At 59.5% G+C, this 57671-nt stretch carries 38 protein-coding genes and 1 tRNA gene (1 of these 39 running past the window's edge); 22 read left to right on the top strand and 17 right to left on the bottom strand.

What is annotated here, in order from left to right; translation table 11 throughout:
- Positions 1–1089, top strand: partial view of a sulfatase family protein gene (locus BGE01nite_RS16490; protein WP_146851586.1) — the 3' portion only. 315 nt of this gene lie to the left of the window's left edge; 1089 of the gene's 1404 nt are visible here — the last part of the coding sequence; the start codon falls outside the window, past its left edge; it ends in the stop codon at positions 1087–1089.
- 69 nt (positions 1090–1158) lie between these two features.
- Here the strand turns inward: BGE01nite_RS16490 and BGE01nite_RS16485 are convergent.
- Positions 1159–1243 (bottom strand) — tRNA-Tyr (locus tag BGE01nite_RS16485).
- 147 nt (positions 1244–1390) lie between these two features.
- On the opposite strand from BGE01nite_RS16485, the gene BGE01nite_RS16480 reads away from it, so the two are divergent.
- The 8 genes from BGE01nite_RS16480 (at position 1391) to BGE01nite_RS16445 (ending at position 10125) form a co-directional block, all read left to right on the top strand.
- Positions 1391–2281 (top strand): GH25 family lysozyme, encoded by an 891-nt coding sequence (locus BGE01nite_RS16480; RefSeq protein ID WP_146851585.1) that lies wholly within the window; start codon positions 1391–1393, stop codon positions 2279–2281.
- A 173-nt stretch (positions 2282–2454) separates the two neighbouring features.
- Complete coding sequence (locus BGE01nite_RS16475; protein ID WP_146851584.1) at positions 2455–3654, top strand: complex I subunit 1/NuoH family protein; 1200 nt, start codon at positions 2455–2457, stop codon at positions 3652–3654.
- 12 nt (positions 3655–3666) lie between these two features.
- Positions 3667–4212 carry a NuoI/complex I 23 kDa subunit family protein gene (locus BGE01nite_RS16470; protein ID WP_146851583.1) on the top strand — a complete coding sequence of 182 codons (546 nt, stop codon included), beginning with the start codon at positions 3667–3669 and terminating at the stop codon, positions 4210–4212.
- 6 nt (positions 4213–4218) lie between these two features.
- On the top strand, positions 4219–4821 hold the full coding sequence (locus tag BGE01nite_RS16465; protein ID WP_146851582.1) for an NADH-quinone oxidoreductase subunit J family protein: 603 nt from the start codon (positions 4219–4221) through the stop codon (positions 4819–4821).
- On the top strand, positions 4818–5135 hold the full coding sequence (gene nuoK, locus BGE01nite_RS16460; protein ID WP_146851581.1) for an NADH-quinone oxidoreductase subunit NuoK: 318 nt from the start codon (positions 4818–4820) through the stop codon (positions 5133–5135). Before BGE01nite_RS16465 ends, nuoK begins: the two co-directional genes overlap by 4 nt.
- 17 nt (positions 5136–5152) lie before the next feature.
- Positions 5153–7072, top strand: coding sequence for an NADH-quinone oxidoreductase subunit L (gene nuoL, locus BGE01nite_RS16455; RefSeq protein WP_146851580.1), 1920 nt, complete (start codon positions 5153–5155; stop codon positions 7070–7072).
- A gap of 17 nt (positions 7073–7089) precedes the next feature.
- The gene (locus BGE01nite_RS16450; protein ID WP_146851579.1) at positions 7090–8625 is read left to right on the top strand and encodes a complex I subunit 4 family protein; all 1536 of its coding nucleotides are present in this window, start codon (positions 7090–7092) and stop codon (positions 8623–8625) included.
- Between the two features lie 15 nt (positions 8626–8640).
- Positions 8641–10125, top strand: a complete 1485-nt coding sequence (locus BGE01nite_RS16445) for an NADH-quinone oxidoreductase subunit N (RefSeq protein WP_146851578.1) — start codon at positions 8641–8643, stop codon at positions 10123–10125.
- A 244-nt stretch (positions 10126–10369) separates the two neighbouring features.
- Here BGE01nite_RS16445 and BGE01nite_RS16440 read toward each other — a convergent pair whose 3' ends face one another.
- The 4 genes from BGE01nite_RS16440 to BGE01nite_RS16425 form a co-directional block, all read right to left on the bottom strand.
- Positions 10370–11563, bottom strand: coding sequence for a vanadium-dependent haloperoxidase (locus tag BGE01nite_RS16440; RefSeq protein ID WP_146851577.1), 1194 nt, complete (start codon positions 11561–11563; stop codon positions 10370–10372).
- A 4-nt stretch (positions 11564–11567) separates the two neighbouring features.
- Positions 11568–13934, bottom strand: coding sequence for an Ig-like domain-containing protein (locus BGE01nite_RS16435; RefSeq protein WP_146851576.1), 2367 nt, complete (start codon positions 13932–13934; stop codon positions 11568–11570).
- A gap of 14 nt (positions 13935–13948) precedes the next feature.
- Positions 13949–20950, bottom strand: coding sequence for an Ig-like domain-containing protein (locus BGE01nite_RS16430; RefSeq protein ID WP_146851575.1), 7002 nt, complete (start codon positions 20948–20950; stop codon positions 13949–13951).
- Positions 20951–21368: 418 nt separating this feature from the next.
- Entirely contained in the window at positions 21369–26291 is a 4923-nt protein-coding gene (locus BGE01nite_RS16425; RefSeq protein WP_146851574.1) for a PVC-type heme-binding CxxCH protein, read from the bottom strand.
- Positions 26292–26436: 145 nt separating this feature from the next.
- Between BGE01nite_RS16425 and BGE01nite_RS29030 the strand changes: the two genes are divergently transcribed.
- From BGE01nite_RS29030 to BGE01nite_RS16400, 5 genes are all read left to right on the top strand, one after another.
- A complete protein-coding gene (locus BGE01nite_RS29030) occupies positions 26437–27117 on the top strand; it encodes a tetratricopeptide repeat protein (RefSeq protein ID WP_170266837.1) in 681 nt (226 codons plus the stop codon).
- Entirely contained in the window at positions 27114–28274 is a 1161-nt protein-coding gene (locus BGE01nite_RS16415) for an aminotransferase class I/II-fold pyridoxal phosphate-dependent enzyme (protein ID WP_146851572.1), read from the top strand. The genes BGE01nite_RS29030 and BGE01nite_RS16415 overlap by 4 nt, the downstream gene beginning before the upstream one ends.
- A gap of 87 nt (positions 28275–28361) precedes the next feature.
- Positions 28362–28970: a peptide-methionine (R)-S-oxide reductase MsrB gene (gene msrB / locus BGE01nite_RS16410; RefSeq protein ID WP_218033008.1), complete on the top strand. Its 609-nt coding sequence runs from the start codon at positions 28362–28364 to the stop codon at positions 28968–28970.
- Positions 28971–29053: 83 nt separating this feature from the next.
- Positions 29054–29473 (top strand): ketosteroid isomerase-related protein, encoded by a 420-nt coding sequence (locus tag BGE01nite_RS16405; protein ID WP_146851571.1) that lies wholly within the window; start codon positions 29054–29056, stop codon positions 29471–29473.
- Positions 29474–29494: 21 nt separating this feature from the next.
- Positions 29495–30787 carry an MFS transporter gene (locus tag BGE01nite_RS16400; RefSeq protein ID WP_146851570.1) on the top strand — a complete coding sequence of 431 codons (1293 nt, stop codon included), beginning with the start codon at positions 29495–29497 and terminating at the stop codon, positions 30785–30787.
- 14 nt (positions 30788–30801) lie between these two features.
- Here the strand turns inward: BGE01nite_RS16400 and BGE01nite_RS16395 are convergent, their stop codons facing one another.
- Together BGE01nite_RS16395 and BGE01nite_RS29025 are read right to left on the bottom strand one after the other, a co-directional pair.
- Positions 30802–35235: an immunoglobulin domain-containing protein gene (locus tag BGE01nite_RS16395; RefSeq protein ID WP_170266836.1), complete on the bottom strand. Its 4434-nt coding sequence runs from the start codon at positions 35233–35235 to the stop codon at positions 30802–30804.
- 297 nt (positions 35236–35532) lie between these two features.
- On the bottom strand, positions 35533–35937 hold the full coding sequence (locus tag BGE01nite_RS29025) for a Dabb family protein (protein WP_170266835.1): 405 nt from the start codon (positions 35935–35937) through the stop codon (positions 35533–35535).
- Positions 35938–35961: 24 nt separating this feature from the next.
- Between BGE01nite_RS29025 and BGE01nite_RS16385 the strand changes: the two genes are divergently transcribed.
- Positions 35962–37452 carry an outer membrane protein assembly factor BamB family protein gene (locus BGE01nite_RS16385; RefSeq protein WP_146851567.1) on the top strand — a complete coding sequence of 497 codons (1491 nt, stop codon included), beginning with the start codon at positions 35962–35964 and terminating at the stop codon, positions 37450–37452.
- 124 nt (positions 37453–37576) lie between these two features.
- On the opposite strand, the gene BGE01nite_RS16380 is transcribed toward BGE01nite_RS16385, so the two are convergent.
- The 4 genes from BGE01nite_RS16380 to galU all read right to left on the bottom strand — a co-directional run bounded on the left by BGE01nite_RS16380 (position 37577) and on the right by galU (position 44322).
- Positions 37577–38608 (bottom strand): twin-arginine translocation signal domain-containing protein, encoded by a 1032-nt coding sequence (locus BGE01nite_RS16380; RefSeq protein ID WP_146851566.1) that lies wholly within the window; start codon positions 38606–38608, stop codon positions 37577–37579.
- A 21-nt stretch (positions 38609–38629) separates the two neighbouring features.
- A complete protein-coding gene (locus BGE01nite_RS16375) occupies positions 38630–39874 on the bottom strand; it encodes an argininosuccinate synthase (RefSeq protein WP_146851565.1) in 1245 nt (414 codons plus the stop codon).
- Between the two features lie 659 nt (positions 39875–40533).
- The gene (locus BGE01nite_RS16370; protein ID WP_170266834.1) at positions 40534–43341 is read right to left on the bottom strand and encodes a M16 family metallopeptidase; all 2808 of its coding nucleotides are present in this window, start codon (positions 43339–43341) and stop codon (positions 40534–40536) included.
- Positions 43342–43440: 99 nt separating this feature from the next.
- On the bottom strand, positions 43441–44322 hold the full coding sequence (galU, locus tag BGE01nite_RS16365) for a UTP--glucose-1-phosphate uridylyltransferase GalU (protein WP_146851563.1): 882 nt from the start codon (positions 44320–44322) through the stop codon (positions 43441–43443).
- Positions 44323–44456: 134 nt separating this feature from the next.
- Between galU and BGE01nite_RS16360 the strand changes: the two genes are divergently transcribed.
- The 3 genes from BGE01nite_RS16360 to BGE01nite_RS16350 all read left to right on the top strand — a co-directional run bounded on the left by BGE01nite_RS16360 (position 44457) and on the right by BGE01nite_RS16350 (position 46509).
- Positions 44457–44936: a C-type lectin domain-containing protein gene (locus tag BGE01nite_RS16360; protein ID WP_146851562.1), complete on the top strand. Its 480-nt coding sequence runs from the start codon at positions 44457–44459 to the stop codon at positions 44934–44936.
- 70 nt (positions 44937–45006) lie between these two features.
- The gene (locus BGE01nite_RS16355) at positions 45007–45444 is read left to right on the top strand and encodes a MauE/DoxX family redox-associated membrane protein (protein WP_170266833.1); all 438 of its coding nucleotides are present in this window, start codon (positions 45007–45009) and stop codon (positions 45442–45444) included.
- A gap of 33 nt (positions 45445–45477) precedes the next feature.
- Positions 45478–46509 (top strand): threonine aldolase family protein, encoded by a 1032-nt coding sequence (locus BGE01nite_RS16350; protein ID WP_146851560.1) that lies wholly within the window; start codon positions 45478–45480, stop codon positions 46507–46509.
- Here the strand turns inward: BGE01nite_RS16350 and BGE01nite_RS16345 are convergent, their stop codons facing one another.
- Together BGE01nite_RS16345 and BGE01nite_RS16340 are read right to left on the bottom strand one after the other, a co-directional pair.
- Positions 46510–46737, bottom strand: coding sequence for a hypothetical protein (locus BGE01nite_RS16345; RefSeq protein WP_146851559.1), 228 nt, complete (start codon positions 46735–46737; stop codon positions 46510–46512). It abuts the gene before it with no gap.
- A 274-nt stretch (positions 46738–47011) separates the two neighbouring features.
- Complete coding sequence (locus tag BGE01nite_RS16340) at positions 47012–48307, bottom strand: ABC transporter permease (RefSeq protein ID WP_146851558.1); 1296 nt, start codon at positions 48305–48307, stop codon at positions 47012–47014.
- A gap of 159 nt (positions 48308–48466) precedes the next feature.
- Between BGE01nite_RS16340 and scpB the strand changes: the two genes are divergently transcribed.
- From scpB to glpX, 3 genes are all read left to right on the top strand, one after another.
- Positions 48467–49183, top strand: a complete 717-nt coding sequence (scpB, locus tag BGE01nite_RS16335) for an SMC-Scp complex subunit ScpB (protein WP_146851557.1) — start codon at positions 48467–48469, stop codon at positions 49181–49183.
- Positions 49184–49196: 13 nt separating this feature from the next.
- A complete protein-coding gene (locus BGE01nite_RS16330; protein ID WP_146851556.1) occupies positions 49197–50339 on the top strand; it encodes a bifunctional chorismate mutase/prephenate dehydratase in 1143 nt (380 codons plus the stop codon).
- 130 nt (positions 50340–50469) lie between these two features.
- Entirely contained in the window at positions 50470–51546 is a 1077-nt protein-coding gene (gene glpX, locus BGE01nite_RS16325) for a class II fructose-bisphosphatase (RefSeq protein WP_146851555.1), read from the top strand.
- A 210-nt stretch (positions 51547–51756) separates the two neighbouring features.
- Here glpX and BGE01nite_RS16320 read toward each other — a convergent pair whose 3' ends face one another.
- Together BGE01nite_RS16320 and BGE01nite_RS29020 are read right to left on the bottom strand one after the other, a co-directional pair.
- Positions 51757–52698, bottom strand: coding sequence for a peptidylprolyl isomerase (locus tag BGE01nite_RS16320; protein ID WP_146851554.1), 942 nt, complete (start codon positions 52696–52698; stop codon positions 51757–51759).
- A gap of 57 nt (positions 52699–52755) precedes the next feature.
- Positions 52756–53097, bottom strand: coding sequence for a hypothetical protein (locus BGE01nite_RS29020; RefSeq protein WP_170266832.1), 342 nt, complete (start codon positions 53095–53097; stop codon positions 52756–52758).
- 224 nt (positions 53098–53321) lie between these two features.
- On the opposite strand from BGE01nite_RS29020, the gene BGE01nite_RS16310 reads away from it, so the two are divergent.
- Positions 53322–55622 (top strand): hypothetical protein, encoded by a 2301-nt coding sequence (locus tag BGE01nite_RS16310; protein ID WP_146851553.1) that lies wholly within the window; start codon positions 53322–53324, stop codon positions 55620–55622.
- Positions 55623–55708: 86 nt separating this feature from the next.
- On the opposite strand, the gene ygfZ is transcribed toward BGE01nite_RS16310, so the two are convergent.
- Positions 55709–56569 carry a CAF17-like 4Fe-4S cluster assembly/insertion protein YgfZ gene (gene ygfZ, locus BGE01nite_RS16305; protein WP_146851552.1) on the bottom strand — a complete coding sequence of 287 codons (861 nt, stop codon included), beginning with the start codon at positions 56567–56569 and terminating at the stop codon, positions 55709–55711.
- Between the two features lie 10 nt (positions 56570–56579).
- On the bottom strand, positions 56580–57464 hold the full coding sequence (locus BGE01nite_RS16300) for an NAD(P)-dependent oxidoreductase (RefSeq protein ID WP_146851551.1): 885 nt from the start codon (positions 57462–57464) through the stop codon (positions 56580–56582).
- Positions 57465–57671: the final 207 nt, after the last annotated feature.

Genomic DNA, 57671 nt, shown 5'->3' with positions numbered 1-57671 from the left:
AAGTCCGAGGTCACGCTTGCCCAGGTTTTGAAGAAAGTTGGTTATGCTACAGGCATGATCGGGAAGTGGCACCTCGGTCACAAACCAGGCTCGTTGCCCACGGATCGTGGCTTTGATGAATACTACGGCATCCCCTACTCGAACGACATGCGCCCGGTGCAGGTGTTGGAAGGGGTTGAGGTGGCAGAGTATCCTGTCGTGCAGGCCACGCTCACCACGCGCTATTCCAAACGCGCCACTGACTTCATCCAGCGAAACAAAGACAAGCCCTTCTTCCTCTACTTCGCCGAGGCCATGCCGCACAAGCCGCTCGCGGCTTCTGAGAAGAACTACAAGAAGAGCGGCGCCGGTATGTATGGCGATGCCCTGGCTGATCTCGATGACAGCGTGGGCGCGGTGCTGGATGCGCTGAAGCAAAACGGCATTGATGGCAACACGCTCATCCTCTTCAGCAGCGACAACGGCGCATGGTTCGGTGGCAGTTGCGGAGGCCTGCGTGGCATGAAGGGCACGAACTACGAGGGCGGCTATCGCGTGCCCATGATCGCTCGCTGGCCGGGCAAGATCCCCGCAGGTCAGGCCAGCAACGAACTCACCGTGATGATGGATCTCTTCGCCACCGTGCTCGATGTCACTCAGGCTAAGATGCCTGATGATCGTGTGATCGATGGCCGCAGCCTCATGCCCGTCCTCACTGGCAAGGCCAAGTCACCTCATGAGTTCATCTTCGGTCATCTTAATTCAAAGCTGGCCACCATCCGCGATGCACGCTGGAAGCTGCATGTGCTGCCTGCGAGCCAGATGAAGCTCAAAGCCGGTCCTGATGGCAGATGGGCAGATCCACGCGAGCCTGACGGCGTCACCATTCTCGCTCCATATGAGCAATACAATCTGGATGCTCATCCCGGCCTAACCACAGGTGTGGAGCCAGCTCGCATGCAGCTCTTTGATCTTCAGAATGATCCCGGTGAGCAGGTCGATGTCGCCGCCAAACATCCGGAAGAACTGAAGCGCCTCAAAGCCGCTTATGATGTCATGAACAAGGACGTTCCCGAGATCGACGAAGTGAAGCGCGTACCCATCAAGTGATGGCATCCGGCCAAAAAAGAAGCTCCGTCATTTCTGACGGAGCTTTTCTCCAGATCCTCATGAAGAGGATGGTGGGCAGGAGTGGATTCGAACCACTGAAGGCAAAGCCAGCAGATTTACAGTCTGCCCCCGTTGGCCACTTGGGTACCTACCCTTTTCCTTGCGGAAGGGCCGTGACTATGAGCGTGTCGCGAACTTTGGCAAGAGCCTTTTCATCATCTTGAAACGAAAGTTTTATCCGGGCACTCGAGCAGTATTGCCTCGGCCCTGTGATCGCGAGTAAACCCATGGCATCTCAACCATGAAATCTCTTTCTTATCTGCCTCTGCTTCTTCTTCTGACTCAATGCGCTGCACCGCAGCCGGGCAGCACTCCGAGCAGCCTTCCGCCGATGCCTGCTCTTCGCGGCAGCATGCCGCAGATCATCAATGTGTCCGCCTATGACCCGAAGGAGCGCCAGCGCTCAGGTCGCAGTTTCTCAGAGCATGATGTCTCCGCGCTTCGCGATAGCGGCGCGAGCGGCCTCATCGCCAGGGCAGGGAAGGGCGGCAATCTCGATACCAAGTGCGCAAACTTCCTCGCCTCAGCAGATCGTGCCGGGCTTATGCCGGGTGTGTACTACCGTGTGCAGCGCCATGTCGATGCCGTCTCGCAGGCGGATCAACTCGCGAATCGCGCGCTCGCCCTGGCCCGCAGCCGTTCGTGGAATGCTTCATCCCTCTTGCTCTGCGGGGATTTTGACGGAGACCTGCCTCTCTCCGCCATTTTGCGGTTTATGGAGCGGGTGGAAAGTCGCACCGGCGTGGTCCCGGTCGCTTATCTGGAAAACAGCACCCAGCTGAAACAGACCCTCAGTCGTGCGGATGCTGCTACGAAGGCCAAACTGCGCCGCATGCCCTACTGGCTGGCCCTTTATGCTCATGACAGCGGTGCAGGCCCCGTCTATCCCGCTCCAGGAAACCCGGCGGGGCTGGTGAAGCAGTATCAAGTCTGGTCTGACTGGACCCTGTGGCAATATGGTGGGGTGGACTGGCAGGGCGGTCGCTCCCGCCCGAAGGTCTACAATCACGGCTCCTACCGTTTCCCACCCTACTTTGGCAGCCTGGACCGCCCGACCGAGCGCAATGTTTTCCATGGTTCCCAGGCTTCCCTGGCTTCCTTCTGGCAGCAGCACGGAATCCGGTTGCGCTAGCCCTATTATATAGGCGAGGGGGAAATGGGGCCTGAGATCGGGAAAACAGGCCCTGAGTTAGAGAAGGTTTACCACCGTGAAACCTTCACGTTTGCCGAGCTTGTGAAATTTTTCACAAATTCGGGTTGCCGCTCGTTAAGCACTCCTGATAATGCCCACGCCCCCCACTCCTGATGGCAGCCATCTTCGCCAACATCGACCTCGCTTTCCTGATCACCGCTCTCGTGAAAATCGTGGGGTTCACCTTCATGATGATCCTGCCGCTGGTCACGGTCTGCGTTTACCTTGAGAGACGTTTCTCCGCCGTCATTCAGGACCGCGTCGGTCCGAACCGCGTCGGCATCCCTCTGACCCTCTTCGGCTTTAAGAAGGACCTGCAGATCCTCGGCATCGGCGGCCTCTTCCAGGCAGCGGCGGACGGCGTGAAGTTCATCCTGAAGGAAGACTTCACCCCGCGCTCGGTGAATACCTTCTACTACTGGCTGGCCCCTTGCCTCACGGTGGTGCCTGCGCTGCTGACCTGTGCGGTGCTGCCTTTTGGTTCGGAACTCGATCTCAGTCTCTTCGGCGTGGTGCAGCCGGTGAAGGCCGTGATCGCTGATCTCAGCGTCGGCCCGCTTTACACCTTCGCCATCGCCTCCCTCGGCGTTTATGGAATCGTCCTCGCCGGTTGGTCCTCGAATTCCAAGTATCCTTTCCTCGGTGGCGTGCGCTCCTCGGCGCAGATGATCAGCTATGAGATCTCCCTCGGCCTGTCCATCATCCCGGTGTTCATGGTCTTCGGTGAGATGAATCTCTCCAAGATCACTTCCTTCCAGGATCTCAATGGCTGGCTCATCCTGCCGCTGTGGGGCGAAGGCCTCAGCGTGGGCCGTTGGGTGCTCTGGATCCCGATGATGTTCTCCTTCATCATCTTCACGGTGGCCATGTTTGCCGAAACGAACCGTCTGCCTTTCGACTTGGCCGAGTGTGAAACCGAGCTCGTCGGTGGTTACCACACCGAGTACAGCTCCATGAAATTCGCCCTCTTCTTCATGGGTGAATATGCCGCCATGATCATTGGCTCCGGCATGGCCGTCACGCTCTTCCTCGGTGGCTGGAGCATTCCTTTCGGTCCAGTTCTGACCAGCCTCACCGGTTTCCAGTTCCACCACGTGGCCGGTTCCACACCGCTGCTGCTGGGCCTGGTGCACATCGGCGTTTTCCTCGCGAAGGTGCTGTGCTTCATCATGTTCTTCATCCTCATCCGCTGGTCTCTCCCGCGCTTCCGCTTTGACCAGCTTATGAAGTTCGGCTGGCTCTTCATGTTTGAGGCCGCCCTTCTGAATGTCCTGCTCACCGCAGTGCTCATGATCTGGTTCCCGCTGAAATAAACTCTTCCTCGAATGGCAATCATCACAGTTCAGCGTCCGAAGCTCGCCTGGCACGAGAAGGCGTTCATCTCCACCCTCTTCAAGGGGCTGAAGATCACGCTCAGTCACGCCTTGCGCACCTTCCTCCAGATCGCCGGCAAGAAGCCGAAGGTCACCATGGAGTACCCCGAGCAGAAGTGGGACGACCAGCTCCCGGATTACTACCGCGGTGCCCCCGCTCTCGTCACGGACGAGCATGAGCGCGAGCGCTGCGTGAGCTGCCAGCTCTGTGAGTTCATCTGCCCGCCGAAGGCCATCACCATCACCCCTGGCGAGATCCCCAGCGATGACCCTTGGGCCAAGGTGGAGAAGCGCCCGAAAGAGTTCGAGATCGATATGATCCGCTGCATATACTGCGGCATGTGCGAGGAGGTCTGCCCTGAGCAGGCCATCTTCCTCCGGAAAGACTACGCCATCACCGGCCTCAGCCGCAAAGAAATGGTCCACGACAAGAAGCGTCTCTATGAGATCGGCGGGCAGCGTGTTGGCCTGGTGAACAAGTGGAACGAACTCAAGTAGTCGCCGATGCCTCCTCTTCTCTTTTATCTCTTCGTGCTGATCACGCTCGGCTTCGGGCTGAATGTGGTCATCGCCCGGAACCCGGTGACGAGCGCTCTCTCTCTGGCCGTGAGCTTTGTCGGCCTTGCCTCGCTCTTCCTGAGTCTCGATGCCTACTTCATCGGTGTGCTGCAGGTGCTTGTGTATGCAGGCGCGGTGATGGTGCTCTTCCTGTTCATCATCATGCTCATGGACATCAAGTCTGAGGAAGCCGGTGGCCGTGCCAACATGGCCGCCATCATCGCAGGTGTGGTGGTCGCGGGCATCCTCTCCGTCCAGGTCGCCACCATCTCGGGCAAACTTCCGTTCAGTGACAAGAGCACCGAGACTGCCGCTTTGAAACTGGCAGAGGCTGGCGCCCAGTGGGAAGCCAAGGGCAAGGAAAACCTCCCCACCATCTCTCGCGATCTCAAGGCGGGCGAACTGCCAGATGCCAAGCTCATGGGCGAGACCCTCTTCTCCAAGTATGCCTTCCACCTGCAGGTCGTGGGGCTGCTGCTCCTGGTGAGCACCGTGGGTGTGGTGGCCCTCAGCAAGCGTGACAACAAGGAGGCGTCGTCGCAGTCATGATCACTCTGAATCATTATCTTGTCGTCAGCGGCATCCTTTTCAGCCTCGGGCTGGCAGGCGTCATCGCACGCCGGAACATCCTCATCATCTACATGTGCCTGGAGATGATGCTCAGCGCTGGCAATCTGGCTCTCGTGGCCTTTTCCCGCTTCCGTGTCACAGACGGTCTGCCGGACTACACGGCGCAGTCGCTCGTCTTCTTCACCATCACCGTGGCCGCCGCTGAGGTGGCTGTGGGTCTTGCCATCATCGTGGCGCTCTTCCGCACGAAGCAGAGTGTCGATGTCGAGGCTGTGACCAAACTTCAAGGCTGACCCTCTCGTACTGTCCCATGCCTCATCCTCCCCAGGAAATCACATCTTCCAGCCTGCCGACACTGCTGCTGCTTCTGCCGCTGTTCTCCGCCTTGGTCATCTTGCTGGCACATCGCGTGTTGAAGGGGGCCTGCGTGGCCATCTCCATCTTCTCGGCCGCCATCTGTTTTGTCATCAGCCTCATGCTGCTCGGCACCAAGGATGCCGCTCCGCTGCTGCTGCCCTTCATTGAAGTGGGCAAGTTCCACATCGCCATCGATGCGGTCATGGATCACCAGAGCCGGGGCATGATGTTCATCGTCACCTCCATTGGCTTCTTTGTGCATCTCTTCTCGGTCGGTTACATGAAGGAAGACGAGTCCAAGGAGCGCTTCTTCGGCTCGCTCTCGCTGTTCATGTTCTCCATGACCGGCATCGTGCTTTCCGGGAACCTCTTCATGATGTTTATCTTCTGGGAGCTGGTGGGTCTGAGTTCCTACCTGCTCATCGGCCACTGGTTTGAGAAGCCCTCCGCTGCTGAGGCTTCGAAGAAGGCTTTCCTCACCAACCGCATCGGTGACTTCGGTTTCATGATCGGCATCCTCATGCTGTTCATGGCGAATCATGGTGATGTCAGCTTCGCGGGATTGCACGCCAGCTTTGCGGAAGGCCCTCTGCATGATTCCGCCAAGCTGCATCCAACCTTTATGATGCTCGCCGCGCTCGGCATCTTCATGGGTGCCGTGGGTAAGAGCGCCCAGTTCCCCCTTCACGTCTGGCTTCCAGACGCCATGGAAGGTCCGACTCCTGTGTCCGCTCTCATCCATGCGGCGACGATGGTGGCCGCTGGTGTCTACATGCTGGTCCGTTGCGCCTTCGTCATCGAGGCCTCTCCTGATGCTTCTTATATCATCGCCTGGATCGGTGGTCTCACCGCCCTCATGGCAGCGCTCATCGCCACGCAGCAGAATGACATCAAGCGTGTGCTCGCCTACTCCACGCTCTCCCAGCTTGGTTACATGGTGATGGCAGTCGGTCTTGTGGCCCTGCAGGCCGGTGGCTCGCATCATGATGCCGCGGCTCCTGGTCATCCGGCCATGTTCCACCTCTACACGCATGCCTTTTTCAAGGCCATGCTCTTCCTCGGTTCCGGTGCCGTTATCTATGCCTGCCACCATGAGCAGGACATCTGGAAGATGGGCGGCCTCGCCAAGCACATGCCGGTCGTTTTCATCACCTTCGCCATCGGTACGGCGTCACTCATGGGCGTGCCCTACATCACCTCCGGTTTCTGGAGCAAGGAAGCCATCCTGGGCGTGGCCTTTGAGGTCAAAGGCGGATCGCCGCTCCTCTGGATTGGTGTCGCCACAGCCATGCTGACCGCTTTCTACATGACCCGCATGTTCATCGTCGCTTTCTTCGGCAAGCCGCGCAGTGAGAACGCCAGTCATGCGGTGGAAGCGCCCATCATCATGATCCTGCCGCTGGCCCTGCTGGCCCTGCTCACTATCCTGTCTCCGTGGGACGGAGCAGCGCGAATCTTGGAGGCTATGAAGCCTCACCATGCAGCTCCTCATCACACCGTTGAGATCGCTTCTATCCTCGCGCTGCTCATCGGTTCCGGCGCAGGCTACGTCATCTACAAAGGCAAGAACTCCGACCCTCTTGCCTCCAATCCTCTGGCGAAGCTCTTCGCGAACAAGTTTTACTTCGATGAGCTCTACACCGTGCTGGTGAAGGTGTTTCAGGACGGCCTCGCGTGGATCATCACCGGCATCGAGCGCATCTTGGTGGATGGCATCGTTGCTCGTCTGCCTGCTTTCGTGGCCCGCCGCTTCGGCCACTCCGCCCGTGCTCTCGCTGGCGGTCACCTGCAGGGTTATACCTTCCTCCTTGGCGCCGGTCTGCTCGTCGTCATCTACCTGATCGTGTTTGTGCTGCCCCAGGCCGGCCACTGATGAACTGAAGTCACCGAATGAGTCCTCTCGAAATCGTCATTCTTCTGCCACTGGTCGCGGCCCTCGCGATCTGGCTCGGCGCGCCTGCCCGTCTTACGTCGGTCGGCACAGCGTTCCTGAACCTTCTGCTCGTTCTCGGTCTCGCCTGGAACTTTAAGTCGGCTTCCGCTGGCAAGGCGGGCTTCGCTTATGAAAGCGCCCGTATTGTTCTGGACAATCCGGCCATCTCCTTTGCGGTTGGAGCTGATGGTCTTGCCATCATTCTCGCTTTGCTCACGGCACTGGTGGCCTTGGCTGCGGTCTGGCAGATCAATCCTGACAAGCCAGGCATCTACCACATCGCCTCGCATCTGATCGCGGGTGGTGCTTTCGGTGCCTTCCTCAGCACAGATGTCTTCTTCCTCTATGCCTTCCATGAGCTCGCGCTGATTCCCACGCTGATCATGATCGCCAACCATGGTCATGGGGATGACGAGTATCGCAAGTCCGTCGCTTGGAAGACCACGGTGTATCTCGGTGTCGGCAGCTTGATCCTGCTCGCTGGTCTTGCCTGGCTGGTGCTCGAGTTCAGCAGCGGTGGCAAGCTCACCTTTGACCTCATGGCCCTCAAGGCCCAGGCTGCCGCGACTCCTCTGCCGAAAGGCACGCAGTCGACCATCGCCTTCATTCTTCTGATCGGTTTCGGCACCCTGGTCAGCCTTTTCCCACTGCATTCATGGGCTGCTCCAGCCTATGCCACAGCGCCGACTCCTGTCGCCATGCTGCATAGCGGTGTGCTGAAGAAGTTCGGTCTCTATGGTCTGATCCGCATCGTGCTGCCGCTGCTCCCTGAGGGCTTCTACTGCCCTTGTGTGCAGAACGCGCTGCTCTTCATGCTGCTGGGGAACATCCTCATCATGGGCTTTGTGACCATTCATCAGAAGCGTCTCGATGATGTGCTGGCGAACTCCTCCGTGATGCACATGGGCTACATCTTCCTCGGCCTGTCCGCAGGCACGGAAACAGCGCTTCGTGGTGCGGTCCTGCTCATGTTCGCGCATGGCATCAGCATCGCTCTTCTCTTCGGCCTTGCGGGTCGCATGCGGAACCAGATCGGCACTCTGGAGCTGAACAAGCTCGGCGGTCTTGGAGCCCACGCTCCGGTGTTCACGGTCCTCTTTGCCTTCGGGGCCTTTGCTTCCATCGGTCTCCCGGGTCTCGCGAACTTCGCGGGTGAGGTCATGATCTTCCTCGGCAGCTTCACCAACTTCGGCAGCACCAGCTTCGGACCTCTTCAGTGGGCTGTGGTGGGCGCTCTCTGGGGCGTGGTGATGTCCGCCGTCTACATGCTGCGCGCTTACCGCAGCATTTTCCAGGGAACGGCCATGGCAGGTCACTTCGTCACCGATCCAAGCTGGAGCCAGCGCGTGCCGTTTGTGCTGCTGGCCGCTGTTCTACTCGTCGCAGGTTGCTGCCCGTGGATCCTGCTGGGCCTGTTTAAAACCGATCTCGCCACCCTGACCGACGCCGCCTCCACGGCTGTCCAGAGCGCCACCAAGGCCGTCTCTCACTGAACCTGACTCCCTCTCATGTCCGTTTTCACCATCGAAGCCTTCCTCGCCATCCTGGGCCTTGTGCTCCTGATGATCGAGGCCTTCGCTCCTGACATCTCCCGCCGCACTCTGGCCGCTCTCAGCATCGGTGGCACTGCTCTGGCTCTCGTCCTGTTCTTTACGGTCGCCAGCCATGAGACCTCCAGCCTGCCCGCTTTCGTCCAGCCCTGGATGAAGCTCGACAGCCTCGCTATTTTCTACAAAGGCCTGTCTCTGGTGATCACGCTGCTGGTCCTTTGGCTCATGCATGAGTGCGCTCCGTATCTCAGCAAGTACACGGTGGATGGTCGTCTCTCGGAGTTGTTCAGCCTGCCGCTGATCGTCTGCGCTGGCATGATGTGGATGGCTGCCGCCACGGACCTCGTCACCGTCTTCGTCGCTCTCGAGCTCGTTACCGTTTCCTTCTACGTGCTCGTGGCCTTCGCCCGCAAGAGCAACCTCGCTCTGGAAGCCGGTGTGAAGTATCTCATTCTCGGCGCTTTGAGCACCGGCATCCTCGTCTTTGGCATCGCCTGGATCTACGGTGCCACGGGTTCCCTCAGCTTCGAAGGCATCTCCGCCGCACTGGCCAAGCCCGAGACGAGCAAGGTTCCTGCGCTTCTCGGCGCTGCCTTCCTGCTTGCTGGCCTTGGGTTCAAGGTCGCTGCGGCTCCGTTCCAGAGCTGGGTGCCTGACGTGTATCAGGGCGCACCGATCCCGGTGACAACCTTCCTCTCCGTTGGCTCCAAAGCCGCAGGCTTTGTGGTCCTGACTCGCACCGTGGAAGCCCTGATTGGTGAGCATTCGATCATTGGTCCTGAGGTCAAAGCTTTGCTGCTGGTCCTTGGTGCGCTCACTGTCCTTCTCGGCAGCCTTCCTGCCATCTTCCAGCAGAGCGTGAAGCGCCTGCTCGGTTACTCCAGCATCAGCCACGCGGGCTATCTTATTCTCGCCCTTGCTTGTGGCGACTCCATCCGCACCGGCATGACCAGCGGCGGCATCGTGGCTTTCTACCTCGCCACCTACCTGCCGATGACCGTTCTCGCCTTCCTTGTGCTTGCCGTCCTCCGCGTGAATGGCCAGGGCGAAGACATTCGTGACTTCCGCGGTCTCGGCAAACGCTCACCACTTCTCGCGCTGGCTCTTACCCTCGCACTCGCCTCTCTCGCAGGTCTGCCTCTGACCGCAGGCTTCATGGGCAAGCTCTTCGTCTTCTTCAGCCTCGTCGATCACGCCTACTGGGGTGCTCTCGTCTGCGCCACCATCGGTGCCGCCGCTGGTTTCTACTACTACTTCCGCGCCATCGTTGCGATCTACAGCACTGAAGGTTCCTCCAATGAGCCGCTGAAACTGAACATCGCCAGCAAGGTCGGCGCCACTGTTCTTGCCGTGGTGATCGTCGTCCTCGGAGTCTACCCGAAACCTCTGCAGCACACGCTCACGAAACCCGTGGAAGTCGCCGCCAAGGCCAGCGCGCATTGATCGTTAGTTAGGCATGGTTGGTCAGGAGAGCGAGCAGCTGGACTCATGAATGCAGTCACCGGCTGCGTGGAGCGCGAGTGTCCTCACTCGCAGGTTTCCTTTTCTTGGCAATGACTCGCGCATAGCCTTGCTATGCATTGCCGCGTGTGTTCGCTTCCGGTGTTCATAGGACACATAGGTCACATACGACCCATGCGTCCCATCTCATCACTCCAACTCTCCAGTACTCCAATCCTCCGTCTCTCTACTCCTTGAAACTCTTGATCGCCTCCAGGGCGATGCTGCGGCCGAGCTTCAGACCAAATTCGCCGGCGGAGGAATAGTGAATGCCGCCGTAGACACGGCTTCTGGCGATCTCGTTTGCGCAGTCCTGGAAGGAGGTGAAGCGGCGCTTGGTTTCCTTCACATCATCGCTGCTGGCTTCGAAGGAAATGCCTTCCTTGCCGAACTGATGCTCCATGATAGTGGCAGCCGCAGCGCTGATGCCGGAGTGGCCTGATACGTAATCAGGATGGGGCGGCGTCTTCAGCAGCGGCTCCCATTTAGGATCGGCTGTGGTGGCATCATTACCATCCTCATCAGCACGGCGGATGGCCGTGACAGGACGCCAGAAGTTGTAGTGATATTTCGTGTCCCAGATGGTGATGCAGGTGTCTGCCAGCGTGGAGTTCAGCAGCGCAAAAAAGCGCGCTGACTCGGCAAGCGGCAGCTTCTTGGAGCGGCACATCTCACGTGCGATCTCATTCCAATGGCCGGCAGGCGAGCTGGTGTAGCTGAAGTCCGCCCAGAATTTGGCAATCATCGTTTGTTCGGCGGTGCGTGTCTTGCTCTCCTTGCCACCGAGCTCCCGAACCTCGTTGACCTCCTCGGCATAGAGCGAGCTGTCGAGTGCAGGTGGCGGAGGCGCGCGGAACTTGGTCACGTCATCCACCACGAAAGGTTTCACCTTGGCCCAGTGCGGGAACTCTGGCGGACGGAAGGCCGGCGGTGTGCGGCGCCACTGGCCGGGCTTGTCACTCGGAATGTAGTTGATGGTCGTGCTTGAGCCATCGCCCTCGCGTTCCTTGAGCGTGCGCTTCACGGCCTCATCCACGATAGCGCGAATTTTGGGATCCACTTGGCTGACATCCACACTGGCATCCAGCTTTTCCACCATCTTGGTCTGTGACGGAAAGAAAGCCAGGAAGCCCTGACGGCAGGCGAGGTGCGCTACCTGCTGCATCTGCGCCTCATCCAGCTTCTGCTCCACGCCAGCCTTCACCGCACGATAAACGGCACAGTGGAAGATCGGCAGGTTGCGCGAGACCAGACAGGGCGGGGGAGTCTCTTTGCGCACAGCGTTGAGAAACGCTTCATTCCAGTCTTCCACCACACCTGCTTTGGCCTGCGAAATCTGCGCGAGGAGTAGAAGGAGGGAGAGAGAGAGAGGGCGGAGCATGCGATCAGTCGCTGAAGTTGGCGGTGAGAGAGAGACCCACTTCCATCATGACAGTGATCTTTGCTGAAGTCGAGAAGGTGTCGCCCGAGGCTGTTTCAGTCCAGCGCACGAATTTCTTCTTCGCTTTCGGTGTGGCCGTGATGATGACGTTCTTGCCCAGATCACGCTGAGTGCTGCCGAGATAACCCGTGCTGACACTGCCTTTCGTCGCATCATTCACAGCGATCACCATGGCGCTCTTCAGCGGCACCCAGAAGGCATGGCTGAGCACCTCGGATTCATCTGCGGCAGGCGAGCTGTCCGTGGCCTTGGCAAAGATGGTGTAGAGGCCGCCTTCACCATTCGGCACGTTGAGGTTATAGGTCCAGTTCAGGGTGCCCACCGCATTCACAGCCGCGCTGAGCACACCGTTGTGCAGCACCTGGATTTTCACGCTGGCGATGCCTTGCTTGTCTGCCGCCGTGCCTTTGATCTGCACCACATTGGCCGTCACAGACTTGAGCGTGCTATTGGCCGCCGGTGCGGTGATCTTGACGGTCGGCAGAGGCGCGGTCCCAATCGGGCCCGCATCACCGGTGCCCGGGGGCAGATCAGGGTTCGCGTTGAAGCCCATGTCACCGCCCAGGAGACCGCCGCTGAAGAAACCACCGGCGAGGTTCTGCTTCTGCAGCACGGCTCCCTTGTAGGTCACAGACTTTTGCGTGTCCTGATGCAGGAAGGCTCCCGAGATCAAACCGGAAGTGGCTGTGGGGACAAACGTTGCGGCATCTGCTCCCTGGATGGGCACGATGCCCTTGTTGGCGGCCGTCATCAAGGTAAGGCGTTCCAGGTCTTCGGGCAGCCCCCCATCGGTCAGAAAGAGCAGGCTGTTCCCGCCCACATTCGCCAGCGGGAAGAGGCGTGCGTTGGCCGCCGGCTTGACGAAGCGCGAGCCGATGGCATTGACCGTGGTTCCGAAGCCCAGCTTGAACATCGCGGCCTTGCTGTCCACAGGGCGCATCCAGGTCAGCGGGCCGTTAAGATCACTCGTTTCTTCGATGTCCGCGAACTCGAGGTCGCCCATGATGACACCCTTGTTGGTGTAGAGAGAGGCATACACAGGCCAGAAGCCGTCCTTGGAAATGAAGCTGGAAGCCGTGATGCCCGGACTGCCATCCGCCAGTGAGCCCACGAGCTTGGCGCTGCCGTCCTTTCCGACCGTCACGGTGCCAAAGCTGGTGCCGAGCGGTGCCTTCTGGGTGCTCGCATCCACATGCGCGGGGATGAGCATGGTATACACGCCGTTCTGCGGTGCCTCGTTGGTCTTCAGCTTCCAGGTCACACGGTTGACCGTGAACTCCGTTTCAAAGGTGTTTCCGCTGAACTTGCCGTTGGCAAAAGGACCGTCGGCCACGCGGCCATGGATCTGGTCCACAGTCGGTGTGCTGGAGTGTGCCAGCACGACCTTTAGGGTGGACATGCCAGGGCGCTTCACATCGATGATGGCGTTGCCGTTGGGGTCAAAGCTGCCGGAGCCAGGATACGTCTTGCCGCCAACCATCAGCTTGAGCGTGAAGGATCTGTTCAAAGCCGAGGTCATGGTGACATAACCATCATTGGCAAAACTGAAGGTCTGTCCGCGCACCAGGCCGAAGTAGTTCCCCAGGACGGGGCTGGCGTAGGTGCCGACATGAGTCACGATCACCGGGATGGTCCGGGAGTAGACCTGCTGGCCGTTGCTGTCATAGGCGACTGCGACAACCTCAAACGGCCCGCTGCTGTTTGGCCTCCACAGAAAGGTAAAGTTAGGCCCCGTGCCCTCTCCCTCTTTTTGGCCGCCCACATAGTACTCGACCTTGGTGATGTTGCCAGGCGTGGCGCTCGCGATGGCGCTCAGCTCGATGCCTTGGCGGCCATTCATGCCGTTGTTGCGCAGCCCCACCAGCCGCACCTTGGGCAGCAGGGAGGTGTTGAGCACTGTTCCGCCCTGGCCTGCCACCACGAAGTCTGTGAGGACGATCGGATCTGGATTGACGACACCGGCCTTGGCCGTGAGCGGCACCTGGAACACCACATCACTGTCCAGCGCGCCGTTGCTGCGGTGGTAGACCACCACCCGGAGCCTGCCGTCTTCGATCTTCCGGGACTCCACCTTGACTCCCTCCGGCTGAGTTCCTCCCGTGGCATCTCCCACGATGTAGAGATCCTCATCGTAGAGGACATCTGCCTGGAGTGCCACAGCGGTCACGGTCGTGCTCAGAGACACGGGCACCTGAGATGCCGTGGAGGCCTCAGGCGTCGCTTCACGCACACCCAGCGCCGTGGCGGCATGACTGCCCGTGCTCTGCATGCCCAGGGCGATGCCCAGAATGGAAACAAGGATGATTTTCATGGCAGTAGAATAGGTTAGTCGTGAACGTTGACCACGCCGCCGTTGGCCTCCTGGATCTGGCCGTCGTTCTGGAAAGGACGTCGTATGTCGATGACCATGCCATTGGTTTCACAGCGGATCAGGCCCTGGTTGATGATCTTGTCCTCCCCGTAGCTGCTGGTGTCCAGATAGACGTTCTGATGAGCCAGAAGAGTGAAGTTAGGTCCGAAGGTCAGGTTGGCCGGTACCAGGTACTGGCCGTCCTGGAGGGCTCGGTCGGCGTAGATGTAGTTCCCGTAGTAGTCTTGGGAGTCGATGGTCAAAGTGCCGCCCCCTCCCAGGGTCTGGCTGCCCACGAAACGGAAGTACGTGCCCACGGAGGTGAGCGTGACCCCTGTGTTGATGGTCAGACCGTTCTTGAAGTAGATCTGTCCCCGGATCTTGAAATTGGACGCCACGGTCACTCCATCCAGAGTCTGGGTGTTGTAGTAGCCGTTGTTCAGGATGTGGTCGGGGGAGGCGGCGGTGATCGCACCACCTTTGATCGTTCCTTCGTAGCCAAGCCTCAGGGATGGGTTGTCCAGCTGGAAGGTCGTGCCGGTGTTGTTGAGGATACCCGTGATGAACATCTCCGAGTTCACGGCATTGACGGTTCCGAGTTCAGCGATGACGTATTCGCCGCCCCAGTTGATCGTGCCGTCGGTGACGTTGATGACGCCTTGGTTGACCCAGTCTCCCAGCATCGTCAGGGTGCCGTCATTGTTGTCCAGAGTGCCTTGAAGCGTGCTGCTGTCCAGCTGTCCAGATTGACCGGACTGGATCACCAGCTTGGAGCCTCCTGTGGTCGTGATGGTGCCGCCCTTCACAGTTCCCGAGCTGGCCATTTCCCAGGACCCCGTGGTGGCATTCAGGGCCAGAGTGCCCGCTGGCCTGAGATCCAGGGTGCCGACAATGATCTGCTTGCCCCCGGTTCGGTTTACCACACCGAGCTGGGCCAGGGTGAACTGGCCGCCCATGCGGAGCTCACCTGTGCCGGACAGATTGATGGTGCCGGTGTTGTTCCAGGTCTCACTGCCCTGGCTGTTGAGAGTGAGTTTGCCATCGGGAATGTTGATGGTTCCGGAGTTGCTGATCTTGCCGTACATGGTCAGATCGCTTCCTGCGGTGCAATGCATGGTGCCCTGGTGAATGAACTCTGTGAGGCTGCTGTAGGCATAGATGTAACCGCCCTTGATGCGTGAGGTGATCGTGGGAGCAAAGGTCACCTGCGCCGGCATGTAGACACCCGTGCTGTAGTTATAGGGAGAAGTGATCTGGATGTTGAGCGAATTGTAGGTCACACCCGCTGTGTCAAAGATCAAGCTCCCCGTGCCGCCGAGTGTCTGGCTGCCGATGAACTCGATGTCTGCGTAAACATAGTTAGGCTGGGTGTCGCTCAGGCCGATGATGTTGACGTTGTTCAGGGTCAGGCCGTTGGTGATATCCAGCGAGGAACCGTAACCCATCTGGAGATCGCTGGTGAGGGTCACTCCGTCAAACTTCCACCGCGCTCCGTCCGGCATGACCACCGGCCCCGGGCCTGCCTTGCCCACGCTGCCTCCTTTGACGGTGCCGTCATAAAGGATGTAGGAGGAAGGCAGGTTTCCTGGGTCCAGGGTGAGGCCGGTGTTGATGATCTCGCCGGTGATCCTCACCGCACTGGTGCCGGTCTGGTTGATCGTGCCCATCTGACTCAGGGGGAAGCTTCCTTCCACCTGCAGATACGATTTGTCGAGATTGATGACCCCATGGTTTTGCCAGGCCCCTTTGAGATAGAGATAACTGCCCGGAGGCACATTGACGGTGCCCTGCAGGTCGATGTTCTCAAGAGTGGCGGAGTAGCCGCCTTCAGCCACGGTCAAGGCTGCTCCCCCGGACGTGGTGATGGTGCCGTTCTTGAGCGTGGCATACTTCAGGTTCCATGAGCCCGTGGTCGCGGTCAGCGCCAGGGTGCCACCATTGAGATCGAAGGTGTCCGCCAGGGTCAGGGTGCCGCCATTGCGATTGATCGTTCCGAGGAAATCCAAGCCGCCAGCACCAGCGGTCGACTGGTAGGCGATCACTTCACCGGTGCCGCCAAGGTTCATCGTCCCATGATTGACATACCGATACTGGGTGTAAAGCCGGCCCTGGTTCACGGTGATCGTTCCCTGGTTGTCCATCGCATACACATACCAATCCACATTCGGCGCTTCACTGACGATCGTGCCCAGATTGATGATCGGATTGGACAGATAATAATAGTAGTAGTATCCCAGGGACGCATAGCCACGAAGGCGGGTGGTGATGCCTGCCCCGAGGGTAAGTCCGTCATAGGTTTGCAGGTATGCAGTGGCTTGTGATCCAATGAGGATCTCACCCGTGCCGTTGAATGAGATGTTGTTAGGCACATTCAGGACCTGAGTTCCGCTAGACGATGTCATGATGATGCGGCCGTTGTCAAAGGTCAGGCCTCCGGTGACCGTCAGATAGGCATAGCCTTCCAGATACAGATCGCCGTTGAGGGTGACGTTGTGCAGGGTGGCGTTCGCAGCCTGGAGCACAAGCTTGGCACCTCCCTGGACACTGAGCGTGACCCCGCTGAGCGCGGCCGCGCCCAGGTTGATGCGAACACCGGGTCCGGCATCGATGATGACGGTGCTGCCGGCTCCGGGCACAGTGCCGGTGCTCCAGTTGGCTGGGTCCGTCCAGTTATAGGTGCCATCAGTTGTGGCAATGAAGATGGAACTGGAGTTGTTCGTGGTGAAGGTCCAGACGTGGTCTGCGGCCAGCGCGTTGCCACTCGCATCCTTGATCGCGGTGGTGAGTCTGCCACGATAGAGGCCCTGGGGCAGGACGCCGTCGGGCAGGCTTGGGTTCACGTTGAAGGAGACCCCGTTGATGTCCTCGCGATAGACGATGGATTGGGCCGTGACGGTGCTGTCATCGCCCCCGCTGTCGAGCACACCATCCGGACCTGCGAAGGTGAGCTGGACAGAGCTGGCCGTGAGCGTGGCGGGATCCAGTGGCTCGTTGAAGATGCCGAGGACGCTCTTCACCAAACCACCAATCGAAGACGGATAGGTCCGCTTCACCAGCGGCGGAATGAGGTCTGGAATGATGGCGATGGTGTAGAGCGTGGACCAGGTGGCGTTGCCACCCGTGTCAGAGACCTTCGCACGAACGGTGAAGGAGGTTTTCTGCGGACTGCGGACCGGGGCATTGAAACCACCTTCAAAGGGGTAGCTGCCATCCACGTCGACCAGATTGCCGTCCACATAGAACTCGACGTTGCGCACCTGCACATCATCCGTGGCGTTGGCATAGATGCGGAACGGTTTGCCAGACTCGATCTCGCCGCTCGCATTGCCCTGGTTGAGGGCGGGGTTTGCCGTGAGGGAGATCACAGGTGAGACACCGAGGTTGTCGAACGGTTTGAAGCTCAGCACCTGTAGGCCGGAGCCGCTGTCTGCCACATAGGCCAGGCCATTGAAGAGAGACACGGCCGCTGCCAGGCCTGGCGTGATGAAGGTGGAGTTAAAGGCGGGTGTCCTCTGATCCGCACCGAGTGTGTAGAGATCGATCTCATGCGGGCCGTCATCCGTGGAGTTCGGGCTCACTGCCGCCACGCCCAGCCCGTTGCCAGTGCCGACGATCTGCTTCCAGCCAAACGCGGCCGTGCTGTAGTTGGTGACCAGTGTGGGGGTGTCAGGCGTGGTGGCCGTGTCGACGATGTTAAACCCGCTGGTATGCGTGGCATACAGGGTTCCATCACCCGCAAACAAGCGGAACCGGCGCTGACCAGCGCCGACGTTGCCCGGGATCGTCAGGGTGCCCGTGACGGCCAGGGTATCCAGATTGATGGTCGTCAACTTGCCGACTTGGACGGCATACAGCCTGCCGCGCCAGACGGCCAGATCTTGGACCATGCCAGAGTCCGCCAGCGAGATCTCTCCGAGGATGGATCCTGACGCCAGATCGATGGCGTAGACCTTGCCGTTGTTCGAACCGCCGTAGACCATGACGCCGTCCGTGGCCACGGACATGAAGGTCGCGTTGCTCGCCATGACCCGGTGCCGCTGAACCATCGCGGATGGATTGGTCGCATCCAGGATGAGAAGCGAGGAGCTGTCTGCCACTGCCACAAGATTTCGGATAATCACCGCAGCCTCGGCGCTGCCATCTGTGTCATAAAGCTGGGTGAGCGAAGGCGTCAGAGGATTGGCGATGTTGTAGAGTGACACACCCGCGGCGCGGTGGGAGATCACCGCCAGATTATTCGCGGTGCTGATGTGCCAGGCGGGAGCCGTCTGCGGCACCGTGGCGATAATGCCCGTCTGGGCGATGAGGCCGCCCAGCGGATCAGAACCCTGCTCCACTTCGGCACCGTCCAGGATGCCGTCATTGTCGGTGTCGTTGTCCGCCGGATTGGTGCCGATGATGCCCTCGGCCTGGTTCACAAGGCCGTCGCTGTCGTCATCCAGCATGCCGGTGGTCGATTGATAGGCGATGCCATTGAGATTGATGTTCGAGCCGTTGGCACCCGTGGCACCCAGCGTGCTGCCGATCTCCTTGGAGATGGGGTCATAGAGGGAGAGGTCATAGCGCGCGTCCGGGGCCATAATCAGGCTGAGACCACCGGAGGGCGCCGTGCGACCACGCTGCACCACGTCGTTGATCGTGATGCGGTAGTAGCTGGAGCGCTGCACAGACTCGCCAAACTGAGTCAGGTCCTGGCCCACTTCGGACACCATGCTGTCTGCCTGCTTTTGGAAATTGTCCATGGCCTGGATCAGCTTCCTGCCGCTGTTGGCCAGTTCCTGGAGTTTGAGCAGCTCTTTCTGCATGTCTGCCAGACGCAGACGGATCTGTGCGACCTGTTCAGGCGTGAGGGTGACGTCTCCAGGCGGTGGCGGCGGGGGAGAGCCGGGAGGAGGTGGAGAACCTGCTGTCTGGCGGCGGTAGGTTTCCAGCAGAAGCTTCACATGCTTCACCGCCGCAGTCGCACCAGCCAGAACGGCCTGCTCTTCGAGGCCTTTGGCCAGATCGACCACGATCTTGATCTCGCTGTGCAAAAAGCGGGCTAGCTGGATGCCCTGGCAGAACTTTTTGGCACCGTAGCCCGCCTGGCACTTCGGCGGTGCGGACGCGTCATCATTGAACTGGCAGATGCCGTCCGCGATGTTCAGGGCATTGCCCACGCACTCGAAGGCTGCGGTAGCTCTGCTGAAAGGTGATCCAGCCTTCGCGCAGCTCAGCAGAGCCTCGGTGTCGGCAAGGTCCGCCTCAATGATGCTCAAGAGGTGCTCCACAGCCTGGAGATTTTCACCGGATCCGAGCGCGTCACCAATGTTGGCGGCGCCGACGAGCAGATTTTTGGTTAGGTCGACGAGGGTGAAGATGCACTTCAGGGCCTCCTTGGCCTTGGCAAACTCGATGGCGCAGCTCGCCGTCTCCTTGCCCACATCATAGATGAGGTTGGCATAGTCCCAGGCGGATTTCTTCGGGCATGGCGGATCCTCGGGCGGCGGCTTCGGACGACGGCGGGGCGGTCCGCCATTGCCTCCGGAACCTTGCTGCGTGCCGTGCCACCCTGGCTGCCTGATGCCCACTCCAGCATCAGTGGTCACGAATTCGCCATCTTCAGAGACGGTCATGGGACCCACGACTTCCCAGTCGCCAAGATCGTGATTGAAAGACCACAGGGCGGTCTTGGCGCCGGGCGGCAGTTTGAGTCCTGTGACGGGATCGGGAAGGTTGGGGAAGGTGATCGGAACGGGAATGTCAAAGTTGCTTCCGCCGTCAGTCTGAATGGTGATGACCATCGGCAGTTCCAAACCTGGCGGCAGCGGGCTGGGGAGACGGCTTGGATCCACGGGCGCGATCGCCACCCTGCCGCCGCGCGTGCCGTCATCCGCGAACAAAGAGTTTGGTGGCACCACCATGCGTGTGCCCTCAAGCTCCGGGTGCTCGTCCAGCACGTCTTGCGGAAGCTCCACTGGCGTTTCCTGAGTGGCGCTCACCGCGGTCAGCGCGGCACCTTCGATGATGGGGAGGTAGACGAATCCGCGCACCTCGTCCTGAATGTTTCCACTCTGGTTGTCCAGACGTCCGGCCACGGCATCCCAGCGTTTGCCCACGCTTGGGTAGTAGTTCCCATTGGGGTAGTTGCTGGCGGGGCTGGTGCGCCCGTCCACATGCACAAAGAAACTGCCGGCAGGGCAGGGCGTGAGCAGGAAGTTGCCGTTCGCATCGGTCGTCGTGCGCAGCGTTTCTTCAGCACCGTCCACCATGACCGTCGCGCCCGCGATGGGGATGTCGGCATTGCCTGGGCCGCGTTGGCTGGCCAGCACCCGGCCGCTGATCCCCGTGCCTGGCAGACCCGTGATGCTTAGCGTGTCAAAGGTGAAGATCAAATTGCCGCCCGCCACGCCATCGCCATCCAGATCCATGCCGCGTCCCAGCAGATCCAGCAGGCCTGCGCCTTCCATCACCACACGCACGCGTGAGTTTGATGGCAGCGGCTCCGAGTAAAATAACGTCGCCTTCCTTCGATCAGACGAGATCTGTACATTCGAGAGAATGCGCCTGCCATTCGCGTCCGCATAGAACTGAGAGGTGTCCAGCGCGGCCGTGAGGGAGAGCGGCATGGTGAAGTGCACCACCGTCTCACGAGTCACTGCCACATCCCCCTCATCCGCGTAGGGGGACGTTTGCCTCACCTTGGCGAAGGGCAGTGTTTGGGGCTGGGTCGACTCCAGGATGATCTTGATCAGCTCTTCCTGGTCCGTGTTGTTGATCGCACCATCTTGATTGAGGTCAGCGAAAGGGATCAGGTTCTCGGAAAGCAAAACCGCGCCCGTGCTGTGCGCCACCAGTTTGGCCAGGTCATTCGCAGTGTGGATGCCATCGTCATCCAGATCGCCGAGTTTCGTTGGCACGGCACCTGCCGGCGTGACATGGAACAACCCCAGCAGAAACAAGGGGATAAGGAACTGTCTGACAGTGGGGAATTTCATGGCGGTCAAAAGTGAGAGTTTCAACAGTGCTGCGCATTCACCCCCGGGACGGAGTCTGAATTACAATTTTATGACAAATGCATTTCGAGCGCCAGCTTTTAAAGAGAAACGGAATCACGAGAAACATTTCATAGAATCGCTTTTTGCGCAAAAGCTAGCCCAACTCAGTTTTCCGAAAAAACGGCTGCTTGTTTCAGGCCCTTGTTAAATTTTTGTCTCCCCTGTGTAGCGCTTCCAAAACAACTCCTATCGGATTTGGTGGATGGCTTAAATTTGCGCTGGTTTCCTTAAATTGAGGCATGAAAAGACAGCGCCTGCTTGTAGGTTACAAACTCGCTTTCTCCCCGTCGGGGATGGGCGGAGATGTTTCCAACAAGCAGGCGGTCGCTCCAGGGGAATGCTTTCGACGGTCAGCGGGTCACCGGCTTCCAGCGGCCCACTTCACCGCATTGGTGAGAAGGGTCTTGTAGGGCTGAAGATCGTGCGTGCGCGCATCATGACCGAGAGCCATGCCGACGATCTTCGCTTTCGGATGTTCGGTGATCCACACGCTCGGATGCCCTGCCTTGTATTTGTCACTCGGGCTGGTCTCGGCCAGCACGGTGATCTTGGCGGTGCCGGGCGGGATGTTGGCCGGCTCGGCGTTCATGTAGTAGAGTTCGTCTTCCACATTGAAGCTCGCGGGCACGCCCGCCATCACCGGGTGATCGGCTTTCACAGCCTTCACATCGAAGGGATGGATCTTGTCATGGCCGCGTGAACCACCGCCGACGATCTGCGCATTCAGCTCCGGCCAGCCAGCATAACCATACCAGGTGCCAGGATGCAGCATGATGATGCCTTTGCCCGCAGCAGCGAAATCAAACAATGCTTTTCGATAGGCCGCCGTGTCGAAGAACTTCCGGTTCACGCTGATGATGGCCACATCTGCATTCGCCAGTTCGCTGGCCGCCTGATCGCGGTCCTCGGTGTAGTGAACACTGAAGCCTGCGGCCTTGAGCGTGGCCACATCGGTCTTGCCGAAGAACTCGGCGAAGTTGTGCGAGGAACCACCACCGATCACCAGCACCTTGGTCTTGCCTGCTTCCCAGTTTACGGGACTCACGGGGACAAGCGGGCCATCACCTGGGCCACCTGCCTTCGGCGCGTCTTCAGGTTTCATGTTCGCCGTTTCATCCTTCCTGCCCTTTCCTTTACCTTTGCCCTTGGCGGCAGGTGGCGGGCGCTTGCTCGTATCAGCACTGCCGGCGGCAGGACCTTTGCCTTCGATGTCAGCCGTGATCGCGGCAATGACCGGCGCTGTCTTGTTTCCAGCCGGGCTTTCAAGAATGAGCGTCTTCGCGATGCCCTTCTTCGTGAGTTCCAGGGTCACCAGGCGCATCTGCTGGCCTTCGGTAAGTTCCTCCTCCACCAAACGTGAGCCAGGAACTTCGGTGGGGCGGATGTAGTCGGAGAAGTGGACGCCGTTGATGAGGCTGAACTCCTCTTTCTCACCACTGTCATAGACCACGGTGGCTTTGACGGCAGGTTCCTCATCACGCACCGCAGGCCAGCCCCAGCCGGAGATGCCGCTGAGCAGCTGGAGGCGCTTTGCTGCCACATTCACTGGCACCGTCACTTTCGCGGAGAAGGTGTCGCTCTGGCTCTTCGGGGGACCGCCTTTGAGCACGATGAGGTTCGCACCGGTGGGACTCTTCGCCGCATCCTGGATGAAGAAGGGCACGCCCTGGATCTTCACGTTGCCGAACTTGCTCAGGCGAACCTGACCTTGGTTAGGCCCAGGACCGGCGAAGACGCCTTCGCGGCTGTCGGCGGTGAAAGCATCCGCCAGATGCAGGATGCGGAACTGCTTCATCGCATCACCACAGATGTAAGCCAGGATGTCACGCAGTGCATCAGGCCCCAGCGCATCCAGGCCTTCTGGCATCAGGCTGCGGCGGGTGTTTTCACGCTTGTCGATGTCGTTCTTGGAGATCTCACGCACACCCACCTGAGTGGCCAGCGTGACCGTGGCATTGTTCTCCGCAGTGATCACGCCTTGCAGCGTCTCACCTTTCTTCGTGGTGAAGTTGAAGGCCCAGAAGCTCGGATCGACCTCGCGGTTCGGATCCACAATGTGCACCAGCAGTTCAGCCGGACCATGCGCGCCCATGCCGGTTAGTTCAGGACCCACGGCCATGCCCACGCCATCCATCTTATGACAGACTGCACAAGCCGCGGTGAAGAGCATCTTACCATTCGCGGTGTTGCCGGGCTTCTCCACTTCAGGTGCCAGCTTGGCGATGATCGCATCCTTCGCTGCATTGTTGATCTGGAAGAGATCATTCGCGCGCTTTGCGATCGGCTTGTTCGGGTGTGAGCGCAGCCGGGCCACATCACCAGGGGAGAAACTCTCGGGTTTGATGGTGCCAGCCTTCACCGCATCGAGCAGGGCACTGGTAGCTTCGGGTCGCTTCATCATGGTCTCAAACGATTTTTGCTTGAGGCTCGGTGTGAGTGTTGGATATGCTATCGACAAGACCCTTCCAGCGACATCGCCATCCTGGTCTGAGAATGCTTCGATGATGGCTTCTTTGAGGCGTTCATCGACCTCGGGTTCCCAAAGACTGGATGCAACGCTATTGTAGAGTTTTGGCGTTAAAGCGCTAACTGACAATAGGTTTAAAACCGCAGCCGCACGACTGCCATGGGGGCCGCGCAACTCTGGGTCGTTCAAAGTTTGTTTCCAGTCGTTGATATGTTTGTTCACCAAATCGGCCAGTTCACCGGTTTTGGCCCATTTTGCGATCAGTGGGAAAGTTGTCGCTGCCACTGCCTGTTGATTAAGCAGCTTCTTCAAAGCATCCGTCAAATCGGGTGACATCGCAGGAGCCTCACTCACAGAAGTGGCGATGCCGCGAAGCACGACGTTCTTGATCACATCAGCCTTGCTGTCTCCGCTGGCACAAGCTGCGATGAGCTTCTCGGCATTCGCTGGCAGTGCAGCGGGAAGCAGTGCTCCCACAAATGAAGAGAGGGATTCAGCCGAGCCTGAAGACAAGGCCGCGATGATGACATCAGCAGGCTGTTCAGCCGCCGCAGCGATCAACGCGGAGCGAGTCCAGTCATCCTGGGCGGCTGTGAAATCCTTCAGGATCTGCTGACGACCCTTTTCGTTCTGCACTTCTTGTTTGGCCGCGTCATAGGCCTGCAGCGCCTTGCTGCCTTGGTTGCCCTTGGCTTCTGGCTTGTGACGATAAGCGGTGGCCGAAGGAGCTTTCGATTCCTTGTGGGTCACCTTCCAGATACGGCCATAATAATGGTCGCGGTCAGGGCGAACAGCGGCATTCGCAGGGCCATGAGTCGGGCCGCGCGTGTCGTTGTGGATCACTGCCTGGTTGCAGAAGTCGACCACATACAGCGCGCCATCCGGACCCGTGCGGACTTCGATCGGGCGGAACCACAGGTTCTTGCTGCGGATGAACTCCAGTTCCTCGCGGCCCGGCTCTTTCGCGGCCTTGTAGGTCACGCCATCGGGAGTGACGAAGCGATGGCTCACGATGTTCAGCGTCGGCTCCGTGGTGAAGTAGCTGTAGTTCCACTTCTGCGGCCAGGCGCCGCCTTCATAGATGGCGCAACCTGCGGCGGCAGTGTAGCTGCCGACATAGTCGATCTGCACATAGGCCTGCTGCTCCCAGTGCATGGCGGGATAAGTGTTCTCACGCTCCACCATGCCCTTCCAGGAGGTCACGCCTGGCAGCTTGCCTTTCGCCAAAACATACTCAGGAAGCACGGTGTGCAAGAGCACGATGCCGCTCGTCGGCTGGGTCCAGAAGACCTGGCCGTCATTGGTGATGTCGAGACCCCAGGTGTTGCCACCTTTGGAAGAATACTGCTCGATGGCGCTGCCATCTGGCTTGAAGCGCACCACACCGCTGCCGATGGGGCCGAAGTGCTTGCTGCCATCGCCCGAGGTCACGTCTTCGCTGCTGCTGTAGCCATGCGTGGCATAGACCCAGCCATCCAGACCCCAGCGCATGTTGTTGATGACGGCATGCGTGTCACGGGTGCCGAGGTTGGTGTAAACCTTTGTGCGCTTGTCAGCTTTGTCGTCGCCGTTCGTGTCTTCAAAGAACCAGATGTCTGGCGCGGCGCAGACCAGCACGCCGTTTTTGTAAAACACACTGCTCGTGGCGAGTTCGATCTCATCCGCAAACACGGTCTTCTTGTCCATGATTCCATCGCCATTGCTGTCTGACAGGATGGAGATGCGGTCCATCGGCTTGCGATCATACTGGCCGGGCTTGGAGGAACCGCTGTCCTTCCAGGCTTCCACATTCGACTGGCGCAGGCCATTCGGATACTCCGGTGTTTCAGTGACCCAGAGCCGGCCCTTGGCATCCCAGTCCACATTCATCGGCTTGTTGATCAGCGGCTCGGCAGCCACCAGGGAGAGATTGAACTCCGGATGCACTTCCAGGGCTTTTGGAAGCTCCTGCGGGCTGGGGCAGCCGCCTTCAGCATAACGCAGCGCGTCACCCAATTCGTTAGGCTTGCAGAATTCGTCCACGTTCTCGCGTTTGCCCGCCCAGGCGATGCCACGCAGGATGGCCGTGTGCAGGCCGACATGGCTGAAGTTCTTGTACCAGTGGCCGGGGATGCAGGTGAAGGCGCGGTATTTGTCCTTCTCATAAGTCCAGATCTGCGGCTGGATGTCATAGATGTTCACGCCCTTGTGCTTGGCCACGGCTTCAGCAGCGCGCGCCTGGGCTTCCTTGTTGCCACCTTTCACCTGTGGTGTGTTCGGCGTGTAGGCAGCGGCCAGGATCTTGGCTTCGGGGAGCAGATCCATGTCATAGTAGATCTCGTCATCGATATCGAAGTTGGTGATGTCCTTCGTGATCGGATTGTCGTGATCGGTGAAGTAGAGGCTCATCGGGGCTTCCAGCCACTTCGTCTGTCCAAACTTCCAGGAACCGCCGATCACTCCCTTGAACCAGTCATGGTCTTTGGAAACCGCACCCGCGTGGATCACAACGAGGCCGCCGCCACGGGCGAGGAACTCGTCGAGGTTCTTGCGCTCGCTGCCGATCTGAATGTTGCCGGCCTCTTGCGCGTGCAGAATGAGCACGTCGGTTTTGTCGAGCTGCTCCTTGGTCGGGAACTCCAGGCTGCCATCAGCCTTCGCTCCGCGTTCATTGAGCAGCGGCACCCAGTCCTTCAGGAATTGCGGGAAGTCGTGCGCTCCCGGCGCGTGGGATTTCTTCCCCGCACGGATGAAGACGCGCAGCGGCTCGGCCGCGGAAGCGGAGAGCATGGAGCCTAGCGCGAATAAAAGAAGGGTGGAACAGAGGCGTTTCATGGTTGGTGTCAGGCTATGCGAAACCAACGCATCGTGGAAAGCCCGCTTTTGCACGGCACGCTATCTGGGATACACATGGGGGAAAGATCCCTCAGCCATCACCCACCGGTGGAAGGCGCTGGCATTTGTCAGCCGCCTATCCACTATGCACCGCGTGAACCGGCATCTCGTCTTTGCATCTTCTATCTTCCTGTCTGTGGCAGCTTCAGCCCAGGAAAAACCAGCGGCCAAGCTGGAGCAGCTTCCCATTGGCCAGGCAGATCCTTTGCCTGATCACACCGCCACGCTGGCGAAAAAAGCCGCGGATGCCTTTGGCAAGCGTGACTGGGTAGCCGCCCGGGCCGCCTACAAGGAGATGCTCACCGTGGATGACAAGAATGCCCTCGCCTGGGCCAACCTGGGCGCCGTGGAGCAGCAGGCAGGCCGGACGAAAGAGGCCATCGAGTGCTTTGAGCAATCGGTGAAGCACAATGCCTCGGTGGCGCAGTCCTGGAATGCGCTGGGCCTGCTCTATTCCGAAAGGGGGGACACCTATCTGGCCATCTCCATGTTCACCCGCGCCATCCATGAAGACCCGCTGGATGCTCGCGCGCACAACTACCTCGCCATCACCCTTCGTGCCTTGAGCTGGCACACCGCAGCGGAATCTGAGTTGCAACGAGCCATCGAGCTGAACCCGCAGTATGGCATCGCGCATTTTAATCTGGCCCTCCTCTATGTGGATCAGAAGCCCCCGAGCATCGAGCTGGCGAAGCGCAGCTATCAGAAGGCTCTCGCGCTCGGTGTGGAGAAGGATGAGATTCTCGAGCGGAGGCTCAAGGAATGAGCTGGGATCTTCAGCCGCAGATCGACGACTGGCGCGCGCAGGATCTCTGGCGTGAGCTGAGGCTGGTGGAGTCGACGCAAGGTCCGGTGGTGAAAGTGGACGGAAAGGAGATGGTCAACTTCTCCTCCAACGACTACCTCGGTCTCGCGGACAGTGAGGTGCTCAAGCAGGCCATGCAGGAAGGTGTGGACTTTTACGGTGCTGGCTCGGGGGCCTCCCGTTTGGTCTGCGGCACCTTGAGACCGCATCGGGATCTGGAAGACGCATTGGCATTCTTCAAACGCACCGAGGCAGCGCTCACCTTCTCCAGCGGTTATGCCACCGCCATGGGCACCATCCCCGCACTCATGGGGCAGGGTGACACCATCATCCTCGACAAGCTCTGCCACGCCAGCCTTGTCGATGCATCACGCCTGAGTGGTGCCACGATCCGCGTCTTTCCTCACAACCATCTCGGCAAGCTCGAGAAGCTTTTGCAAACCGCTACGGGGCGTGTGCTCATCGTCACCGAGTCCATCTTCAGCATGGATGGAGATCGCTGCCCATTGGTGGAGATCGTGGCGCTCAAGGAGCGTCATGGTGCCTGGCTCATGCTCGATGAAGCTCATGCCGTGGGTGTCATTGGCCCGCAGGGCAGGGGCCTGGCGGCTGAGCTGGGGCTCGAAGGGCAAGTGGAGTTGCAGATGGGCACCCTCAGCAAGGCCATCGGGCTGAGCGGCGGCTATCTCGCGGCCAGTCGTCAGGTGATCGACTGGCTGATCAATCGTGCCCGAAGTTTCGTCTATTCCACGGCACCGCCACCCGCTGTCGCCCATGCGGCCCTTGTCGGTATCTGCGAGATCCTTCAGGGCAAAGACGGCGACACACGCCGCGGTCGATTGTGGAAGAATCTGGCCCTGCTGAAAAGCGATCCGCTGCCGACCAGCGCCATCGTTCCCTGGATCATCGGCGACGAGCAAAAAGCCATGGATATCAGTTCCCAGCTCCGGGAGGCAGGACTGCTCATCCCCGCCATCCGCTACCCCACCGTGGCTCGTGGCAGCGCCCGGCTGCGAGTGACCTGTACGGCGGGACATAGCGAGGCGCAGATCAGGCGGCTTCTGGCGGAGCTCGCCAAGGTCGGGCTTGGCGAATCCGCAGCCCCTGCCGAGGCGTAAAGCCTGTTCAAGGCAGGCCGTTCCGTTTCTATCTTTGAGGAATAGCAAAGTGCGGCCTGTCTCTTACGTTGGTAGACACGTATCCTCATGAAAAACGCCCTCAGCCTTTTGATCCTTATCGCCTCCCTCATGCCAGCCTGTGCGGAGGACAAACCCAATTCATCTGACAAAGACAAAGCCATGTCCAAACCCGAAGTCACCCTGAGCGAAGAAGAATGGAAGAAGCGTCTCACCGAGGAGCAGTATCGCGTGACCCGCACGGCCGGCACTGAGCGCCCGTTTGGCGAGGTTTATGAAACCTTCGAGAAGCAGGGTGAAGGCACCTACTACTGCGTGTGCTGCGGCGTGGAGCTTTTTACCTCCAAGGAGAAGTTCCACTCCGGCTGCGGCTGGCCGTCCTTCTATGATGCTTCCAAGGCCAAGAACGTGCTGGAGCGCGCTGATAACGCCCACGGCATGATTCGCGTGGAGACGGTGTGCAAGCGCTGCGGCGCCCACCTGGGGCATGTCTTCGAGAAGGAATCCGTGTCCGCGAACACGCCGACGAAGCGCCGCTTCTGCATCAATGGTGTGGCTTTGAACTATGTGGCTCAGGGCGGTCCGGCCCCCAAGCTCCTGGAACTCGGCTCAGCAGCCGTGGAGAAGAAAAAGGAAGAGGTGGCCAAGGAGGCTGGAGTCGAAGTCAAAAAGCCCTGATCAGGCCGTTGGTTTCGAGCGGCCCAGGGCGCTACAGCCCTGGGCTTGACGCTCCCGTCCGCCCCTCCACCTTAAGCAGGACTATGCCCGATTCTCAGACTGCGGCGGAAGCTCTGCTCCGCGCCTATTATGCGACCTTCAATTCCGGTGACCGCGAAGCGATGCTGGCCCTCCTCACCGAGGATGTGATCCATGACATCAACCAGGGCGGAGCCGAGGTGGGCAAGGATGCCTTTCGCGCCTTTCTCCAGCGCATGGACCGCAGTTACGCGGAGCAGGTGGAGGAGCTTGTGGTCTTCGCCAATGCGGATGGCACGCGGGGCGCGGCCGAGTTTTACATCCGGGGCAAATACCTCAACACGGATGAAGGTCTGCCTGAAGCCACCGGCCAGACCTACTGGCTGCGGGTGGGCGCCTTCTTTGACCTGCGTGGAGCGCAGGTGGCACGTGTGACGAACTACTACAATCTTAAGGACTGGTTGAAGCAGGTCGGGGCGGCCTGATCTGCCCACAAACGGCTCCGCATGTCTGCCGAGGCACATCATCATCAGCGGGACGCGCATCATGTGCGGCGGAACTTCGTGTGCCATGTGCTGGAAGGCGGTTTCTACATGGGGGGCACGGCCTTCCTCGCCCCTGAAAGCGTGCTGCCAAAGATGGTGCAGTCTCTCGGTGGCAAGCCCTGGGTGATCGCCGTCATGCCAGTGCTGCTGCCCGCAGCCTTTGCCTGCATGGGCTTGTTCATTGCACCGGTGGTGGAGCGGCTCACCCGCTTCAAGCCCTGGGTCCTGGGCTTCGGGCTGCTGCAAAGGCTGCCCTATCTGATCACTGGCCTCATCCTGCTCTTGGGCAAAGACGTGGATGAATGGCTTCTGCCCTTGGTCGTGCTGACACCGGTCGTCTCTGGTCTCATCGGCGGCCTCAATGTGGTGGCCTGGATGGAAATGGTGACCCGCATGGTGCCTGAGAAGGTCCGCGCGGCGGGCTGGTCCGCGCGCTACATCATGCAGGCCTGTCTGGCCGTGGGGGCTGGCATGGTGATTCATTGGGTGCTGACTCACATCCCCGGTCGTCAAGGTTATGCCTGGCTGCATCTCGCGGCCTTCGCACTGCTCTTCCTGTCCTGGGTATCTCAGCTCCCTATGCGTGAGCCGATGGGGCATCCAGAGCCACCGCGCACCGCGCGTCTGCCTTACCGCGACTATCTCCGCAGCCTGCCTGCGCTCTTTGCTGCCCAGAAGCATCTGAAGAAGCTGGTGTTCGCCCGTTTTCTGGGCACGGGCTTCTTGATGCTGGTGTCTTTCCTCACCATCCATGCGCTGCACGTCACCGGCAGGCCGGAGGCGGATGAGGGCCACTTTGTGACTTCGCAGGCTGTGGGCACGGTGCTTGGCAGCCTCATCGCTGGGTGGGTGGGCTACTTCCGCGGCGGCAAAGTCCTCATGCTGGCTTCCCGCATTGTTTGTTTGGCCCTGTGCGGCTGGGTCATGTTCAATGCGAACTTCTCCGGCTTCACGATCGCTTACTTCGCGCTCGGTTTAGGACTCTTCATTGACCGGGTGGGAGATCTCACCTTGGCCGCAGAGCTGTGCCCAGTGCAGCGTCGTTCCACGCTGCAGGCCATGCTCAGCTTCTGCAATGTCTTCTCGTTGCTGCTTTCCAGCTTCATCGCAGGTCAGGTATATCGGATCACTGAATCTTTCCACATGGTGGCATGGCTGGCCGGAGCCTGCGCGATCGGCTCCATTCTTGTACTGCTGCGCATCCCGGAGCCACGCGATGCCCACGTGGCTCCGGTGCCGGACACTGAGATCTGAAGAGTGGAAAATCCTTATGGACTCAGCGTTTTAAGCTCAACCAAACCTGAACGCATCGGTGAAGTGGTGGGCGTGGTGGCTGCTGGCGTCTGCCCAGGCAGGGCTTCCGGCAGCTTGGCAAGGTTGAAGTGTCCGAAGCCCTTGCCGAGACGCTTCACCACGACGCCGAAGTAGTTGGCGGTGCGGTTGAGCTTCTGACTGGTCTGCAAGGGATTGGGGTCTGCCTTCAGCGTGAAGGCTCCTTTGATTTCGCCCGTGGCCGCATTGAGGCTCAGGGTGACGGTGCCTGGGTTTTGCGCCGCAGGCGGCATGGCAACAGCGTTGGAAGGAGACTTGATGCGCAGAGACTGCGTAAGAGGGGCGCCCCCGGCCGTGACTGATGCTTCAACTCCAGCGCCGGTGAAGACGATCTGCGCATTGTTCGTGGCGCTGGCATCACTGAGACCCGTGAGTGGAATCAGGCCAGTGGGTTTCGGCCAGGCGCTGCCCTCAATGATGAGATTATGCAGGGAGATGCCTGTCTTGTAGCTGCGGGTGGTTGACTTGGCTGGCTGCGAATTTTTGAACCAGGTCAGGTTCTGGCCAGCGAGATTGTCCAGCAGGTTGTTGGCCGGAGTGGCGTTGTCTGCGGTGACTTTTGTCCAGCCCTGAAGTGACCCAGTGTTCGTGTAAAGCATAACGTGGAGAGGGATCTCCCCGTTGGGGCCCATGGTGGTGCTGCAAGTCATAGTCGTGGCATCAGCAAGCTGGCCTTTCCAGGTCACAATGCCAGTCTTCGTGATGGTGAGGAAGCCATAACCCTGTCCCGGCGGAATCGTGGACGAACTGCTCGTCGGGCGCACGATGGCGGTGAAGGGATGCGTGGAGTGCGCGGTGGCCGTCTCACCAGGAGTCTTGCCGCTCCATGAATTGCGCCATGCGCTGACATCAGCACTGCCATACTCACCCTCATCATTGTCACTGAGGGTGCCTGTGAGCTCGCCAGTCGTGCGGTTGATGGTGATGGAGAGGGTCAGCGTGACGGTGCCGAATTTCACGGGAATCTGAGCCGTGGCGTTCGCGCCTGCCGTGGCATTGAGAGCGCCTGTGGTGAGCGAGTAGCTTTTTCCTGCCATGACCACTTTTCCAGAAACCCCGCCACCGAGAGTCGTGGTGAGATTCAGCGTTCCGCCGTACTTCGAGTTCATATCCGTGCTGCGCGCCACCAGACCATTGAAGACACCGACGAGCGGCGTGTCCAGCGCGGCAACGTTAACAGTGACCTCCACAGGAAGCGCGGCACCGGCGCTGTTGGAGGCGGTGATCTTGACCTTGAAGGGGCCTGACTTGGTAGGCTTGCCACTGATAGCCCCGGTGGTCGTATTATAGGTTAGCCCAGTGGGCAGGTTGGCGATGACATACTTCGTGGGCCGATTCTGGAGCAGAGGATCCAGAAAGGTGATCAGCTCAGTGATTTGGGCATCCACGCTGCCGCTGACAATCCACGGCAGGTTAAATTCAGGGACAGCGGCAATCTGCGGTGGTGACTGGACCTTCGCGGCGATGATTCCAGTGGTGCGCTCAAAGGCTCCGAGCTTCACGACGCAGGTGTAGTTGTCCTCATCGGCGGCGGAGAACTTGGCGATGCTCAGCTTGGCGGTGTCGACGCCGGTGGCACGGCCTCCCAAAGCGTTTTTCACCAGGATCTGGCCGCCCTTATACCACTGGAAGGTCAAGCCCGGGCCAGCTGCGGGCACTGGGATGACGAGTGTGGCCAGCGCCTTCCCGCCGACGACCTTGTCCGTGGTATCAATGACCGCAATCTTGGCCAGCGGTGTGGACGTGGCGGTGCCGTACCCGTTAGTGACCTTCACCGCATACTCACCGGCTTGGGCCAGCGTGATGGCATTGAGGACCAAGTTCGGACCCTGGGCGTTGGGGATGGGTGTTGTCTTCTTCAGCCACTGATAGGTCAAAAACGGCGTGCCTCTGACGACGGGCGTCAAAGTCAGGTTCGTGCCCTGCACAACGAAGTTGCTGGCAGGGGGAACATCAATGATGGGAGGCGAAGGAGTGGTGAAGCTGTTGATTGGCGTCTCTGAGGTGCCGGCGCTGTTGCTGGCGATGGCGCGGTAGTAGTACTGCGTCCCCGGAGTCAGGCCGGTGAGGGGGACGAGTATGGTCTTCGCTGCCGTGCCATTGGGTGGCGAAAGGGGGATGCTCTTAGTCGTGCCAAACTCCTGGGTGGTGCCGTAGTGCAGCGTGGCGGTGGTGGTGAGTCCCTTGGGATTGACGGTCACCGCGATGGAGACGCTGGTGGTCTTGGGAAGAGTGCCTCCAAAGATATCGACCAGCGGCTTGTTGGAGGACGCCGTGAGTGTGGCCTTGCCGAAGCGGCCAAAGGGCACGTTGCCGGCAGCAATGAGCGTGGTGCCAAAGTAGGCTTTGGTATCATTGATGATGATGGAGTTCACGGACGGTTCTGGCAGCCCGACTCCCACCAAGTTTTCGGCGACGGCCTCCCAGGCGGTCCCATTCCAAGCAGCTACATACTGGGCAGGGCTACCGCCAGCCGAGGTGAACCGGCCACCGATGAAAAGATTGCTGCCGCTCTTGGTGAGAGTGGTGGGGGGAAAGAAACTCGTTCCCGCACCCAGGGCCGACCACGCGCTACCGTTCCACTTGGCGACGCCATTCACTGTCACACCACCTGCCTTCTCGAATTCGCCCACCACATACAGGTCGCTGCCATCCACCAGGAGGCCCTCGGCTTCATAATCCAGACCCGTGCCCAGAGCTGACCAAGCGGTGCCGTTCCATTTGGCGATGTTCTTGGCTGCCCCGCCTCCTGCCATAGTGAAATTGCCAGCCACGAACAGGTCCGTGCCCATCACCGCCAGGCTGGTCACATAGCCGGAACTGCTGACGCCGCTGCCCAGAGCTGACCAAGCGGTGCCATTCCATTTGGCGACACAGTTCACCGTCGTTCCACTAGCGGTGTTGAAAAAGCCTGAGATGTAGAGGTCACTGCCGATCTTGACGATGTCGGTCACGGAGCTCCCGACCCCGTTGCTCAAAGCCGTCCAGTTCACGCCGTCCCATTTGGCGATGTTGTTCACGGCGAGGCCGCCCGCGAGATTGAAAGAACCTCCCACATACACATTCGCACCGTCCACCAGAATGGCTGACACGGAGGCCGAGCCAAAACTCGCCTGGGGCCCCGTTACTCCCAAGCCGGAGCCAAGGGGACTCCACGTTTCCGCTGTCTTATCAAAAAGCGCGATGCCATTGGCGATGATCGGGCCTGCCGTCACAAAACTGCCGCCGACATAGATGTGCGTGCCGGTGTCCACCATCGCATTTACGCTGCCGCTCAGGCCTTTCCCGCTGGTGATAGCCTCCCAAGCGCTGCCGGTCCAACGTGCCACCTTGGAGGCTGCCGCCGTCCCTGCCGTGGAAAAGGTGCCGCCTGCGTACAGGATGCCGCCATTGAGGACGCTGACGCTCAAGACATCCCCGTTGGTGCCAGCACCCAGCGCGCTCCAGGTGCTACCGCTCCACTTGGCCACGTGACTGGCCGCCACGCCACCCGCCGACGTGAATTCCCCGCCGACGTACAAGTTGCTGCCATCCGAGGTCAGGCAGTAGACGGTATCATTCGCGCCACCGCCGACCCCCGAGAAAGTGGTGCCGTTCCACTTCATCAGGTTGTCACTGCCGAACTGCACCGTGCCCGCACGGCTGAAATAACCGCCGACATAGAGGTCGGCACCCATCACTGCGAGACAATAAGCCCGCCCACCGCCTCCAGACAGGCCGTCTGGATGCAGAGCTTCCCAGGTTGATCCCGTCCACCTGGCGATGTTGTTGCAAGTGACACCACCTGCGGTTTCGAATTCGCCAGTGATATAGAGATTGGATCCCATGACCGCGAGAGCTTTGCCGCTACCCGAGAAGCCGACGTCGGCTAGCCCCGTGCCCACTGCTGACCAGCTCGCACCGTTCCAGCGTGCGATGGAGTTGACCGTCACTCCTCCCGCTGTGGTGAATGAACCTGTTACATACACCTGGCCGTTAAACTGGGTCATGTCACTGACAGCCGGCGCAAATCCGCCGGCGATCCCGGTGCCGAGTGCCGACCACGTAGTGCCATTCCATTTGGCGATGTTGTTCACCGTGGTGGTGCCAGCCGTAGTGAAAGTACCGCCTACATAAAGGTCAGGCCCGACGAACAGGATTTTGTTTACCGCTCCATTGGTGCCCCCAGGCAACGGATGCCAGGTGGAGTCAGACTTATGAAAGCGTACAATGAATGCGGCCTTGGCAGTCCCGATCGCACGGAAGCCACCAGCGTAGTAGATGTCCGTGGTTGTTTCCGCCATGGTGTAGACTTGGAAGTCAGCGCCCGGCACGTTGAAGCTGGGGTCCCAGGTCGTTTCGAAAGCTTGAGCCCGAGGTGAAAACCACAAGCCACAGGTAGTCAGCAGAATGGCGAAGAGAGGCTGAAAAGCCCGGGGGAAGACATGCGTAACCATAGGAAAGGCAGGGGTTTGTTGACTGACGGGGGACACCACAGCTTTGAATACCGCAACGGCATCCAGGCATTTCGTTCGGCGCAGCAGAAGGTCGGCCGAAGTTCGGGTGCTTCTTTCCTAACCTTCTCTGCTAGTTTTTTATACCCATGCGCCTGGAAAACAAGCATGAAAAACCGCGTCCGGAGTATCTCCGAACTCCGGAATCATGCAACTCGCATGCTGTGATGGCTCTTACTGTGCCACGATGTCGTAGACCTGCAGCTTCTTGGCGATGGGCTGCAGCACGTCCTTCACGGCCTTCGTGTGCACCGGATGTTTCTCATAGGTGTTGAGGTCAGCGGCATTGGCGAAGCGCATCACAAGACCCACATCGAAACTGTCATCCACCACCGGGCGGTCACTGGCCAGCGCTGTGCCGACACTGAGATGCTGGATCTCCTTGATCTCAGCCTGGAACATCTTCGCCGCGTTGATCACCTGGGCGCGCTGAGCCGCATCACCGGGCTTCTTCAGCCACACGAGCACAATGTGCTCCACTTTGCCATTGGCCGTGGTCTTGTGACCTAGCGGGCAGGACGTGCAGGAGGCGAGCAGGGAAACAGCAGCAAGGGAGAAGATGGCAATGGCGTTTTTCATGAAGGTCTTTAGTTTTGCGTCTTCATGAGCCGATCGTCGAGTTTGTTTTTCACCCTGGGATTGCTTTTCGGAACTGCCCTCGCGCAGGAGCCGCAAGCCTTCGACCGCCTGACCTTCCATGCCGCGCCGAAGGCTCTGGCAACTGCTGCCAAGACCAGCGACTGGCCGCGTGTCCTCGGTTCGAATGATGATGCCTCCAGCATCGAAACCCCCTTGCTGAAAAAGTGGCCCGAGGCGGGTCCTGCGAAAGTCTGGGAAGTGGCGATGGGGGAAGCTTATACTTCGCCTGCGATCAGCGGTGACTACTGCGTGATCTTCCATGCGCTAAAAAAGAAGGAGACGGTGGAGTGTCTGCACCGTGAGACCGGCCGTCGCTTTTGGATCAAGGACTATCCCATCGAGTATCAAGACCGTTATGGCTTCGGCAATGGCCCGCGTGGCAGTCCCGTGATTACCGGTGACATCGTGGTGACTCTGGGGGTCACTTCAGAACTTCACGCCTTTGATCTCAAGACGGGTGAGGAGCTCTGGAAGCATGATCTGCGGAAGCAGTACAACGTGCCGCAGGACTTCTTCGGCGCAGGCTCATCACCGCTGATCCATGAGGGCAAGGTCATCGTCAATGTGGGTGGCAAGGCCATGGCTTTTGATGGTCTTGAAGAACGTCGTGAACGCTCGGAAAAGCTGGCGAGCAAGGGGGTCAGCGTGGCGGCCTTTGATCTGAAATCCGGTGAGGTAAGGTGGAAGATCGAAGACGAGTGGGGTGCCAGCTATGCCTCGCCCGTATTGAGCCAGCTTCATGGCAAGACCAAGGTGCTGATCTATGCCGGTGGCGAGAGCAACCCGGCCATTGGCGGGCTTCTCTGCATCGATCCAAGCACAGGCACTCTGCATGACCGCTTCCCCTGGCGCGATGATGAGTACATCCAGGCCACGGGCAGCAGCCCGGTCACCATTCCTGAAAAGAACCGCGCTTTCATCACCACTTGTTATCCCAAGAACAAGCCCATCGGTGGTGTCATGGTGGAATACGATGCGGAGTTCAAAGCCAAGGAAGTTTGGTCCTCAAAAAAGGTGGCCTGCCACTGGATGACGCCCGTTTACCAAGACGGCCATCTCTACGCCATCGATGGTGAACGCGAGAACAACTCACGTCTCGTCTGCGTGAATGCGGACACGGGAGCCGAAGTTTGGACGAAGAACATCGAGTGGCAGGACAGCGTGCTCTCCGGCATCATGGGCCGCACCCAGCCTGTGGGCCTGAGCATCCTGCGTGCGAGTTTGATGAAGGTGGATGGAGCCTTCCTCTGCCTCGGTGAAACCGGCAGCCTGCACTGGCTGAAGCTCACCCCCGAAGGCTGCGAGGAACTTCAGCGTGCGCAGCTTTTCTATGCGCTGAATACCTGGAGCCTGCCATCACTCAGCCACGGCTTGCTGTATGTGCGTCAGCAGGCAGAGGGGCTGGATCGAAAGACAAGCATGCGTGTCATCTGCTACGATCTGCGCGGTGAGTGACACCAATGTACTCATGCGCTTCAGCGCGTGAGAGCCTTGAACATCGTTGGACGTTGTTCCTGCGTGGATCGAATACTGAACATGTATTCCACCCGGGTTCGGGCTGAAGCCCTGCACTACTTTGTCAGACCCGCTCCAACTTGATCGGCACGGTGTTGCCTGAGGCAAACTGCGCCACATACAGGCTGTGCTCGTTATCGACGATGAGATCGTGCGGATGCATGAAGACATCCTCCTGATGCTTCATGGGCTTGAGCTTGGCGCCATCGTCATAAGAAGGCGCGGTGCCGGCGACGTTCGAGATGACCTGCAGGTTCACATCGAGCACGGAGATGAAGCCCCGTGAGTTGCGATCCTTTGGCCAGTTGTCCGCGAGATGCGCCACGAAGTAGTTGGTCTCATGCTTGCGGATCTGGCGTGGATTGCCACCGGGCAGATCGATCTGCGCGAGCTTCTTTCCATCATAAGACAGACGTAGCAGATACTGCTGGTCACTCATGGCGATGAGCAGATTCGACGAACCTGGCACGTCTTCATCGGACATGCCGCCATGCGGTCCCCAGTGGGTGATTCCACCTTCCTGACCGCCGAAAATACTAACCAACTTTCCACTCGCGTCATAGCGGGTGATGAAGTCCTTGCCATAGCCATCCAGTACAAAGAAGCTGCCGTCCGCGAGGTGCAGCGTCCATGAGGGTTTGTAGTCCGCCTCCTTGGCATACTTGCCTGTGCTCTCCGGCCAGCGCCACTCTTGCAGCACTTCGCCATCCAGCGTGGTCTTCACCACACGATGCGTTTGCAAGCAGGTGATGAAGAGCACCTCGCGCTCACTTTCCTTGACGATGGACAAGCCATGCGCGCCCGGAAACTGCGTGCCCCATTTGCTGAGCATCTTGCCAGCCTTGTCATAGATGATGACGTTGTTCGCGGTGTGGTCCGTGAGCAGGATGAGGTGCCCTTCACGATCACGGACGATGCCGTGGCAGTTCTTCACCGGCGTCTTGTCATCCAGCGCACCCCAGCCGGGCACGACGCGATACTTGAACTCACCTTGGCCGAGCACGGGTGCATCCGCAGCCCTGATAAAAGGAAAGCCCGCCACCACTCCGGCGGCGCTCGTTTGAAGAAAGCGACGGCGGCTGGTGACGGGCGTCATAAGAGCTGGAGTTGGTTAGGCTTAGCGGCCGAGGTTCTTCGCGCCGTTCACCTGGGAGTTCACGCGGAGGCGGAGGCCGTTCAGGCGGATGAAGCCGGTGGCGTCGTCCTGGTTGTAGGCCTTCGTCGGATCTGCTTCCATCGTGGCGATGTGCGGGTTGTACATGCTGAACTGGCTCTGGCGGCCTGCGGCGTGGATGCCACCTTTATAGAGCTTCACGCGGACAGTGCCGGAAACGTTTTTCTGGCTCTCGGTGACGAGGGCCTGGAGGGCGAGACGCTCCGGAGCATACCAGAAACCATTGTACACCAGCTTGGCATACTCAGGGACGAGGCCATCACGCAGATGCATGACTTCGCGGTCCATGGTGAGGCTTTCGATCTGGCGGTGCGCGAAGTGCAGGATGGCGCCGCCGGGGGTCTCATACACACCGCGGCTCTTCATGCCGACGAAGCGGTTTTCCACCATGTCCACACGGCCCACGCCATGCTTGCCACCGAGCTTGTTCAGCGTCTTCATGACCTGCAGCGGGCCCATCGGCTTGCTGTTCACGGCCACGCAGTTGCCCTTGTCGAAGTCGAGCACGACGTACTCGGACTTGTCGGGAGCGTCTTCAGGGAACACGGAAAGCGTGGTGAAGTATTCGCGATACTTCACATCACCCGCGTTGAACCAGGGATCTTCCAGGATGCCGGCCTCATAGCTGATGTGCAGGAGGTTGCGGTCCATGGAGAAGGGCTTCTTCGCACTTGCCTGAATCGGAATGCCTTTGTCTTCGCAGTACTTGATCATTTCAACGCGGCCAGGGAATTGGGTGCGGAAACGCTCGTCGCGCCATGGGGCGATGATCTCAATCTCAGGAGCCAGGGCGGCAGCGGTGAGCTCAAAGCGCACCTGATCATTGCCCTTGCCAGTCGCACCGTGGCCGATGGCCGTGGCACCTTCAGCCTTGGCGATCTCCACCATGCGCTTGGCGATCAGCGGACGTGCGATGCTGGTGCCGAGGAAATACTGGCCTTCGTAGATGGCTCCGGCCTGCATCATCGGGAAGATGAAATCCTTGGCGAACTCCTCCTGGAGGTCGTCCACATAGATCTTGGAGGCACCGGTCTTCTTGGCCTTGGCATTCAGGCCCTTCAGTTCATCGTCCTGGCCGATGTTCGCGCAAAAGGCGATCACCTCGGCATCATAGGTTTCTTTGATCCAGGAAAGGAGGACGGAGGTGTCGAGGCCGCCGGAGTAAGCGAGGACGATTTTTTTCTTCATAGAGGGGTCTGGGGCCGCGAGACTAGACCGGGATTTTCCCCTGGCAATCCCAGTGTTAGCGGCAGCCCTGAATTATAACCACAGATAACACAGAGGACTCTGATGCTTTGCAAAGGCCCTTTCATCTGTCGGAAGCTGGCAATTTAGCCTTGTGTCAATCTGCCTGTCAGGCCCGGAGCCTCAGAGAGGCGAAAGGAAATAGCGCACGGTTTCAACCGTGCGTTAGAACGGCGGGGTTATTTGCCTGAGTCAAAGTCCCGGAAGGGACGAAAGAGGCCTCCGTCCACCCTTGAAGTCTCGCAGGCTGTTTTGTGTTTGCGAGAGGCTCTTTCGTCCCTTTCCGGGACTCTGGTTCATTTTGAAAGGGGCGGTCCATCAACCACGGCTGAAGCCGTGGCCTATTTCCTGCCGCCTCTCCGAGGCTGAAAACTCAAGTCATGAGGCAGCCATCAGGCCATGTCAGCTCCCAACGACGGACAAATCACTTTGAAGCATGGCTTCAAAAAGGCGTTCCAGCCGTTCCTTCTGCACAACCAACGGGAGTCGAGGATCGAGCCTTCGCTCAATACTCAGACCGCTCGCCTCGTCTTCCATGCGCAGAATCCTCCCGCCAGCGGTGAGAGTGAGGAGTTGAATGCGATGAAGCTTGTTCACAGAGATCACTTCTTCTCCGGCATCACCACCACGTTCACCGCGCGGCCTTTGCCGAGGAACTGCTGGGCGAGCTTGCTGATGTCTTCCTTTTTGATGCCGCTGAAGTCGGTGAGGAGGTTCTTGCTCCACTCGATGCGTTCAGGATGCTCCTGGGCGTTGCGGACCACGTTCTGGGCCCAGTAGCGGTTGTCGCGGCGCATCTGCTCCACCTGGGTCATGATGGGCTTCTGGGCACGCTCGAACTCGTCATCGGTGATCTCGCCAGTGGAAAGATCGTTGGCGATCTTGGTGACGAGCTCGCTCAGCGAGGCGGCCTGCTCGGGCTTGCACTCGATCATCGCGGTCACGTAACCGTAACCGGTGAATGTATCGCTCGCGACATGATAGCAGGCGGGGCTGTAGGTCTCGCCGAGTTCCTCGCGCACCTTGATGCGCAGACGGTCATCGAGCACGGCAGAAAGCAGATTCAGGCGGCGCGTGCGTTTGATGTCCAGCATGTCACCCGTAGGCCAGTAGAGGCAGGCGATGGCTTTCGGGATCTCGGTTTCAAACTTGAAGTCGGTGCTGCCCGGGGATGGGAAGGGGACATTGCGCTCAGCGGTGTATTTGGGCTTCTCAGCGGCACGCTTTGGCAGAGCACCGAGGGTCTTGCCGATGGCATCCAGCGCGGCCTTGGGCTCGACGTCACCGACGATGGAGACTTCGATATAGTCCTCGGTAAGCGCAGGCTTCAGCCACTCCGCGACTTCCTTGAGGTTGCGCTTTTCCATTTCGGCCTGGGCCGGGAAACCGAAGCGATAGTCACCGCTGTGGATATGGCTCACGACCTTGTCTCCCATGATGCCCTCGGCGGTGTGAGCGAGCTGGATGTACATCGGCTCGATGTTCTGGCGGAACTGACGCTCAGCTTCCTCGCGATAGCCCGGAGCAGTGAGGAAGGCGGTGAGAAGCTGGAGCTGGGCTTCCAGATCAGCCGGTGTGGTGCGGCCGCTCAGCGTGAAGGATTCATCACCCACATTGAAGTCCATGGCGACGGTCTTACTGGCGAAGAGACGGCGCAGATCATCCGCGCTGTGGTCCTTCAAACCACCGAGGATGAAGGTGCTTTGCGCGAAAGGAATGATACCAGCCTTGTCCTTCGGCGTAGTCAGTTTGCCGCCACCGAAACCGATGGTGACACGCACGGTACCTTTCTCAAACGGCGTGGGCTTGATGTTGACGCGCACGTTGTTGGCAAAAGTGGCCTGGGTGATCTCGAGATCACTGACCACGCTCTGATTCGTGATCTTGCTGGCCTCGCCGAAATTCGTGTAGGCAAAGGCGGCGGTCTCTTCCTTCTTCGGTGCTTCCACAGGCTTCTTCGCGCTCTCCTTATAGACGTCGACGATCTGCTGCGAGGAATCGCCTTCAAGCTTCAGCTTGCCACCGACAAAGACCTGGATGTCCTCGCTCTTCCACGTTTCCACAAAAGCTTTGTGACACTCTTCTTTGGTTAGGTTGGCGAGGGCTGCCTTCACGCGCTCGAGGTCATCGGTCGGATGCGTGATGACCTTGTTGCTCGCGACCAAGGTAACGAGTGCACTGGCAAGATCACGGGACTTGCGGCTGTCAGCCTGAGCGGCACGAAGCTCGATCGCTTTGAGCAGGCTGGACTTGGCTTCTTCAAACTCAGCATCCGTGAAACCATGCTCCACCGCGCGGCGGATTTCCGTTTCGAGAAGGGTGACACCGCGCTTCCACTGATCTGGCGGGCACTGGGCCATGGCACCGGTGATCTCCACGAACTCCAGATACTCATAGCAGTAGGACTCAGCGCCGAGGATGGGCGTGTTCTCTTCCTTGGCGAGCGTTGAGAAGCGCTGGTTAAGCATCGCGTCGGCAAGATCGCGCACCATTTTCTCGCGGCGGTTGGCGGAGGTGTCCGGCTTGTTTTTGGCAGGGCGGGGGATCTCGATGGAAAGGTCCACGGCCTTGGCTTCCATCTCCGTGTGCAGCTTGCCCATGAGGCCACGACCTGCGGTGATCTTGCCAAAGGTTGGGTCTTCAGCGGTGGAGCTGGACTTGGCATCAGCGAAGTTTTTCTCGATCGCAGCCTTCACGGCAGGCACATCTTTGAAGTCACCCACGGCGACCACCGTGGCGCGCTTGGGGGTGTACCACTTGGAGTAAAAGTCCACGAAGCGCTGGCGCTGCATGGTCTTGATGGTCTTCTCGATGCCGATCGGCAGACGCTTCGGCAGCAAGGAATCCGGCAGTGCAAACTCATAGCCCGCGATCTGCGTCCGATACTCGATGCTGTCGCGGCTGAGCTTTTCGCTCAGGATGATGCCGCGCTCTTTGTCGATTTCCTTTTCGCCCAGAGCCATGCCGTCAAGGTCATCGCGGAAGAGCTTGAGGCCTTCATTGAGCATGTCGATCTCAATTTTGGGCAGCTCCAGCATGTAGACAGTCTCTTTGAAGGAGGTGTGAGCATTGGTGTCCGCACCGAAGCCCATGCCCAGACGCTGGAAGTACTCCACCATCTCACCGCCGGGGAAGTGGCGGCTGCCATTGAAGGCCATGTGCTCCAGATAGTGCGCCATGCCCTGCTGGTCGTCCTCTTCCATGAGCGAGCCGACATCCATGTAGAAGCGGATGCTGGCGCGGCCCGGAGGCTCCTCGTTCGGCAGGATGATGTAGCGCAGACCGTTTTCCAGCTGGCCAAAGGTGGCCTTGGGGTCAGCCTTCAGATCGCTGGTGGCCTGGGGCCAGTCAGCACGGGCGGAACTGAGGAAAACGAGGCAAAGCGAGGCGGCGCGGAACAGGGGCTTCATGGATTGGATTGCTAAAACAAACGACGGAACCCGCCTTTCTGTCGAGGAAATGTTCATTTCCGTGCAGGTTCCTGCCCCTGCGGATGCAAAGGGTGTCGTTCAGACCACGCCAGCCGCCAAAGAGTTCACATACTCCCTCAGCGCCCCACCGATGTCCTCGCGCTGGAGGCCGAAATAGAGGTTCGCTTTGATGAAATCGAGCTTGTTGCCGATGTCGTGCCGCTGGCCGTCATAGCGCAGACCATGGAGCGCCTCTTCATGCATGAGGGAAGCCATTGCATCGGTGAGCTGAAGCTCGCCGCCCTTGCCCTTCGGCGTCTTTTCCAGGTGATCAAAAATGCGTGCGGACAGCACGTAACGTGCGCTGACCGCCAGACGAGAGGGGGCCGCTTCCGGCTTCGGCTTCTCCACAAACTGCCGTGCCCGAATGAGTCCGGGAGCGATCTCATCACCGCCGAGAATGCCATAACGGCTGACCTTTTCCGCCGACACTTCCTGCAGTGCCACGGCCGAGCCACCATGCTGCTCCACCACATCGGCGAGCTGGCGTGTCACGGGGCGTGAGGCATCCTTGGTGGTCACCACGGTATCACCCAGCAGAACGGCGAAGGGTTCGTCGCCGACATGATCTTTGGCATACAGGATCGCATCACCCAGGCCGCCCATTTTCGGCTGCCAGATGAAGTGAATGCGCGCCATGCTCTGCAGCCGACGCAGTGTTTCCACATCCTCCGTGCGGCCTTTGGCTTCCAGCTCGGTCTCGAGCTCCATGATGGGATGAAAGTGCTCTTCGATGGCCCGCTTGCTCCGGCTGATGACGATGAGGATATCCGTGATGCCCGAGTCCACCGCTTCTTCGACCACATATTGAATGACCGGCTTGTCCACGAGCGGCAGCATCTCCTTCGGCACAGCTTTGGAGATGGGAAGGAAGCGGGTGCCGAAACCGGCGGCGGGGATGACTGCTTTGCGGACTTTCATGGAAGGTGGAAGGCTAGGCCTGACCTCCCGCCTCTGGCAAGCAGGGCTTGGCCCTCATTTGTTTCCGAGATAAAAAAGGGAGTGCCAGGAACTTGCCTCCTTGGTAGCGTCTCGATGTCCCCTTCAAAATATTTATGATGAAGCATGTACTGATCCTGCTCTGGATGCTGATGGGCATGTCCCTGGCCCAGCAGCCCGCGTCTCCCAAACCTCCGTTAGGTGTTCCGGCGGATGCCAAGCTCTTCAACGGGAAGTGGTATGCCGTGATCCTGGACAAAGCGGACTGGCAGGCAGCGCAGAGCCGTTGCAAGCAGAAAGGCGGACAGCTGGTGTGCATCCACGACAAGGCCACCTCTGACTTTATCACGTCCCTGACCAAGCTGCGTGTCTGGCTCGGCGCGACGGATGAAAAGGTGGACGGCAAATGGGTGTGGGTGGATGGCAAGGAGATGACCTTTACCAACTGGGCGAAGGGCGATCCTAGCAATACCCAAGGCAGGGAAACATGCCTGAGAACCGGAGCTGGCGGCTTATGGAGTGACACCCCGAAAAGCTGGGACGCCTATGCTGAGTTCCAGGTGGTTGGCTACATCTGCGAGTGGAAGGCGCGGTAAGAGCCGGGCCAGCCCGCGCGATGAACAAGATGATTGTCATCCGCCCGGCGCTTCTCCATCATGCGCATCCATGATCTGGCTCACACGCATTCTGCATCTCATCTTCGGCGGCGTCTTTGTGTGGGCAGGTGTGGTAAAGGCCATGGAGCCGATGGCCTTCCTCGATGACATCCGCAGCTTCGAGATGCTGCCGGATCCGTATGCGGGCCTGCTCGCCATGTTCCTGCCCTGGCTGGAGATCTTTGCGGGTCTCGCCGTGATCACCGGATGGTTTCGTCGCGGTGGTTTGCTGCTGCTCAATGCCAGTCTCCTGGTTTTCCTCGCGGCTATTCTGATCTCTTGGTATCGGGGCATCGACATCCGCTGCGGTTGCTTTGGCAGCAGTGGCGGCGCGACTTCGAACTACATTGAGCTCATCGTGCGTGATCTCTTCCTCCTCGCCCTCGGCCTCTGGTTAACTTTCTACAAACCAAGGTCCTCGAGTCAGGGACTGCCAACCGCAAACTGAAAACCGAGAACCGAGAACCGAGAACCGTCATCCGTGAACGCCGAACCCAAATACCACTTCGCCTCGGACAACACTTCCGGCATCTGCCCTGAAGCTTGGCAGGCGCTGGAAGAGTGCAATGCAGGCTACCACCCGAGCTATGGTGCGGATGCCATCACGGCCAAGGCCTGTGAGCGCTTCCGTGACTTCTTCGAGACGGATTGCGAGGTCTTCTTTGTCTTCAATGGCACGGCGGCGAACTCGCTGTCACTCGCATCACTTTGCCAAAGTTATCACAGTGTCATTTGCAGTGATCTCTCACATGTGGAGACGGATGAATGCGGCGCGCCGGAGTTCTTTTCCAACGGCAGCAAGCTGCTCACGGCGAAATCTTCGTTAGGCAAACTCGAGCCTGCGGATGTGGAGCGGCTCATCACGCATCGCAACGATCTCCATTACCCGAAACCGCGCGCTCTGAGTCTCAGCCAAAGCACCGAGCTTGGCACGGTTTATCGTCCGGGTGAGCTCGCCGGACTCTGCGGTCTCGTGAAGCAGCACGGCCTGTCCGTGCACATGGATGGGGCGCGCTTCTTCAATGCTCTCGCCGGTGGCACGGCATCACCCGCGGAGATCACCTGGAAGGCGGGTGTGGACGTGCTCTGCTGCGGCGGCACGAAGCTCGGTATGGCCGTCACGGAAGCCGTGGTGTTCTTCGATAAAGCACTCGCGCGTGACTTTGAGTACCGCTGCAAACAAGCCGGACAGTTATGCTCGAAGATGCGCTTCATCTCCGCGCAGTGGCAGCGCATCCTCACGGACAATGTCTGGCAAACGCATGCCTCGCGTGCCAATGGCCTTGCAAGGAAACTCGCGGATGGTCTGGGCAAGATTGCCGGTGTGCAGATTCTCTATCCGGTGGATGCGAACGCCGTGTTTGCGCGTCTTCCCGATGCTTTAAAGCTCAAGCTGAAAAGCTGTGGCTGGCAGTTCTACAGCTTCATCGGTGGTGGCTCGCGCTTGATGTGCTCCTGGGCCACGACAGAGACAGATGTGAATGCGTTCCTGGCGGATGCGGGGCAATCCTGACTATTCCACATTCACCAGAAACCGTTTGCTCAGCGCTGGAACAATCGCGGGCGTTCCCGACTGCCGCACGGCATTGGGGTCAGCACGCTGCGCGGCATCTTGGAGAACCACGGGCTCATATTCCTTGCCCGCTTCGGCCTGCCAGGAAATGGCGTCTCCTGAATCGGCGTTGGATTTGACCGTGACTTGATGGGTGCCAGGCAAGACTTCCAAGACGGTGGCTGACATGAATGCCTGCTTCACTGGCTGGCCGTTCACGGTTAAGATCTTGATGTATGGATTCTGGCCGTTCCACAAGCGCGCGACCTCGGAGGCTGGGCGTGCAGGAGGTGAGTAGAATCGCTGAGCCTGAATGGTGTGCTTGCAACTCGTAAGTCCAGTGGAGACAAGCAAGGCGAGTGCGAGGAGGCCGGGAGCAGGATTCGTCATAGCTTCAGGGAGTGGGTTGAATAGTATTGGTTAGGTCACCAAACTACTCATCGCGTGCTGGCGGTGACAAGACTTATCGTTTGCGCCATCGATCTGCCGTCACCGCGCCGAGGATAACCAGCCCGAGCACAATCTTCTGCGTATTGCTCTCCACGTTCGTGAGGTTCATGCCGTTCTGCAGCACGGCGATGATAAAGGCCCCCGCCAATGTGCCACCCATGCTGCCCTGACCGCCGCTGAGTCTTGTTCCACCCACAACGACGGCGGCGATCACATACAGCTCATACATGGCACCATAAGTGGGCGATCCGCTTTTCAGAAGCGAAGCGGTCACCACGCCACCGAGTCCTGCTAGCAGTCCGGAAATGACATAAGCCGCCGTGATCACCCGGCGCACCGGCAGGCCCGAAAGTGTGGCAGCCTCCAGATTGCCTCCCACGGCATAGAGATGCCTGCCGAACCGTGTCTGTGTCATCACCCCATGCGCCAGTGCATACAGCCCGAGCATCAGCAGCACGGCGTTTGGGAGCCCCAAGAAACCCGAGCCACGACCCAGCCAAACAAAGCTCTCCGGCACCTGGTAGATGGATTGATTCTCCGCCAGTCGATAAGCCAGTCCGCTGGCAATCAGCATAACGGCAAGCGTGACAATGAAAGGCGGCACGCTCAGCCGCGTGACGATCCATCCCGAGCCAAGGCCGATCAATCCGCACAAGGAGATTCCTCCGAGTGCCGCGAGCATCATGCTGCTTGTGGAAGCCTGCACACCACCGAGATAGTCGCGGATGAGCAGGGAAGTCGTCACGGCGGACAGGGCGATGAGGCTGCCCACGCTCAGATCGATCCCGCTGGTGATGATCACCAGCGTCATGCCGATGGCCAGGATGGCGATCACGGCGATCTGATTGGCAATGTTCAGCAGGTTGTCCGCCTTCAGAAAGGTCGGCCAGCGCTCGCTGCGGGGTGCGATGACCTTCGGCTGGCCCAGGGCAGGGAAGTCAGTGCCCGCATCCTGGATCACCAGCCAGCCTGCCGAGTTGGCGCTGACCAGGATGGCGTCCAGCTTCGTGCCCTTGGCGGCCAGGTCCTGGAAAGCCGTACGCACCGCCTTTGGATCACCGACCACCTTCGTGGCGATGTCCGGCCGCTTCTGGCTCAGCAGTTCCGCCCAGGCCCGGTCTTCCGGCTGGTCACCCACCGCGATCATGAAGCTTCCCTGGGGAGGCAACTCCAGGATCATCCTGGCGGCCGCAGATTCGCCCGTGAGCGGCTGTTCCTGCATCGTCACCGCGCTGAAGAAGGCGCACAGCACCACCAGCACCCCGAGGATGCCTTTTCCAGACCCGATGCGCAGCCAGTGAAGCTTCATGAAACCGCCATCTTGCGCGAAACCCGGTCTTCAGGGCAAGAAGAGACCTCTCAAAGCGCCATTCGACATGCATCCGCGCCCGGCAGGACACCCGATGCCGCCTTGACTCCCCCCGGGCGCTCGCTTTGGGTGCGCGTCCTAGTTTTTCCCGTCCCGCTCATGGAACTGACCGCCATCGTTGAAGCCCTTCTTTTTGCCACCCAGGAGCCCCTGCCCCTGACGCAGATGGCCACGGCAGTGAAGGACACGGCCAAGGACATCCGGGACGCCGCCAACGACCCGTCCGAGATCCCCCCCTACGTGGAGCCTCTGCTGGCGGTGGACGAGATCGCCATCCGCGAGGCCATTGATGCCCTGATTGCCCACTACGAGCAGGATCACCGCGCTTTCACCATCGTCGAGCGCCCCCATGGTTGGCGACTCTGTGCGAAGTCCGACTACGCCGAGTGGTGCCGAGCGCTCTACCCTGGCAAAAAGGTCCAGCGTCTCAGCCAGCCCGCGCTGGAGACCCTGGCCATCATTGCCTACCGGCAGCCGATCACCAGGGCAGGGGTGGAGGCTGTCCGTGGCGTGAGTGTGGACACCATGGTGCAGACCCTGGTGGAGCGAGGCCTGATCCGCATCGAAGGCCGCGCCGAACTCCCTGGCAAACCCCTCCTCTATGGCACCACCGAGGCCTTCCTGGACCACTTCGCGGTGAAGAATCTGGACGAACTGCCGAACGCCCAAGAACTGCGCCGCGTGAAGCTGCCGACCGCCGCCGAAGAGCAGCCTGCCGATACCTCGCCGAGCGAGCTGCAGCTCTCGCTGGAGCCTGTGAAGTCTGAGGAAGCTGCTGAGCCCGAGTTGCAGGTCGAGGAATCGTCCGCTGAGTAATCCCACGAAGCTCATGCCCGATTCGTCGCCATCTCCAGACTCAGCGGATCAACCCACGCCGGCCAGCATTGATCTCCAGGCCATCCGCGTGCGCATTGACGCCATCGATGAGCAGCTCATCCGCTTGCTGAACGAGCGTGGTGATCTTGTTTTGGAAGTCGCCGAGGTGAAGAAGAAAGCAGGCCTGGACATCTACGTCCCCGGTCGTGAGGAGGCCCTGCTGCGCAAGCTCTGCCAGATCAATACCGCCCAGCATGGCAAGCTCACAGAGAAGGCCATCCGCTCCATTTTCCGCGAGATCATGAGCGCCGCTCTGGCACTGGAAGACAGTCTCAAAATCGCCTACCTCGGCCCTGCCGGTTCATGGACCCATCAGGTGGCCGTGCACAAGTTTGGCAACAGTGTCGAATACATCGCCGAGGCCGCTATCGAAGGTGCCTTTGCCCGCGTGGCCGCACGTGAGGTGGACTACGCCGTCCTTCCCATCGAGCACTCAGCGGAAGGTGCTGTGCATCACACCCTGGATCACCTGGTGGATGCCCAGCTCCAGATCTATGCCCAGATCCTCTGGAAGGTGGAGACCGTCGTGATGGCGCAGGACGATGACACACCGCTCACGGCCATCTACGGACATCCGCAGATGCTGGCACCTTGCCGTCCCTGGCTGTCCCAGCGTTTCCCCGGCGTGAAGCTGGTGGAGAGCGCTTCGTCCAGTCTCGCCGCCACCCATGCGGAAACCGAAGTCGGCACCGCTGCCGTCGGCACACCCTTGGGCGCTGAGCTTCATGCGCTGAAAGTCGTCGCCGCCAGTCCGCGTGAGTTCTCCAGCCGCGCCCGCTTCATCATCCTCGGCCGCCGTAGTGGTGACCCGAGCGGCAATGACAACACCATGCTCATGGTTCACGCCAATGACAAGGTGGGTGCCTTGCTGGAAGTGCTAAAAGTCTTCGCCTCGCGCAATGTGAATGTGCGCCAGATCGAGAACCGCCCCGTGTCCGATGATCCCAGCGGCACGCAGGCGCGCTTCTTCCTTGAGATCAGCGGTCATCATGAGGACTCCACCCTTCAGGAAGCCATCGCCGATCTCGAGAAACAGGGCGCCAAAGTCAAAGTCCTCGGCAGCTACCCCGCGCCACGCTGGATCGAGGAGCGCTGAGGTCAATGGGGACGAGACCTTCACCATGACGCCCCTTCATGCCATCTCCTCAAAAGATGCATCCACAGGTGCATCAGATTCACTCGCGCATTCTCGCGGACTAGTTCATCATCGCTGACACGCATCCGCCATGACCTCCTCTCTCCCACCTCTCCGCAGTCCGCTGGATCTTGAGCGCCTCATCGAGTTCGAATTCGTCCGCGCCACAGAAAATGCCGCCCTCGAATCTCTTCACTGGTTAGGCCGTGGCGAGAAGGAGCTCGCGGATGCCGCCGCCTGTAGCGCCATCTATGGCGTCTTTGATATCCTGGACGTCTGCGGCAAGGTCGTCATTGGCGAAGGCATCAAGGACAACGCCCCCGGCATCTTCGTCGGCGAGCACCTAGGCACCTGGAAACCCGGCGCGCCTCGTTTCGACATCGCGCTCGATCCCATCGATGGCACCACGAACATCGCCAAGGGCACGCCTAACAGCATCTCTGTCATCGCTGCTGCCCAGGTCCCTGAAGGCGCCGCGAGCGCGATGAAGAACATCCCCAGCTTCTACAGTCACAAGATCGCTTACGGCCCTGCCGTGAAGCAGGCGCTGAAGGGCAACGGTGACCGCTGCCTGCTCGACATGCCTTTGAGCGAGGTCATCGAGCTTGTCGCCAAGGCCCTCGACAAACGGGTGCGGGATGTCGTGGTCGTCACCATGGACCGTCCTCGTCATGCGGACATTGTGAAGCAGGTGCGCACCACCGGTGCCGCGCTGCGCATGATCACGGATGGTGATATCACCGCCGCCGTCGCGCCATCCTTGCCAGAGAGCGGTGTCGATCTCTACGTCGGCATGGGCGGCAGTCCCGAGGCCGTGCTGGCCGCCGCAGCGCTGAAATGCCTGGGCGGTGACATGGATGTGCGCATGTGGTTCCACAACGAGGAGCACAAGGCCGAGGTCGCCGCCGAAGTGGGCCACAATGAACTCACCCAGGTCTGGCGCAGCGATGACCTCGTGCATGGCGAAAGCGCCCTCTTCTGCGCCACCGGCATCAGTGACAGCCCGCTGCTCCCAGGCGTGCGCACCATCGGCCATCGCGTGGAGACTCATAGCATCCTCATGCGTGCCCGCAGCGGCACCGTCCGCCGCATCCACGCCAGTCATGACCTCGACAAGAAGGTCGTGCCCACCCGCGCCGTGAAGTTTGAGGGACACGTCGCTGTGTAGTCACATGCCTTCGCGAGCCGGAGGCTCGCAAGAGATCAGCCGGTGGTGAAGCAAGCGAAGCTTGCGGGATCCACCGGATTGAGCACGCCGAAAAGCCCCACAAGGCATCGCGCGCCGGAGGTGCGCGAGAAGTCAGCATTCGGTCCGGAACCTCGCCTGTCAGGCAAGGTTGCCTAGAGCTGCATGACATCCGTAGCCTAACGAAAAGCGTTACCAAATCCGGCGGAACAGTCTGCCGGCCGCGCTCTGCGATGAAGCAGGCCGCACATAAGTGTCGTCGCTCTTGGTGGTCCCGGACACATACATCGGTCCCTTCTGGTCCACCACCTTCACGCTTTCGATCTCGATGCGTCCGACCGGGCAGTCATTGCTGTCCACCGGCATCTTGGCGATCCGGTCCAGCACTTCCAGTCCTGAGATCACCTGGCCAAAGACCGTGTAGTTGCCATCCAGCGAACCGTAATGGCCGAGCGCAAAGTAGAACTGATAGCCGTTGGAGCGCTTGGATCCATTCACCCGGTCTGGCTTGCGGCCCATGGCCACCGCACCCTTCGTGTGCTTGCGCTTGATCTCAGCTGGCACGCTCTTGGCTTCACCCCCGGTGCCCCAGCGGTCACGTTTGGCTTCATCCTTCGTCAGCGGGTCACCCGTTTGCACGATGAATCCTTCCACCGCGCGATGAAAGGCCAGCCCGTTGTAGGAACCTGTCTCCACATTGTCCAGGAAGTTGGAAACCGTCTGCGGTGCATCCTGCGGATACAGCTCAAACATCACGGTCTCTTTACGGCCGCCGAACTTGATCTCCATGATCGCCACCTTGTGGTCGGAATCCTTCGGCCAGGTGGAGGGGTCGATTCCTTTCGGAGCGGCGAAGGTCGCCTTCTTGCCGCTGCCCGTGGTGGTCACCTGGGGGCCGCCGCTCGGGAATGCCGCCGGCTGGCTGCCGTCCACCGGCGCAGCACCACCTGCCGCACGATCTGCGGCCTCAAACAGCTTGCGCTGCGCTTCGTTGGCGATGCTCTCGATATTCGGCAGCGGATCAGCTGGGGCTGCACCTGCAGGTGGCGGCACCGGCACAGCCGGAGAAAGCTCCTGCGCAGACAGGGGAGACAGCAGGGAGAGAAGCACCAGGGGGAGGAAATGCGATTTCACGATAAGAAAGTGAGTGCCGTGGGTTCGATTCTCAAAAGATCACAAAGCAGGCCAGTATCAGCGCAGATTTGCTGGCACAGAGGGAGTGGATGCGGGTGCAGCTGGTGCCGGAGCTCCGGCGGCTGGAGCTGGTCCGCTGACTGTCTCACGGGCCGGGGCGCTAGCGGGAGCGGCTGCAGCAGCTGCGCCACCACCACCGGAACCTGTGTCCATGTATTGATAGTTGCGGCGCGGACCGCCCTTGGATTTGCGCGGGGGCAGGCCCCACTGGACATCCAGCGTATCCATTTCGGAAATGGTCGGATTGGTCACGTCCACCCGGTTGCCTAGACCACAGGAACTGAGGCTCAGCACAGAGGAGACACAGACAATGGCAGGAAGGAGGCGCGACAGACTCATGGGTTCAGGAAAACGGGTATTCTCGACGTGAACAGAGATAGTAGCGGGAGGGTCTCTCACAAGCAAGATAGAATCCGCTGGTAATGACACACGAGGCGTTTTCGGGTCGTCCCCTCGAATAAAAATAGGGCTGACGTGTTACAGTTTCCGGCGTCATGGCTATTTGTAGGGTGGTCAGCATCACACAATGCTTTTTACTTAGTTAACCAACATCTTTTAGCCATATGATCATCGTCGGAACTGAGCAATATCCATCTAAGGGCAGATGGGAGGACTTCCAGAAACAAGAGGATCCCAAAGTGAAGAGTCCCTTTGTGACTGACTTTGACGACGATGATTTTGGTGGCCCAGAGTCCGACTTGGAGGAGGTCAATGATTCCGCTGACGAAAGCTTTGCCGTTGAAGACGATTTCAAGCCTATGCCGGGCAAAATGGCTGAACAAAGAGCCTCGGAGCGACAACCCAACTTGAGCGAGCATCTGCATGCTTTCCTCAAGAGTGAGTGGAGGAGACTGGAGGTGGATCTCCAAGGCAAGTTGGGGGAAATGGAGCTTTCTGAAGCCACGAAGACTCAACTGAAAACCCAAATAGGCATTGCTCGTGGAAGCGATGAGCAGGGGGATGCGCGTCTCGCGTCTGTCTTCAAAGTTCCTGAAGGTGCATCTGACGACATGGCCCCTGCTCCTGGGAATTATCAAGCGCAGCCCATGCCCTTTGAGGAAGCGGCTGACAAGCTGTCCGCCGGACAGTTTTCGAGTATGAGCGAAATGGCCTGGGTGATCTACAATGCCGGCGGCCACAAAGCCGGAGGCGGCTACACGAGCGCGGACAGTGAAAAGAAACTGTCCACCCGTCCCGCGTTCAGTGGGGACACAGAGCGGGCTCGCCAGATGTATGTTGAGGAGGCTGATAAACCGGCCAAGACGGTCGATCTTAGGCACATCATCTCTTCCACGACGCTAAACAAGGCGCTGGCGAGTTCCAATGATGCCCTGCCGGAAGTAAACGACTTTCTCAAGAGGCATGGCAGGGATGGTGAACACACGGACATCCTTCCGGCGAAAGTGGAGGTCTTCGACATGGTTCACAGCCACCTGGGCAATCTCTGGCCGGGCGGTGCAGCGGACAATCAGGCCGCTGGCACCATGCATGGGAAGCTCAATTTTGATGCCCGGACAGAAAATGCCCGAATGCCCAAGCCAGATGGGGCCGGACCGGCACAGCCCGCCAAGCCTAGCAAGAAGCAACTCCCACCCATCAATGGAGATCAGCACGTGAGCGATTGCCAGGTGAATCACTTTCTCACCAAGCTCGGCAAACTCGATGATGATCTGGGAAAAATTGTTCAAGACGACAGGCTCGCGAACAAGGAAGTAAACTTCAAAGACGTCTCCGAGTGCGCCAAACTGATAGGTGAGCTGAACGATCGTATCCGTGGAAAAGTAGGAGCCGTGGAGGGCGGCTACACGGTCGAAGCGATGGAAACGGATCTGAATGAATGGCTCGCAGAAAACGGGGCTCAGGCAGGAGATTCGCTCCAGGCGAAAGTGGTGGCAGCCTTGAGAGATGTGTGCCTGAACGAGGTAGATTCTCTTCAGCAATTGAAGAACAATAACCCTGCAAATGCCAAAGCCCGGGTGGATAAGTGTGAGTTAACCGGACATATCGAAAAGCTCAGGGCTCGCGGTGAGGTGTCCCAAGGTGAAAAGGAGTTCCTGGAGAAGATGAACGTAAGTCCCGAGGATGCGGTGCTCAAGAAACGACAAGTCAGTCAGAAAGAAATGGTGGATGCATGTGTCGACTACCTCCAGGCCCGTAGCGTGACCTGTGACAAGCTACGGGACGATGCCAGCGGCAAGAAAGGCTACACACAGAAAGACTTGGTCGGCGATCTCGAGAATCTGGCGGCTAATTTTGACTTTGATCTGGCAGACTCACTCCTCGACCACCAGAAGATCAAGGCCACAAGCCCGGACTACATGACCAAGCTCATTGACGTGGAGCTCGCTTTGCTTGAGGCCAAGGCCGGGACGGGTGTCTCGCTCTTCGCCAAGCGTGAGAAAGGGAAACTGAGTGTCATGGACCAGTTCATGGACTTGGACTACAAACTGAGCGAGAAGGTAGAGGCCGCGCTCGGCATGGAGGATGACGCTGCGGAAGTCGTGGAGGTGGCCTCACAAGACCCACGTTTTAAACGCGAGCGAGGAGATGGCCGGACTCATGACGAGATCAGGGAGAACAAAGCGGTGAGCAAGACAACGGCTGTTGACCGTCCTGATCCCTCCAAAAAGCAGAAACTTTCAAACAGTGCTGGTGCAGGGGAGGAAGACCCAATGAAGATTGCGTTCGGTCTTCCGCACAACGCCCCTGCCGAATTGTCCAGTCCAGACACAGTTGGCAAGCATGGCAAGCTCAACAAGTGCGAGGTTAATCCCATTAAATCCCTCGCAGATATGAAGCAGAAGAAGGCTGCGGACAAGAAAGCCCAGGGCACGGAAAAGATGAAGATATCTAAACCTGGGTGAAGCGGACGTGCTGCGGCGCCACCTAACTAATAGCGCGTTTAAGAGAGCTCCTGGAGGCGTTGCACCCGCATGACCAAGGGGCTGGTTCAGCGAAGTTTCCTCAGCACCACCATCCGGCCGTCCGGCATTGCCCCGCGCTCAGACACGCCACCCTGCTTGACAAAACCGAGCCCCACTGCACGCCCTGTCAGTGGGTGCCGGGTGCTGCTGGTGATGCGGCCGATCTCTTTCTCGTCACGCAAGAATGGCGTTTCGGGGGAAACATCTGAATCATCCTCGGCCTCCCACGCCACAAGCTCACGTGGCATCTTGCCCGTGGTCTTGATGCGGGAAAGGATCTCCTGGCCGATGTAGCAGCCCTTGGTGAAGCTCATCGCCGTCTTTTCCAGGCCTGCCTCCGGGGGGAAGACATCGTTATTCAGTTCGTTAGGCCAGGCGGGCACCCTTTGAAGGATGCGCAGGCTCTCCGCATCCTCTTCGGAAAGTTGTGAAACGGCGATCGAGGGCAGGGGATCAGCCGCGGGCATCCACAGGTCCATTCCAGGAATGCCAAAGCGATCACACTTCACCGCATGACGACCCGCAGGCGCATCTGCGCCCATCACGTGTATCAGCCGCCACTCCTCCGTCACATCTTCCAGCACCGCATCATCCGCGATGATGTACTTCTCCAGCCTCATGCCCAGCGTCTCACGCAGGTCCGCTGGCGCATCCAGCAGCAGGCTGTCGCCATGCGCATGAATCCGCAGATCACCATCGATCTTGCCTTTGAGATTCGTCACACAGGCGTGCAGGGCCGAGTCCGCACGCGCCGTGCGCACATCATTCGTCACCTGCCCGTTCAGATACCGCACCCGGTCTGCGCCGGACAGCCGCCACTTCGCCCGTGCCGAGAGATCGACCCAGGCTCCCTGGCTGAGAATGGTTTGATACAGTGCTTCGTCCATGCTTGTGCTCTTACGCGTGACGACCTTTGAAGGTCAGTTCGGCGATCCCGGACTTGTCCAGACCACCCAGTCCCAGAGAGACCATCTTCTCGTACTGCTTGGTCGTCGCATCATTCAGCGGCAGTGTCAGACCCACCTCTTGGGCCAACCCTCGGGCAATGCCGCTGTCCTTCGCCGCATGCTCCGCGGAGAACCAGCAGTCATGCTCACGGGCCACCATGTCACCGCCGTCCGTTTCCAGCACCCGGCTGTTCGCTCCCGTCTGGGAGAAGACCTCACGGATCATGCTCAAATCATGCCCCAGCGCCGCCGCCAGGCCCAGCCCTTCCGCCAGACCTGCCGTGTTGATGTTCATCACCATGTTCACCAGGGCTTTGACCTCGGCCGCACGACCTGGACCACCGACAAAGCGGCGGTTCACACTCATTTGCTCGATCATGGCGCTCACCTGGTCATACACATCCTGGTCACCTGCCAGCATGAGGTACAGCTTGCCCTCGCGTGCATGGCTGATGCTGGACGCCATGCAGGCCTCCACACTGTGGGCGCCCGCCTTCTTCGCCGCCTCATAAATTTCACGATGGATCGCTGGGGAAAGCGTCGCGCAGTTGATGAAAATCTTGCCCTGGGCTCCCACGAAAAGATGGTCCTGCGCATCCTGGAAGATGCTCCGCATCGCCGCGTCATTCGTCACCACCGTGAAGATCACGTCCGCCGCTGCCGTCACCTCGCTCAGCTTCGCCGGCGCCGCGCAGCCCAGCTCAGCGGCCAGACTCTCCGCCGCCTCTCGGTTCACATCATAGACCGCCGTCACAGCGTATCCACAATCCTTCAGACGACGGGCCATGTTGGCTCCCATGCGACCGACTCCGACAAAAGCGACTTTCTGACTCATAAAAACAAAGGGTTGTTAAAGGGGTGAAGCAAGACCCGCCCATCGTGGCAAGCCCCGCCCATCCGCGCAAACACATAGCGCTCGCCTCATCGAGTTTTCCAACCTGGATCCACTTGGATCAGGTTGGATCGGCCCCCAAAAGTGGCCAACTTTCTCCGAAAGTTGAGCCCACCCCGCCATCTCCCAGCACCTTCGCTTCACCACGAT

Origin of the sequence: Prosthecobacter gellanilyticus (assembly GCF_007992435.1) — a bacterium.
Lineage (GTDB): Bacteria > Verrucomicrobiota > Verrucomicrobiia > Verrucomicrobiales > Verrucomicrobiaceae > Prosthecobacter > Prosthecobacter gellanilyticus.
Note: the sequence above shows the minus strand (reverse complement) of the source record. Positions and strands in the feature narration are given on the sequence as shown.

What these genes read in the sequence shown, in the direction of transcription:
- BGE01nite_RS16375 (WP_146851565.1), bottom strand. Translation starts at nt 39,874, where the DNA reads ATGAAGAAAAAAATCGTCCTCGCTTACTCCGGCGGCCTCGACACCTCC.
- BGE01nite_RS29025 (WP_170266835.1), bottom strand. Translation starts at nt 35,937, where the DNA reads ATGAAAAACGCCATTGCCATCTTCTCCCTTGCTGCTGTTTCCCTGCTC.
- scpB (WP_146851557.1), top strand. Translation starts at nt 48,467, where the DNA reads ATGGAACTGACCGCCATCGTTGAAGCCCTTCTTTTTGCCACCCAGGAG.
- ygfZ (WP_146851552.1), bottom strand. Translation starts at nt 56,569, where the DNA reads ATGGACGAAGCACTGTATCAAACCATTCTCAGCCAGGGAGCCTGGGTC.
- nuoL (WP_146851580.1), top strand. Translation starts at nt 5,153, where the DNA reads ATGCCTCATCCTCCCCAGGAAATCACATCTTCCAGCCTGCCGACACTG.
- BGE01nite_RS16405 (WP_146851571.1), top strand. Translation starts at nt 29,054, where the DNA reads ATGCCCGATTCTCAGACTGCGGCGGAAGCTCTGCTCCGCGCCTATTAT.
- galU (WP_146851563.1), bottom strand. Translation starts at nt 44,322, where the DNA reads ATGAAAGTCCGCAAAGCAGTCATCCCCGCCGCCGGTTTCGGCACCCGC.
- BGE01nite_RS16425 (WP_146851574.1), bottom strand. Translation starts at nt 26,291, where the DNA reads ATGAAACGCCTCTGTTCCACCCTTCTTTTATTCGCGCTAGGCTCCATG.
- msrB (WP_218033008.1), top strand. Translation starts at nt 28,362, where the DNA reads ATGAAAAACGCCCTCAGCCTTTTGATCCTTATCGCCTCCCTCATGCCA.
- BGE01nite_RS16310 (WP_146851553.1), top strand. Translation starts at nt 53,322, where the DNA reads ATGATCATCGTCGGAACTGAGCAATATCCATCTAAGGGCAGATGGGAG.
- BGE01nite_RS16465 (WP_146851582.1), top strand. Translation starts at nt 4,219, where the DNA reads ATGCCTCCTCTTCTCTTTTATCTCTTCGTGCTGATCACGCTCGGCTTC.
- BGE01nite_RS29030 (WP_170266837.1), top strand. Translation starts at nt 26,437, where the DNA reads ATGCACCGCGTGAACCGGCATCTCGTCTTTGCATCTTCTATCTTCCTG.
- BGE01nite_RS16475 (WP_146851584.1), top strand. Translation starts at nt 2,455, where the DNA reads ATGGCAGCCATCTTCGCCAACATCGACCTCGCTTTCCTGATCACCGCT.
- BGE01nite_RS16440 (WP_146851577.1), bottom strand. Translation starts at nt 11,563, where the DNA reads ATGCTCCGCCCTCTCTCTCTCTCCCTCCTTCTACTCCTCGCGCAGATT.
- BGE01nite_RS16300 (WP_146851551.1), bottom strand. Translation starts at nt 57,464, where the DNA reads ATGAGTCAGAAAGTCGCTTTTGTCGGAGTCGGTCGCATGGGAGCCAAC.
- BGE01nite_RS16355 (WP_170266833.1), top strand. Translation starts at nt 45,007, where the DNA reads ATGATCTGGCTCACACGCATTCTGCATCTCATCTTCGGCGGCGTCTTT.
- BGE01nite_RS16435 (WP_146851576.1), bottom strand. Translation starts at nt 13,934, where the DNA reads ATGAAAATCATCCTTGTTTCCATTCTGGGCATCGCCCTGGGCATGCAG.
- BGE01nite_RS16430 (WP_146851575.1), bottom strand. Translation starts at nt 20,950, where the DNA reads ATGAAATTCCCCACTGTCAGACAGTTCCTTATCCCCTTGTTTCTGCTG.
- BGE01nite_RS16385 (WP_146851567.1), top strand. Translation starts at nt 35,962, where the DNA reads ATGAGCCGATCGTCGAGTTTGTTTTTCACCCTGGGATTGCTTTTCGGA.
- BGE01nite_RS16415 (WP_146851572.1), top strand. Translation starts at nt 27,114, where the DNA reads ATGAGCTGGGATCTTCAGCCGCAGATCGACGACTGGCGCGCGCAGGAT.
- BGE01nite_RS16340 (WP_146851558.1), bottom strand. Translation starts at nt 48,307, where the DNA reads ATGAAGCTTCACTGGCTGCGCATCGGGTCTGGAAAAGGCATCCTCGGG.
- glpX (WP_146851555.1), top strand. Translation starts at nt 50,470, where the DNA reads ATGACCTCCTCTCTCCCACCTCTCCGCAGTCCGCTGGATCTTGAGCGC.
- BGE01nite_RS16400 (WP_146851570.1), top strand. Translation starts at nt 29,495, where the DNA reads ATGTCTGCCGAGGCACATCATCATCAGCGGGACGCGCATCATGTGCGG.
- BGE01nite_RS16345 (WP_146851559.1), bottom strand. Translation starts at nt 46,737, where the DNA reads ATGTCAGCCACCGTCTTGGAAGTCTTGCCTGGCACCCATCAAGTCACG.
- BGE01nite_RS16450 (WP_146851579.1), top strand. Translation starts at nt 7,090, where the DNA reads ATGAGTCCTCTCGAAATCGTCATTCTTCTGCCACTGGTCGCGGCCCTC.
- BGE01nite_RS16470 (WP_146851583.1), top strand. Translation starts at nt 3,667, where the DNA reads ATGGCAATCATCACAGTTCAGCGTCCGAAGCTCGCCTGGCACGAGAAG.
- BGE01nite_RS16330 (WP_146851556.1), top strand. Translation starts at nt 49,197, where the DNA reads ATGCCCGATTCGTCGCCATCTCCAGACTCAGCGGATCAACCCACGCCG.
- BGE01nite_RS16445 (WP_146851578.1), top strand. Translation starts at nt 8,641, where the DNA reads ATGTCCGTTTTCACCATCGAAGCCTTCCTCGCCATCCTGGGCCTTGTG.
- BGE01nite_RS16370 (WP_170266834.1), bottom strand. Translation starts at nt 43,341, where the DNA reads ATGAAGCCCCTGTTCCGCGCCGCCTCGCTTTGCCTCGTTTTCCTCAGT.
- BGE01nite_RS16380 (WP_146851566.1), bottom strand. Translation starts at nt 38,608, where the DNA reads ATGACGCCCGTCACCAGCCGCCGTCGCTTTCTTCAAACGAGCGCCGCC.
- BGE01nite_RS16480 (WP_146851585.1), top strand. Translation starts at nt 1,391, where the DNA reads ATGAAATCTCTTTCTTATCTGCCTCTGCTTCTTCTTCTGACTCAATGC.
- nuoK (WP_146851581.1), top strand. Translation starts at nt 4,818, where the DNA reads ATGATCACTCTGAATCATTATCTTGTCGTCAGCGGCATCCTTTTCAGC.
- BGE01nite_RS16360 (WP_146851562.1), top strand. Translation starts at nt 44,457, where the DNA reads ATGATGAAGCATGTACTGATCCTGCTCTGGATGCTGATGGGCATGTCC.
- BGE01nite_RS29020 (WP_170266832.1), bottom strand. Translation starts at nt 53,097, where the DNA reads ATGAGTCTGTCGCGCCTCCTTCCTGCCATTGTCTGTGTCTCCTCTGTG.